Genomic DNA, 57671 nt, shown 5'->3' on the forward strand with positions numbered 1-57671 from the left:
CAATTTCGTTTTTTGGTCCTTTTACGAATTTTTTGCTTGCGTTTATTTATTTTTTTATCGATAATTCTCTTCACTCGAAATGTCCTTTTTTATGTTATATTTTTTTGTAGTGGATCAAATATACACTGTAATTAAAGGCATTTCGAGCTTTTTTTTGATGTTTTTTGTTTAAAACACGCTTATTTTAGGCCTAAACCGGCCACTCTGATTGTTCTTGATGAACCTGAAGTCGGTCTTCATCCGGCATGGATGAAAACCCTGGCCCAATGGATCATAAGCGCTTCACAAAAATCCCAGGTTATTGTCAGTACCCATAGCCCTGACCTGCTGGATCATTTTACCGATCAGTATCAGAATGTTATCTGCTTTAATACTGAAGGCAGGAATCATTTCAGCCCCAGAACATTACCGGAGCCCCTCCTGAAAGAAAAATTAAAAGAGGATTGGGAGTTGGGGGATTTATATAGGGTTGGTGATCCTGCCGTCGGGGGGTGGCCGTGGTAATATGGGTGTTTGCAGGAGGTGGACACACTGAATTAAAAGTGCTTAATATCTTTCTGGAACGAAATTTTCCTGAACACAGTTTCAGGCGCTGTACACCCATGAAACAAAAACCAGGTCCTAAACCGGGAAAAACACAAAAAGCAAAAGCGCTTGGCAAGACAGGCAAGGATCTGGCCAGCCAGATCAGCTATTTTTTGCCGGTGGCACTTCAAAATGACACCTGCGACCTCGTACTGGTGCTTGATGATTTGGACTGTCGTGATGAAATTAATTCCGCTGCTATTTTCAATGAGGCCATTGATGGCATCCACGGAACAGAGAATATTGATCGTTGTGTGGCCTTTGCCGCTCCGGAGATAGAGTCTTGGTTGATTGCGGATTGGCAAAATACCTTTGCCGTGGATTACAGATTTAGAGCTTTTCATGAAGGGCTGCGACATCGTCTCAGTAGTTTCTGCAAGATTTTATTTGATAATCCAGAGTCTTTTTCAGAATTTAACCCTGACACCGATGCATGCAGGGAAAAATTGTCTGATGTTCTAATTAAAGCGGTGCAGGCTGAATCGGAAGAGCGGAAACTAACATTGCCTCATTTTTCCAAAAGAGAGCATTCTCCTGAGTTGTTGATGATTGCCAAAGCCCAGATTATCCAGCAGAAATGTCCGATATTTGCAAAATTTTACCATTATCTGAAAGATCACATTGAGTAAATATGCACTTGTCAAACATTAACCATTCCCGGGAGGTAAGGTCCCCCCGGGTGTGGCCTGAAGCGTTTACATCAGAGCTTTGTTGAGCACAAGGTGACACAAAATGCTCATTCCGTAGCCCAGGGCGATAACAGGGGTCCATTTTAGGTGGGCCCCAAATGTGTAGGTTCCCCGGGCAGTTCCCATGAGAGCAACACCGGCGGCTGAGCCAATGGCCAGCATACTTCCGCCGGTACCTGCTGTGAGGGTTACAAGAAGCCACTGTCCATGGGACATTGTGGGGTCCATGGTTAAAACGGCAAACATCACCGGGATGTTATCCACGATGGCCGATAACACCCCCACAAGACTGTTTGCCCAGGTGGCTCCAAGATCGGTGTACATGAATTTGGAAACAAGTGACAGGTAACCGAACTGGGCAAGCCCGCCAACGCAGAGGATGACACCATAGAAAAATAGCAGGGTATCCCACTCGGCCCTTGAGATTTTTTTCATAATATCAAAGGGGGAGAACTCTCCCATACCATTGCAGTCACGGTCCCTGACCCCCAGTATGGTGTCGTATTTATGGCTGCGGTTTTCATGGCGCTTGATGTGATAGGCAAAGATACCAAGATAGCTTAAGCCAAACATCATGCCGGCTGCCGGAGGAAGATGAAGCAGGTTGTGAAAGCTCACCGCCGTTACAATGGTGGCAAGAAAAAGCCCCATGATACTCCATGCCCCGTATTTCATGGAAACCTCTTCATCCAATGCCTCGGGAACCTCTTTATCAACAAAAAAGCTCATGATCACTGCTGGAACCAGCCAGTTCACAACCGCCGGGATAAAGATGGCAAAGAATTCTAAAAAGGTCACTTTGCCCTTTTGCCAAACCATGAGGGTGGTGATGTCACCAAAGGGAGAGAAGGCACCTCCTGCATTGGCGGCAATTACAATGTTAATGCAGGCAAGGCTGATAAAAGCTTTATTTTTACCCCCCACTGCCATGGCCACGGCCCCCATGAGAAGGGCTGTGGTGAGATTGTCTGCCACAGGTGAGATGACAAAGGCAAGTACCCCCGTTATCCAGAAGATCATCCTGAGAGAAAAACCTCGGGAGACCAGAAAAGAGCGAAGACGCTGGAATACGTTTCTCTCCTCCATGGCATTGATATAGGTCATGGCCACCAACAGAAACAAAAATAGTTCAGCATACTCCAAAAGGCTTATTTTTATGGCGTCGTGGGCCGTGTGAAAATCTCCAACGGCTGAATAGGCAATGGAGAGCAAGAGCCATATGGCTCCTGCTGCAAACAAAACCGGCTTACTCTTTCTCAGGTGGATGGTGTTTTCCAGGGGAACCAGGGCATAGGCTCCTACAAATATAATAACCCCAAGATAACCGTAAAAAGTTGAAGTCAGGTTAATAACCGAGGATACTGCCGCTCCTGTTTCTGCGACAACCGTTGCCGGAAGAAGCAGAAACCCTATAGTCAATAAAGTTTTCATTGTATTCATGGTACTGTTAAAATCCTTTGTTTTTTTGTAAAAAAGTATGGGTCGATCATCTTGTTTCTCCTGTCAAAACAGCTTTATTGTTTTAAACAAACGCCATTCCCGTCAAAGCCATGGACCCTTTATCTGTTTTCATGGTAGAAGTTATCGGGAAAATTTAACTCAATAACTGTCACGGGCAGACCTTGTTTTGACCTCGGTATGCCCATAATAAAATTTGAAAAACCCAGTGGTTCAAACGAGTTTTTCATATAAACTGCCACGGGCAGACCGTATTCTGATTCGGTTCCGCCCACAACGAAGCTTGAAATACGCCTCTGATTGGCGGAGTATTTCATATAAAACGGGCATGGCTTGGCGGACAAAACGAATATTGAAAATGGTATTATGCCACCCACCCCCCTTAGGTAAACTTGGAGCTTACCTTTTCATCTAAAACGAACAGAAGAAAGCAGGACTATGAACATAAATAAGGGACACTTTTTTAATATGAGATTTTGGAAGGCATTATGAAATGGGCCTTGCAAATAAAATACTGATTGAAACTGTCCCAACTTATGGCCATAGCTGGAAGCAGATAGTAGTCTTATGGAATATTCCGGTCAAATAGATAATTCAACTGAAATCATTCGAAAAAAGCGAAGATATAATCATGGAATGGCTTAACTATCATCATCTCTTTTATTTTTGGACTGTGATGCAGGAGGGTAGTATTACTGCGGCATGTAACAAATTGAGCCTTGCTCAGTCAACAGTGAGTGCGCAATTAAGAAAGCTTGAAGGGTCTCTTGGAGGAAAATTATTCAATCGTCAGGGACGTTCCCTGGAAGCAACCGATCTGGGGCAGCTGGTATTTCAATATGCCGATAAAATATTTCCTTTGGGCCGGGAATTGATGGATCAGGTCCACAATCGTCCGGTGATCGGTCCCCTCTCCCTTAAGGTGGGTATAGTGGATGTGGTCCCTAAACTTATGGCCAGAAAACTCCTTGAGCCAGCCCTTTGTCTGGACAGAAAAGTGCGTCTTGTCTGTCATGAAGGCAAAGAACAGGATCTTTTAGCAGACCTTGCTTTGCATAATCTGGACCTGGTCATCGCCGAGGGTCCCATCAGGTCCGGCCTCAGTATAAAGGCTTATAACCATTTTCTGGGGGAATGTGGGATTACCTTTTTTGCCGAAAAAAATCTTGCAAAGCATTTGTCAGAAAATTTTCCTGCTTCGCTGGACAACACCCCCATGGTCATGCCCATGGCAATGACCATGCTCAGATGTGCCTTGGATCAGTGGTTTGAAAAGCTTGCTATCCAGCCGGTGGTGGTGGCTGAATTTGAGGATAATGCGCTTTTAACTGTTTTTGGACAGGCTGGAGACGGTGTGTTTGTGGCACCCACCGTAATCGAGTCAGAGGTTAAAAATCAATACCAGGTGGAGATCATAGGAAGATGCGATAGCATAAAGGAGAGTTTTTACGCCATTTCTGTGGAACGCATACTCAAACATCCTGCAGTGGTGGCCATAACAGATATAGCCCGTCATTCATTTTTTTCTTCTGATCAGAAATAACTGCCACAGGCAGACCTGTGTTGTAAATTTGACATTGCTTGGCCGGCGCTGATATAGAACTGAAAAAATAAATTGATCAGGAGCATGTCATGACGTCGGATATTCAGAAGCCCAGAACCCCCACTCAGAAAAGGGGAATCAAAACCAAGAAAAAAATTGTTGATGCTGCAATGCGCGTTTTTTCAGAAAAAGGATTTCATACTACCAATACAAAGGAGATTGCAAAGGAAGCCGGTATTTCCATTGGTAGTTTTTACGCCTATTTTAAGGATAAAAAAAGTGTTTTTCTGGAAATTTATAAAGGCTTTTCCCATAGCCCACTAAGCGATATAGGTAAGATTGCAGCCGATTCCGGCGGGGAGCAGACTGCTGCTGAAAAAGTGACAACCCTTCTTCGGGCACTTTTTGACGGGCATGGCCTTTCTCCTGATTTCCAGCGAGAGGTTTCTTACATGCGCTATAGTGATTCTGATGTCCAGGCCCTTCACAATACCATCCATAAAAATCTTCACAGGCAGGTTGTTGAAGCCCTTGAGGCCCAGAAGGAAAGCTTGCGGATTACAGATATTGAGGCTGCAGCTTTTGTGATTTTATGTGCTTGTGAAGAGGTGATTCATAACAGTAATATTACTGACCATGGGATGGATTCAGATCGGCTCCTGGCCGGTCTGGCCGATATGCTTGCAAGATTCCTCTACAAAAATTCCTGACATTTTCCTGCCTCAATTTCCTTTTTCGGAGGAAATCCGTGTTGGTGCACATACCAAAATAAAAGTAAAATAACGGCTTGACTTTTATTTTTCTAAAATATATGAACTATAGTTCATAATTTGTTCTGGTGCTTATGCATAACAGGGAATCCCGTGGAAATCGGGAGCGGACCCGCCGCTGTGACCGGGGACAAGACCGCTGAAAGCCACTGTCTGGAAAATTTTGGATGGGAAGGCGCGGTTTTTTTGGATGAACCGGGAGTCAGAAGACCTACCAGAAGAAAATGCCCTCTCCACGTGGATGGACGCGGCCATAATTTTATTGAGGATAAAAACGGATATCCCCAACCGAATATTAATCGGTTGGGTTTTTTTTTGCGCTGACATCCATAACAATAAACTGTGTAGATTTAGGATGAGAAAATGAGCCATAAAAAAAAGATGATGTTATCAATTGTTTTGTCGTTTATGTTGTTTGTTTCGTCGGGTTTTTTACAGGCAAAAGAGTATATTGCCTTGGATGAAATCAAGGTCACAGCTCAAAAAAATGAAGCAGACGGGCAGAAAGTGCCTATTTCCATGAGCGTTTTTAATGAGTATTCCATTGAGGATAATAGCATTAAATCAATTAAGGATATTGCCCCGTTTACACCTGGCCTGATGTTGTATGACAATGGTGGGAGAGAGTCTTTATCTCCTACCATGCGGGGATTACATACGGAAACCGGTTCTTTTTCCTCGGCATTGGGAATGTTTGTTGACGGCATTCCTGTTTTGGGTACGTCAGGGTTTGATGTCACTTTAATGGATATAGAAAGAATCGAAGTTTTAAAAGGCCCCCAGGGAACACTTTACGGAAAAGGTACGGAAGCCGGTGTTATTAACGTTATTACGAAAAAACCGGGTAATAAAGCGGAAGGAAAAGCCGTTGTCGAGTTTGGAAGCGATCATAAAAGAGAATATGGTGTGGATATACGCGGGCCTGTTATAAAAAATAAACTCTATGCAGGAATCTCCGGTAAACATTATGAAAAAGATGGTTTTCTTAAGAATTTTAATCTTGGTGGATTTTCAGATGACAGGGAACATAATTTTGGGAAAATATACCTCAGATATACCCCCACAGATGCATTTGATATTTCCCTGATCTCATCTGCGGTAAAACACGATGACGGCGGTCTGACCTGGGGATTTAAAGATGCCCCAAGAACAAATTGGAACAATGATGAATTCATTAAAACCGAAACATGGTTGAATGCATTAAAAATAGAATATAAAAAAGACAGTTATACCTTCCAATCCATAACCACCCAAAAGCGTGTTACAGATACCGCATACCTGGATTATGACTATACCTCGGATGTAAATCATCACCTTCAAATCGACAGCCGGTTCGAAAATATCTCCCAGGAAATGCGCCTCACCCGGAATAAAGACCGCTTTAACTGGCTTGTGGGTATTAATCTGGACAAGGATGATAATACCATTGATTACGATATGTACATGTACGGGAATAAATTCCCCACATATGCGCAGCTGGAAGGGGATTCCATTGGCACATTCATCCATGCGGAGTATGACATCACGGAAAATTTCTCTGTTGCAGGAGGGATCAGGTATGACACAAACGATATCTGCTATGAAGATGTTGATAAAAAGATAGATTTGGAGTCCAGCTATAGTGAAATATCTCCTAAACTGGCCTTTACATACAAATTCAATGACGATTCCATGATCTATACCACGTTTGCAAAAGGTTATCGTCCCGGAGGATTCTATTCGTATTCACCGGAGGGATATTCGAAAAAATATGACAAAGAAACATTGTGGTCCTATGAACTGGGCAGTAAAAATAGATTGTTGAGTAATCGTCTTATGCTCAATAGTGCCATGTATTATATGCGAATAAGTGATATGCAGGTCATGAATAACATTGTAAATAGTCCATATAGCTATAAATCCAATGCTGCCAAAGCCACTTCAAAGGGGCTCGAATGTGAATTAAATTATCTGTTTTGTCAAAATCTGGACCTATTTTTATCTTTGGGATACAACGATACTGTTTTTGATGAATATGCTGACGGTGGGGGGGATTACTCAGGTAATACAAATCCCTATGCCCCAAAGTACAATTTCAATATTGGTGGCCAGTACAGAAATAGGTCAGGATATTATGCACGGATAGACATGAACGGTTTTAGTAAAATTTATCTGGACAAGGAAAATACAAATAAAAGAGATGCCTATTACCTGGTAAATGCAAAAATAGGATATGAAGCAGAGCAATATGACCTATATTTATATGGCAACAATCTTTTTGATAAAGAGTACGATTCCATCGGATCATCCAACAAATATACGATTTACTCGCAACCAATGGAATTGGGTGTGCGATTCGTTTTTAGGTTTTAATCGTGGGGCCGGGAACTTATTTTTCTCTTTTTAAAACAAATATACGGTTTGGGATACTCTATTTATCCGTTGCCACACCGGTTGTCTTTTTCATGGGGGGGATTCCTGTTGTATTACAGCTTAAAGGGGTTGATCCCTCCTTTATCGGATTGTTTCAGCTTGTCGGGCTTCCGGCGGTTATAAAATTTTTATTGTCCCCTGTGGTTGACAGATTCTTTTTGGGGAGAAATCATTATAAAAAATGGATTGGTCTGGCAGGGCTTTTGTATGCAATAACCTTATATGGCATAGGTACGCTTTCCGTCTCAGATAATTTTTATATCCTTTTTTTCGTGATATTGTTTGCCACCCTTTTATCCACCTTTATCGATATCCCGCTAAATGCTTTATCCATAAAAGTGTTTTCAAAACATGACAGAATTGCTGCAAGCGGCTATAAAACAAGCGCTTATTTTTTGTCCGGAATATCAGGCAGCGGGATGTCCTTGCTATTGTACAATCATTTTGGGTGGAGCTGTACTTTCAGTGTTCTGTCGGCAGGGGTTCTTTTATCCTTGGCATCTTTGTTTTTTATTAAGGAAAATGATGAACCGTTACAAGTGCATAAGGTCTCTTTTAGTACGATATTATCATTTTTCACACAGCCCGGTATTGGAATTTGGCTTTTTATTCTGGCATTTTATTTTGCGTTTATTCTTTCGGTGTGGGTATTTATCAAACCATACCTGATAACCAAAGGTCTTAATGCTGACGATGTTGCGATTTATATTGGATTTTACGGCAGCAGTGTCGGGTTTGTCGGAGGAATGGTTGCAAGCCGAATTGGAAAATATTTGACAAAAAGGCGAATCCTTATTTATTTCGGTTATTTTAATATGTTCAGCATTTTGATTCTTATCTTTATGGAACAATATTATTTCAGCATTTTTTTTGTTATTGCAGTCATTACGTTTATATCAATCGCCATCGCCTTAACATCCACCATTGTGTTTTCCCTGATCATGGACTATTCCCGTGGAGATTCAAAGGGGATTGATTATGCAGTTCAGTCCAGCCTGAGTTCTATTGTCAGAATGATATTCACCGTTGCCGCAGGTTTTTTAATCTCAAGTTTTGGATATACCACCATGTTTTGTATAGGGATGATTGGCACTGCCTTGGTGGTGTATGTTGTATATCGTTTTTACAAGATTTAGCCAATAGTGTCGATGTCTTTAAAATTTTTAATGAAGTTTTATTTCCCGGATAACGGGCATGTCCTGTCGAACACAACAAGTATAGGGTCGTAGACGCGGAGCCAAATGGTATTATACCGCCGTCCCCCGACGGACAATGTGCCCGGACCGGAACTGTTGACAGCTCAATTGTCCGGTTCCTATTGCCCGTCGGGGGGCGGCTCTGCTGAGGTGGAGGCTGCCTTTTCATATAACTGCCACGGGCAGACCGTATTCCGGCCTCGGCCTGCCCACAACAAAGTTTGAAATACACCCCTGATTTGCGGAGTATTTCATATAAAAACTGCCACGGGCAGAACTTGTTTTGATGTGGTCTATTTTATAATTACCAACCCAAAAGGAGCTGATAATGGAATTGTTTCCTGTGAATAATGAGCAGATTTGGCGTGAATCATGGCTTTCGGCCATTGAAATGGCCCCCATGACAAGGCGCCTGATACGAACAGAAGAAGAGTTGATCAAAAGATGGGACAAGGTGGCCCAGCTGTTTGCAAACAACAAACGCCCTCCTGGTAATGGGAATGCAGAAAAAACTATTATCCGGAGACTCCGGGAACAAAATATTTTGAAACCCGGAGCCCGGGTTCTGGATATTGGTGCAGGATTTGGGGGGCTGACTTTCCGTCTGGCTGAAACAGCCGGTCATATTACCGCTGTGGAGCCATCAATCGCCATGGCTGCCATTCTTAAGGAGCGGGTCCATGGGAATGGGATAAAAAACGTTCATGTGGACCAGCGCCGGTGGCAGGATATAAATGTTGAGGCCGAAGGCCTGGTGTCACAGTTTGACCTTGTGGTGGCTTCCATGAATCCCGGTGTTCAGACCCCTGAAGACCTGGAAAAGATGAATCAGGTTTCCCGGGGCTTCTGCTATTTGAGCCGATTTTCGGGCATGAAGGGGTTCTGGGGATTTGATGGCATCTGGGAATTATTTTTTAACGAAGAGCCCGGAATGGATCCATGGGATATTATTTTTCCATTTAACTTTCTCTACGCCTTGGGATATCGTCCAGAGCTGGATTTCATCATTAAAGAAAATCTGGATAAAGTGCCTGTTGAAGATGCTGTAAAACGTATACTGGCATCTTTGTGGAATTACATGGATGAAACCCCGGCCGTTAAAAAAACGGTGGAGCAATTTGTAATGGATCGCTCGCATGCTGGATTTGTCAAATATCAAAAAGGGTTTTGCCAGGGGGTGATGATTTGGCAGGTTGCAGGCCCCATGGAGATTCTCCTGGAATGAAAAGCCGTTGTCATATCATGTACGGTGGATCTATGCCATTGTCCAAAGAAGTTTTGCACCAAGAAGAAGCAATACCACTCCCAGCATTTTTTTTACGGTGTGGGGACTCATTTTCTTTTGCATGACCTTTGTGCCCAGGTAGCCGCCGCCCCAAGCTGCCAGACCTGCAAAGAGCAGGATTCTCAGTGACACCGATCCCATGGCAGCATATGCCAGAAATGCAGAAAAAGAAGAAAAGGGAATGGCAAGGGCCGTGACTGTGGCCACTTTTTTGGGATTAAACCCCTGGAGAATCATCAAGGGGGATATGATACCACCGCCCCCAACACCCAAAAGACCGGAAATAAATCCTGCCAGAACTCCCACCATTAACGGTCCTGTAACGGGGCGATCTTCCCGGTATTGATCGGCGTATCTGGAGCCTTTAAAAAAAAGCATCATGGTTCCGGAAAAGAGAAGAAAACCGATAAAGACAAGCAGCAGAATCCGGGTGGGTAAGAGGTGTCCGGCCCATGCTCCCACAGGTGCCAGGATGATGGATGAAATAATAATGGGAAGCCCCAGGGCCACATCCAGGCGTTTTTCTTTGAAGTTGGACCAGGTGGCCCCGAGCATGCTCACGCAATTGACAAAAAGTCCTGTGGGCCGGGCCAGATTAAAAGGAACCCCCAGCCAGGTCAGGACCGGAATCAGAACCACAGCAGATCCTACGCCACCCAAGGCAAAGATGAAACTGAGAGTAAATGAGAGGATGGTGATAATAACTATATCCATTGTATCTGTCCTGTGTTTTTGTGAAAGTGTTCCGGGCCGTCTGGATTGTGTTTTTTCCTTCCGGCCCGTCATGGATCACATTTTGGCAAGCGGTCCCGGTTTAAATGCCTTGACCATTTCCTCCACGGTTGCGGTCAATCCTTTGACATTTTCAAATCCATTGGCCCTGAGAAAAGTGTAGGCCACGGCTCCCCTGAATATGGAGGAACAAAAGGTGATGATAATCTTCTCCTTTGACAGCTCCCCAAGCCGCTCCGGAAGTTTGTTTAACGGGATGTGAACTGCAAAGGGAAAAGAGAGATATTTAACTTCTTTGTCCGATCGTATATCCAGAAAAATAAAATTTTCGTTTCCAAGCACCTTGCGCATTCCCTCGATGCTCATGCCGTGCTCACCGGAAGAAAAAAACTCAAAATCCATTTCCGTTAGAACCTGATTCAGTTCATTCATGCCAGTCTCCTTGTTATGACTTCGGTGATTTGAAATTAAAATGGCAAAACTGTGTACACCTTCTTAGGCAGTTCTGTCTGTGGATGAAAAACCAGTTACCGGTATAACAGCCACTGTTTTTTCAGTATTCGTTGTGAAAGGCCCGGGTCCGAAATACGGTCTGCCCGGGGTGCTTAAAAAAAAGGGGTTGCTATGAAATAAATTCCCAGGGCAGCGATGGTCGAGCCTGCAACTTTTCTGAACCATGTGCCGGCCCCATTCCATGCGCTGTTTTCCAGTAATGTTTTGACCGCAGCGGTGGAGCTTCCTGCAATGACAATTGGAAGGCAGTGTCCCAAGGCAAAAAGAGTGATAAAAAGAATACCTGTGATCAGCTTCTCTTGGACTGTGATGATGGCCAGAATTGGCGCAATAAATCCAAAGGTGCATGAACCGGATAAAATCCCATAACCAAGACCCAGTATCAATGCACCGAATTTCCCTTTAAGATTTAACCTATACAAAAGAGCACCGGAAAAAGTGCACTTCTCAACACCCAGCATTCCCAGAGCCACCCAGATCAGGATAAACCCAATAAGAATCTGCCAGTAGTTTCCCACATCTCCGAGCATCCTTCCAAGCAGTGCACAGATTACACCAATAAGGGCAATGGTGATAAAAAGACCCAGGGTGAACAGGATGGAATATACACTTGCCTGTCGTGGATGGATCATTTTCTCCTGGCCGCCCACATAACCCACGATCAAAGGTATGGATGCAAGGTGACATGGGCTGAACAAAACACTGATAACACCCCAGAGAAAACATCCGGCAACGGCAAAGGCTGTACCGCCTGTCATCCATTGATTAATTGTCAAAAATAAAGAATCCAGCATGGAATTATCCTTTATTCCCAAATGTGGGTGCTTCAACCCCCATTTTTGTCATTTGCTCAACAATGGATTTTTCATCCAAAAAACCCACATGACGGTAAATTTCTTCACCTTTTTCATTAAAAAAGATCTGGGTGGGGATTGCCCTGATTTTAAATCTGGGACCCTGTTGGCGATTTTCCCAGACATCAATAAAGACAATGTCTGCCCTGCCTTTATATGCTTTTTCAAGCTTTGTCATGATCGGTGCCATCATTTTACAGGGAATACATTTTTTTGCTCCCAGATCTATCATTGTGACTTTGCCTTGTTCTGGAATTTTGGAAAAATCCTGTGCAAAAGCAACTGAAGAAAGGAGCAGCATTAAAGCAACACCAGGTAAAATTGATTTTTTAAAATTTTTGATTATGATCATAAATTGGTTTTTCCTGTGGTTGTTTTAGTAAATTATTATATATGGGCATTTGTCGATTTGTTAAAATCAAAAATAAGAAATTTAATTTTTTCCAACTATATCCTTGCGATCAATGTTCGGGAGAATTTTGTTCAAATGCTCAATTTCCAGGTCGTTGTCCAACCAGTGTCTGAGATTTCCTATCATACATGCAGAATATGGGGAGCCACTGCCATCGGAAAGTGAGTAGTTGACCCATAGCCCATCTTTAAAATTTTTTACGAGTTCAGCATCTTCAAGAATTTTTAGATGTTTGCTGGCTGTGGACTGGGCAATACCAAGCGTTTCTTTGATCTCACAGACACATAAAGGTCGAGATTGGAGTATTTTCATCATTTTAACCCTGTTGGGATCTGATAATGCTTTCATGACTTTAATAAATGTTTTCATGATTAGTACCCCCCTTGAATTTTTTTTGTCTGCCTATATTAAATCGTTAAAGTGGAATGTATTTGATGTGTGAATACATTGTCAAGATAAAAAAATAAAAAATGCGAAACTTTAGCGAGCAGTGTGGGGAGCACATTGCAGTTTCGATTTGAAGCAGTCTTTTTGCGGTATCTGTAATTTTAATAATGTGAATTGAGGGCTAAAATTTGGGTATGTTTGTCTTGACGCATGTTGCGAATAATTGCTACTTGGACAGTTTGAAAAAACTTGGTTGTCAAGTTTTCATCAAGCATACCACCTTTTTGTTGACATTAAATTCAGGTTCGCATAACACATCCATAAATTATTAATTCATGGAGGATTCAATGACAGCATTAAACAAATTGATTACCCTTACTCTGATTTCCATGGTGGCTCTTTTTGACATCGGCAGTGCGGATGCAGCAGATTTTTCCAATGCTTCCAGCGGTATTACAGCCGTCATAGAAACCAGCAAGGGTGAGATTCACTTGGAACTTTTTGATAACAAGGTTCCTTACACCGTGGCCAATTTTGTAAATCTGGCAAATCGTGGGTACTATGACGGTCTTAAATTTCATAGGGTTATCGATAATTTCATGATTCAGGGAGGGTGTCCATTTGGCACCGGACGGGGGGGGCCGGGCTATCAGTTTAAAGATGAAATCGTAAAGGGCCTTGTTCACAACCAACCCGGAATTCTCTCCATGGCAAATTCAGGCCGCAATACAAATGGAAGCCAATTTTTTATCACACACGTGAAGACTCCCTGGTTAAACGGAAAACACACCGTATTCGGAAAAGTCGTCTCCTCCAAAGAAATGGCGGTGATCAACCGGATTAGAAAAGGGGATAGCATTATTGCTGTAACCATTATGGGAAATACCGAACCTCTTTTGGAAAAATGCAGTAAAAAGCTTAAGAGATGGAACTATATCCTTGATAAAAAGTTTCCAAAATAAGCGTCGTAATTCGGCATGAAAACAAAGAAAATGTTGTTATCCGGCGTTATCCTTGTGATTATTACCATGCCAATTTTTTGAATAGCTTTTCAAGGTAACAGCCCCTGTAGATATGATTATTTTTTAATATGTTTTTTGTGTTGCTGAAGAATTTTATACATTTTCAGCTATTTTTTTGAACTCGTTTCGCTCCTCTTGATTTCCAACAACCGCCACCAGATCCCCTTCCTGGAAAGCGTAATCGGCTTTTGGGTTGGAGTGAAATGTTTTCCCTTGCTGGATAATCCCCACAACCGATGCCCCGGTTTTGGTGCGAACCGCAGCATCTTTAATGCTTTTTTTGATGAGGCTGCTTCCAGGCATGAGGGTAACCCACGATATTTCAAGAATGTTTTTTATATTATCCAGTTTTGTCAGAAGCTGACGATCAGCATTTGATTGATAAATCGGAGCATAGGTTTTTTGCCGGACGGCATCGGTATATTGTTGAATGACAGATACGGGGAATTCCAGATGGAGAAGCGACTGCCTTGCGATTTCCAGCCCAGCCTCCATCTCCGGCAGTACTGCCATATAAACCCCTTTTTCATATAATGCCCGGGCATGATCAGGCCCTGTGGCCCGTACAATGATATGCAGCCCTGCCCTGGCATGTAGGGTTTGTTCCACAATGGATTGGGAAATAACAACAGAAGCCGTAGTAATAAGCAAAAGTCTGGCAGCGTGCAATTGAGCCGCTTCAATCACCGTTGCCTGGGTCATGTCCCCATAAATAACCGGGTGGTTTGCCGCTTTGCATTCAAGCATGCGCTGGTGATTGAATTCAATGATAACAAAGGGCAGATGCAGTTGTGATAAAATCTGGGCAATGTGTTGGCCCACCCGTCCGCCACCGACAATGACAACATGATCTTTAAGGCCGGAATCAGGTATGTTTTCTGTCTGTAACGGTTCATATTGAAATAAGCGTTTTTTAAATTTATACAGAGGCGCTGCCATGGCCGATGCAAAGGGGGTGAGCATCATGCTTAACACCGATAGAGCAAGGACAAGAGAGTAAAGATCCTGGTCAATACCCTTTGTTTCAAGGCCCAGCCGGGCAAGAACAAAGGTAAATTCCCCCACCTGAAATAACCCCAGCCCCACGGCAATGGGAACAATATTGATATATCGAAACAACTTTGCAATGACGGAGAATAATGTTCCCTTGAAAATGCCAATGATAATGACCAGAGAAACAATTTGTACCCAATTTTCAAAAAGATAGGCAGGGTCAAGGAGCATCCCCACAGATGTAAAAAATAAAAGCCCAAATATATCCCGAAGAGGAACAATTTCACTTAATGCCTGGTGTCCGTAATCAGAGTCGCTTAAAACCATTCCGGCAACAAAGGCGCCAAAGGCAAAGGAAAGGCCAAAGAGATATGTGGCATATCCCACCCCAAGCCCTATGGCTGTGATGGACAAAATAAAGAGTTCCCTGGAGTTCCAGTTGGCAACGTGTACCAGCAGCCATGGAAGTATCTTTCTACCCAGATAAAACATCACCACCAGAAATACTATGGATTTGACAATGGCAACACCCAGAAGCGTTAAGCCCGATTCAGGGTTACTCAGTTGGGGAAGGATGATCATCATGGGAATAACGGCCAGATCCTGAACAATGAGCATGCCAATCATGACACGACTGGAAAGTGTTCCCACAAGTCCCCTGCTCATAAGGGTTTTTAGCGTTACCATGGTGCTGGAAAGGGATATTAAGGCGCCAAGCCATAATGCGTGGGGTGTGGATAAATCCAGATACCTGCCAATGCAAAATCCAAAAACCATGGTTAACACAATTTGCACAGGGGTTCCGAACAGGGCGATATTTCGCACCGGTTTTAACTCATTAAGGGAAAACTCCAGTCCCAGGGCAAAGAGAAGAAGGGCCACACCGATTTCTGCCAGAAGTTCAATTTCATGGATATCTCCAATAATCCCGGTGGTGTATGGTCCCACCACAATGCCGGCAAAGATATACCCTAAAATCAGCGGCTGCTTTATTTTTTGTGCAGCAAGTGCGCCAATTAAGGCAACAATGACAATAATAATAATGTCCGCAGCTACGCCCATCTGAAGAATCTCCTTATTAATGTGCTTAAAAGTTGGGCATCTTTCATATAACTTCAAAAGTAGTTTTCACTTTTGGGTCAAGTTTTCCCGGGAAATGGGTATCTCTGTCTGAAAAGTGTAAAGCAGGAATGAAGGATGCCAAAAGTTGCTGATCTTTTCATCTCATGAGTCCGAAATTCACATTTTTTATACCACATGGAATGTTTTCAATTTCAAAGATACAGATTATGTGGCGGCAAACTGGAGAACTTGTGACTGACGAGTTTTTATGATTTTGTCATACCATATTCTTTAAGCGCTGGCCATGGCGTATCTGAAAGCGCAGCCGGGAAGTGCTGAGGAGATCTTTGAAAGCTTGAGTTGTTTTTTTAGGGAGTCAGCCGTTTTCAATTTACCGTTTACCCGAAATTTCATCCATAAACATATCAATTTGGGTATGGTTAAATGGTAAATCAATAAGATCTGAGTCCCTTATCAGCCTGTTTGACGGCAAGGGACGTTGCAGATGAAAAATGCTTTTATGTGTTTAACACCTTTGCCAAATTATCACATGCTCTCCGGCCTAATGAAAACAATACCGTACATGGTACTTTAAAGCTATACCTCACACATCTGACAGTGTGTGGTTTAATCAAAAAAGAAATTGGCGAAGGTCTTGCTGTTATTCATTAACACACAATTTTGGGGCAATGGGTTGGGGGGGTAAAAGGGTTTCCAGATTTTCGGTGGGGTTTTTACTTTCCACAGTCTGCCCGGCTCTTAAAAGAATCACGCGGGAAGCCAGGGTAAGAATTTCATCCCGGGAGTGGCTGACATAAAGGATGGGCAGAGAAAACTCACGGCACATGCGTCGAATAAACGGCAGCACCTCCAGTTTGCGATCCTGGTCCAAGGATGCAAGGGGTTCATCCATGAGTAACATGGCAGGACTGCTTAACAGCCCTCTGCCGATGGCCACCCGTTGTTTTTCTCCCCCGGACAGTTTGGCAGGTCGTCTTTCCAGCAGATGCGCAATGCCAAGAAGCTCCACAACTGTATCAAACTCAATATATCTTTGGGATACCGGTACCTGTTTCATCCCATAGGTTAAATTACTCTTCACTGACAAATGGGGAAAGAGACGCCCATCCTGGAAAATGTATCCGATGCGGCGTTTTTCCGGTGCCAGGTTTATTTTTCTGCTGGAATCAAACAGTCGGCGTTCATTGATGACGATGTGACCTGCATCGGGGGGGGTGAGACCTGCCACCATATTGACAATGGAGGTTTTCCCGGCACCGGAGGGGCCAAATAGCGCAGTAACCCCGGAGTCGTTTCCTGTAAAACGGGCATTAACCTGAAAATCTCCCTGCTGTCGCTGGATGTCGATGTCAATCATGGATATTTTATCCTTTTATGTACCGGGCAAAACGTTTTGCCATGATCTCAGAAAAAACAAGCGCCACCATGGCAATGGCAATGGAAAGCACACAAAGCCGCATGGCCCCGTTCTCTCCTCCGGGCATCTGGGTTAAGGTGTAAAGTGCCAGGGGCAGGGTCTGTGTTTCGCCTGGAATATTTGAAACAAAGGTGATGGTGGCCCCGAATTCTCCCAGACTTCTGGCAAAGGCCAATATAAGACCCGTGATGATGCCCGGCACCATCAACGGCAGGGTGATGGTGAAGAAAACCTTTATTTGCCCTGCCCCCAGGGTTCTGGCGGCAAACTCCAGTCCCTGGTCCATTCCTTCAATGGAAAGGCGCACCGAACGTACCAGCAGGGGAAAGGCCATCACGGCTGCGGCAATGGCAGCTCCCTTCCAGTTAAAGGCAAAGGTCAATCCTGTGTATTTGTACAGGAATGCCCCCAGCACCCCCCTTCGTCCCAGCAGCACCAAGAGCAGATATCCCGTGACCACCGGAGGCAGTACCAGAGGCAAATGGAGCAACCCGTCCAGAACGCTTTTGCCGGGAAATTTCAATCGGGCCAGCACCCATGCCGCTGCAATGCCGGGGGGCAGGCTGCATAGCACAGCCCACCCGGATATACAAAGGCTCAGGCGCAGGGCTTCAAGCTCAATGTCCGTGAGGTGAAAAAAAGAGATCATTTTACACTGAAGCCATATTTTTTAAAAATATTCCCGGCTTCAGGAGAGCTTAAGAACAAAAGAAAGGCCCGGGCTTCCGGGGTCTTTTGTCCGGCAATGATGGCTGCGGGGTAGACAATGGCAGGATGAGAGTCTACCGGGAAGTCAGCAATGGTTTTCACCTTGGCAGAAATGGCTGCATCCGTGGCATATACCTGCCCCACCGGCACCTCCCCCCGGGCCACCAGGGCCAGGGCCGCCCTGACATCCTTGGAACGGACAATTTTGTTTTTGACGCTTTCCCACACCTTCAGGTTTTCCATGGCCTTTTTGCCGTAGATGCCCGACGGAACATGATCCGGATCTCCCATGGCCATGTGCCCGCTGCCGATGAGGGTGGCAAGGGGAAATCCTTTTTCAATGGTGACATCGGACAGGGTGCTGTCGTGGGGGGCGATGAGCACAAGGCGGTTGCTCAAAAGATTAAACCGGGTGCCGGGTTCTATTAACGCCTGTTTTTCCAGGTAATCCATCCATTTTTTGTTGGCAGAGATGTAAACCTGGGCCGGTGCGCCTTTATCGATCTGTCTTGCAAGGGTGGATGATGATGCAAAGGAGGTGACGGCTTTAATGCCCTTTGTCTGTGAAAACAGGGCGGCAATGTCTGTGACAGCATTGGTGGTTGAACCGGCACTGAAAACAATGACGGACTTATTTTGTGAAATGGCCGGTGAGGATGCCAGAAGTGTGATCAAAACTGAAAAAAGCCATGCCCGGCGTGGGAGTGCGTTTTTAAAGAAATTCATTTTTATTGCCTTGTTTTTTTGAGGAGGTATTTTATGGTTGTATTGTTTAAAGATATATTGACGTGTTTAAATTGCACGTTGTATGTAATTGGTCAAGCTTTTTTTCAGCCCGGGCAAAGCAGGATTTAAATATGGGTGATCTGTTTGCAAAAACAGCTCAGTTTCATTATCATGCTTTGTTGTGGGCAGAGCCGGATCAGAATATGGTCTGCTTTTAAACAGGCTTTGAAGGATTTGCCAAAACCACGAAACACACCATGGAGCGCTCAGAATATGTCCAGGACAAAAACCCAGATCACCTGCCATGTAAAGGCCCATCGCCAATCAAAAGGGTGGTCCCAGTCACAACTGGCAGACAGGATCGGTGTCAAAAGACAGGCCATTTATGATATAGAATCCGGGCGGTATCTACCCAACACAGCTGTTGCTCTTAAGCTTGCCAGGCATTTTGGCTGCCGTGTTGAAGATCTTTTTGTGGATGAGGCCCCCGGAGAAAAAGAAGCCGTGGTCATGGTGGGAACGCCCAATTCACAGCGAATTTCTGCAACCAGGGTCCGGGGACGGCTGGTGGGATTTCCCCTGAATGGACCCGGAACCATGGTGAATACCTTTACTTCTGCCGACGCCATTTTGTCCGACGACGGTTCCCTGGCAGAATTGTTGTGTCCCCCGGATTATCTGGAAAAGAGCATTCTTCTCATGGGATGTGATCCGGCCTTTGACATCCTAAGTTCCCATGTGGCACGCATTGCGCCGGATGCGCGGATCAATTGTCGTTTTGCCACCAGTCACCTGGCGCTGAAACGCCTGGGGCAGGGGTATACCCATATTGCCGGAACCCATCTGCACAATCGTGACCTCAAAGAATCCAATGTTTCCAAGGCTGTAGAGGCGCTTTCCGGTGACAGTGGTATTGTGGTGGGGTTTTCCATGATGGAAGAGGGCTTGATGGTGGCCCGGGGCAATCCCCTCAACATAAAAGGGTTGAAAGATCTTGTCCGGTCCGATGTTCGATTTATCAATCGGGATCACGGGGCCGCACTGCGGGTGCTTCTGGATGATCTTCTCCAGAGGGCCGGTATTCCGGAAACGGCTGTTAATGGGTATGAAAACCTGGCATACAGCCATACCCAGGGAGCCCGGGCTGTCAATTATAATCTGGCAGATGCGGCCCTGGGGCTGCGGGTGATTGCCCATGCCTTTGACATGGATTTTGTGACACTGGATGCCGTGCGCTGTGATCTTGTCATTCCGTCGGACATGATGGCGCTTGCCACAGTGAAGGTGATGCTTGATGTTTTACAGTCCAGAGCCTTTAGGCAGGAAATCGTGGCCATACCCGGTTATGAAACCGGAATGACAGGAAAAATCATCGCTAAAGTGTAATTCATTAAAAAAAGCTTGACTCTTTGGAAAAGGTTGCATAAGAATATGAGTAATATACATTTTTAAACAAGGATTTAGTGATGAACCGATATTTTTACTTTTTTATATTTACTTTTCTTAGTGGCTTTTATTTTACAAAGTCTGCTGATGGAAAGTATACGTAAAATATCGGAAAGATATAATGTGAATACAAACCATGGGCAGACTGAAGAACTCAGTGAACCCATGGTTTTTTGTTTTTAAGGGCTGTGGGTTTATACCTTCAGCCCTTTTTTTAGGCGGGTCCGGGATGGTTTTGACAGCCTGAATATTGATGGATATGGCTTGTCCGGTAATTTGATCCCTTAAAAAAATCTGGTAAAAGGTTCTGGTTTTAGTTGTCCCGGTTTTTGGGTTTTATTTCACATTTTAGTGTCCCTTGTAATCCTTCAATGCGCTTTGCACTTTGGAATGATGATGTCCTGAAAGTTGATGTTGTTAATTTCTATGGGTGTGAACGATTTCGGACATGTTTGAAAAATGGGTGATTGACGTGTAATTTCATGGGATTGCCGCCGATTCATCTTTTTTTACGCAGGTTCTTAGTGAAGGTGATCGTATTTTCAGTGAATACTTAAACGTAAGGAGATTATTCAAATGTTGTTACGAAAAACCACAATTGTTGTTCTGGCGATTTTACTTTGTCTCTCCCCGGCGGTGCTGCTTGCCAAGCCTGTGTATAAGATCGGGGGTATCTTTTCTTCCACCGGAAGGGCGTCTTTTCTGGGGGATCCGGAAAAGAAAACCATGGAGATGATGGTTGAGAAAATCAATGCCGCCGGCGGCATTGACGGGCACATGCTCCAAGCGGTGATCTATGATTCTGAAGGTGACCCTGCCAAGGCGGTGAGTGCCGTGAATAAGTTGATTCACAAGGATAAAGTCCTTGCCATTATTGGACCCTCCACAACTCCTACAACCCTTGCCATTGTAAATTTTGTGGAGCGTGCACAGCTGCCTTTGATCAGCTGTGCCGCCGGTGTGAAAATCACCTCTCCGGTGAAACCCTGGGTGTTTAAAACGGCCCAGAGCGACTTGCTGGCTGTGGCTGCTGTATATCAACACATTCAGGCCCGGGGTATAAAGAAAATAGGGATCATCACCGTGGCCAACTCCTTTGGAGAGAGCGGTAAAAACCAATTGCTGGCCCAGGCCCCGGATTTTGGCCTTGAAGTGGTGCAGGCGGAAAGTTTTGGTGCCAAGGACACTGATACAACGGCCCAGTTGACCAAAATCAAATCTGCAGCTCCGGAAGCCATTGTGTGCTGGGGGACAAACCCCGGTCCTGCAGTGGTGGCAAAGAATGTAAAGCAGCTTAAACTTGATATACCCCTGTACCAGAGCCATGGCGTGGCCTCTCCCAAGTTCATAGAGCTTGCCGGTGATGCTGCCGAAGGCATTATTCTTCCCACGGGAAAAATTCTTGTCACCGGGCTTTTGCCGGAAGATGATGTTCAAAAGAAAATTCTGGAAGACTACCAGGTTGACTACCAGGCGAAATACAAAGGCAATGTCTCTGGATTTGGAGGATATGCCTTTGATGCGGTGAATCTTCTTGCCAAGGCCTTAAAGGGCAGCAATGGGGATAAAAATAAAATTCGCCGGGCCCTGGAATCCATGGCACATCATGTGGGGGCAACGGGTGAATTTAATTTTTCTGCCCAGGACCACAATGGTCTTGCTCCCAGTGCTTTTGTGATGGTGGAAATCAAGGGCGGTACCTGGAAGCTTATTAAATAATTTTGCCCGGGGCAGATCCCCAATATGATCTGCCCGTGGCGGTTTATATGAAATACTGCGCAAAATCGGGGAGTATTTGAAGCTTCGTTGTGGGCAGAACCGCATCAGAATAAGGTCTGCCCGTGGCAGTTATATGAAACATATCAAGGATCAAAAACAGGAAAATCCATGCAGGAGATCATTCAATATCTTTTTTCCGGTATCACCACCGGAGCCATTTACGCCGTGATTGCCGTGGGGCTGTCCATGCTTTACAGCTCCACGGAGTTGATTAATTTTGCCCATGGTGAATTTGTAATGCTGGGCGCCATGGCCATTGTGACCCTGTGGGTTCACATGGCCCTGCCCCTGCCCCTTGCCTTTGCCGGGGCTGTGGCTCTGGGGTGCTGCATGGGGCTGTTGTTTGAGCGACTGGCCATTCGTACCGCCAGAACCCCCCAACCCATTGTGCTTGTGATCATCACTGTGGGGGCGTCTATTTTTTTGCGGGGGGTGGCCATGATCGTCTGGGGTAAAGATCCCTTTAGTGTTCCTGCTTTTTCCCGGCATGATTCCATTGAAATCGCAGGGGCGGCCCTGTTGCCCCAGAGCATCTGGATTGTGGGGGCTGCGGTGCTGCTGGCCGGTGGCATTCATTTTTTTCTTAAAAAAACCCTGACAGGCAAGGCCATGGTGGCCTGTGCCGTTAATAAAAAAGCGGCCTGGCTTACAGGCATTCCTTCGGAAAAAATGGGGATACTGGCCTTTGCCGTCAGTACGGGAAGTGGTGCCGTTGCCGGGATTTTCATTGCCCCCATCACCATGAGCAGCTATGACATGGGCACCATGCTGGGCCTTAAGGGGTTTTGTGCGGCCATGATCGGCGGGCTTGGCAGCTTGTGGGGGGCCTTTGCCGGTGGTATTTTACTTGGGGTTTTGGAGTCCCTGGGGGCAGGATTAATATCCTCCGGGCTAAAGGATGCCATTGCCTTTATCCTGCTCTTGTTAATTCTTTACATCTGTCCCGGAGGACTGTTTTCTGCAAAAGAGGCAAAGCGGTTTTAAATTATGGATGACAATAAAAAAAAACAATGGACTGAAAATACGATTTTTCTTGTGGTCATCCTGGGCTGCGGGCTGGGGGTGGACAACACCTATTATCTTCAGATCATGACCTTTATCGGCATTAATACATTGCTGGCACTGGGGCTTAACATGCTCATGGGATATGCAGGCCAGGTGTCTCTTGGGCACGCCGCCTTTTACGGCATTGGTGCCTACACCACGGCTATTCTTTCGGGAACATACGGAATTTCCCCCTGGGCGGCCCTGGTGTGTGCCGTTTCCTGTGCTGTATTCATCGCTTTTGTTGTGGGGCTTCCCACCCTGAAACTGTCAGGATACTATCTGGGCATGGGAACCCTGGGTTTTGGCATGATCGTTAATATTCTGTTCCGGGAGTGGAGCACCGTCACCGGCGGTTCTTCCGGCTTTGTGGGTATTCCCATGTTGGAGGCGGGTCCCGTCTCTTTTATGTCCGGCAGAAATTATTTTTTTCTGGTGTGGATGGTGGTTCTGGTGGCCGTTTTATTGTGTCGAAGGATTCTTTCCTCCCGCATGGGAAGGGCTTTAAGATCCATCCATGATGGAGAAAACGCCTCCCTTGCCGTGGGGGTGAATACCCATTTTTTAAAATTGCAGATTTTCATGTTCAGTGCGGCTCTGGGAGCTGTTGCAGGTTTTTTATATGCCCATTTTGTTATGTTCATCAGTCCTGAATCCTTTGGGTTCATGGTGTCTGTAAAGATGGTCACCATGGTGGTTATCGGTGGCATGGCAAGCGTATGGGGGGCTCTTCTGGGGGCTTCTCTTCTGACGCTTCTTCCCGAGGTCCTGCATGGATTTGCCGAGTATGAAATGATTATTTTCGGGTTAATTCTCATGGTGGTTATGATTTTTATGCCCCAGGGACTCACCCGGGGGCTTTTGGACATATATGAGCATTCAAGAAAAAGAGATAAGCGTCATGGTAACTGATAGTGTAAAAGCGTTTTCCAAACAAAGTCTCGGTTCATGTGATATTGAGTGCCCCAAAGATATCACCCGGTCCCATGATATTTTAAATGTGCGTAACTTGACCAAGATGTTTGGCGGGGTTACGGCCCAGGATGATATCTCCTTTTCCATTGAACCGGGCATTGTGTGTGGCCTCATCGGTCCCAACGGTGCCGGTAAAACCACCTTGTTCAACATGATCACCGGCATTTACAGGCCGGACAGCGGACAGGTGTTGTTCAATGGCAGACCCACCCGTAAAATGGCGGTGCATCAACTGGTAAGGGCGGGCATTGCCCGGACTTTTCAGCATGTGGAGCTGTTTGGTTCCATGACCTTGCTTGAAAATGTGTTGGTGGGCATGCATGTGAGAACAAAAAGTGGATTTTGGGGAGCCGTTACCCGCATGCCTTGGGTCATGAGAGAAGAGCGCCGGGCCCGGGAAAAGGCTATGGATCTGCTGGAATTCACAGGCTTGACCCAATATGCCCATCGACCGGCCGGAGACCTTCCTGTGGGCCGCCAGAAAATGGCTGAAATTGCCAGGGCCCTGGCATCGGAACCAAAGTTGCTACTTTTGGATGAACCGGCCGCCGGGTTAAACCCTGTGGAAACCGAAGCCCTGGGTAAACTTATCCAGCGGGTAAAAGAAAGGGCCGTTACCATGATGCTGGTGGAGCACGACATGAGCCTTGCCATGGGAATTTCCGATAAAGTGATTGTTCTTGACCGGGGAAAGAAACTGGCAGAAGGCTCCCCCCGGGAAGTGCAGAATAATCAGGCGGTGATGGAGGCCTATCTGGGCCGGGGATGACAAAACATCGAGAGCATTTTATGGGTAGACTATGTTGAGAATCAAAAATTTAAAGTGCAGCTACGGCAGTATCGTGGCCGTGCATGGGGTGAGCCTTTCGGTGAAAAAGGGGGAACTGATCTCCATCATTGGTGCCAACGGTGCCGGGAAAAGCACCTTGCTGCTGGCCATTTGCGGTCTTTTAAAAAACTGGGAAGGGGAAATTGTTTTTCAAGACAAAGACCTTAAGGGCATGTCCCCTCCGGCCATTGTTCGTTCCGGTATCAGCATGGTTCCGGAAGGGCGGCAGATTTTTTCCCCTTTAAGTGTCATGGATAATCTTAAAATGGGGGCATATACCATGTACCGCAAGGGGCTAAAATCCCAGGTGGAAGAAGATTTTGACATGGTCATGGAGATGTTTCCCATTCTCCGGGAGCGGGCCCATCAGCTGGCAGGGACCCTGTCCGGTGGAGAGCAGCAGATGCTGGCCATTGGCCGGGCCTTGATGGCACGGCCCCGTCTTCTGGTGCTGGATGAGCCATCCATGGGTTTGGCCCCCAAGATTGTGGAGATGATTTTCAATGTCATTACAACATTACAAAGCCAGGGGGTTACCATTCTTCTGGTGGAGCAGAATGCCCGGGCCGCCCTGAAAATTTCCCATCGCGGTTATGTGCTGGAAACCGGGAAAATGGTGCTCCAGGGAAGTGCGGATGAGCTGTTGGTGGATGATGATGTCAAACGGGCCTACCTTGGCCGGGATTATGGTGATTTTTATGACGGGAGGGATGCATAATGCTGGATATAAGTGTTGAAGAAAAAGAACAGCTCAAATTGGAACGACTACAGAGCACCTTGAACCGGGCCTGCAAGAATGTCCCCTTTCATCGCAAGCGGTTCCTGGAAAAAAATATTCTGCCCGAAGATATTGTCTCTTTAAAGGATCTTACAAAATTACCCTTCATGGATCGAACCCATCTGGGTACCCATTATCCCTATGGGTTATTTGCCGTGCCTTTAAGGGATATTGTACGTATTCACACGGCTCCGGGAACAGGTACAAACCCTTCCATCAGCGGGTACACCCGCACCGACCTTTTAATCTGGAAAAAACTGGTGGCCAGAAGTTTTGAAGCTGCCGGGGTGACCAGTCTGGATATTATTCAGATTCATTTGCCTCCGGGTCTTGCCAACTGGGGCAGGGATTATAAAGACGGAGGCGAGGCCATGGGTGCCGGAGTTATTCCAAATTCTCCCCTTTCCCTTAATAAAACCCTTATGGTGCTAAGGGATTACAAAACCACCACCCTTGTCACCACCCCGGCTTTTGCCCTGCAGCTCATGGATCACATGTTTGATCGGGAGCGCAATCCCAATGAACTGAATTTAAAACGGCTGATTCTGGTGGGGGAACCTGTGGAGGGAAAACTGGTGGCAGATCTGGAGGAAAGACTCCATGTGGATGTGTGGCTCAACTATGGTTTGAGCGAAATCCCGGGACCGGCCATTGCCCATGAGTGCCGCAGCCATTGTGACACCCACTGCTGCGGCAGCCATTGTGGGCTTCACATCAATGATGATCATATCCTGCCTGAGATCATTGACCCTGCCACAGGCACCCCTGTTCCCATGGGAGAAAAGGGAGAACTTATATTGACCACCCTGTCGGCCAGGGCCTTTCCTTTGATTCGATTTCGTACAGGGGATATGGCTCGGTTTGTGCCGGAACCCTGCGGGTGTTCGTCTCCTTTGATAAAACTTGAGTGGCTAAAGGAACGGGCCGATAATATGATCATTATCTCCGGTATAAAGGTATCCCTGGATCAGGTAAAGTCCACCCTTCAAAAGGCCCTGGCCGTGCCGTGCCCGGACTGCACTGTGGAGCGCATTCGCCGGGACGGCACAGAAACATTGGGGATTTCCCTGGTCATGGACGATGTTCTTTTTTCAGATGAAATCAAAGAATTGCAGCAGTTAATATCCCAAACGGAAAAACTCCTGGCCGAACAGGTGGGGGTACCCATTAAAATTTGTCTGGTTCAAAAACGGGTTTTATAATATAGCGATTAGTGGCTTTTAATGACATCCACGATAAAGGGGGTGCATCGGACCCCCACGCTTTGTTTCTTTACCCAGATGCGGGCCATGGACATGGATTCCCCTTCAAGGTTGGTAATGCTGGCAAGCTCTTCGGCAAAGGCAATATCTTGGATATTGAATTCATAATAAAAGGTATTGGGGGTAAAGGGGTCTGCAATGAGGATCACCTTTGACTTGTTGGTGGGATGTTTTTTGGGAGAGCCTGAAAAAGGGATGTGGTTGTGTTTATCAACATTCTGGGGTTTCTGGTAGGTCTGGATTTCAAACTTTTCTTTTAACTCAACAAGATTGGCAATGGCCATAATATTTCTCCTCAAATCAAATCTGAAAGGTCTTGTATTATTGTTTCTGTTGATGCAATGTCGTTTGGGGCGTAACTTTTTGCATCCAATGGGATGCAAGATTAATCTTCGAGAATATCAAAATCGGGCAATGCTCCTTGACGTATTCTGGACATAACACCATGTGTGAAATCCACAAAGGGATGCCTCCTAATGATATCTGTTCGTTTCATAGGAAGAGCCTGATCATCGAATGTTCACAATGAATATTTTGCCATATTCAAAGGCATCTGCCAAGGCCTTAAATTCCATGACAAGTTTTTTGTTTTTCCATCGCAAGACAGCTGCCATGGTGTGAGTTAGTTACCAAATATGTTGCTTTGAATTGTTATTGAACAGTGTCCCTTTGGGGATTGCTCTTTGAGAGTTATTGGCTCATAAACATAGGTATACGCCATTCTTTCATACACTGTCATCCATTTGCAATACTTTTATACATGGGATAAACTCTTTAAAATTAAGTTTGGTATGGGTATGAGGTGTTGTTGTTTTCCTCCATCGTGGAAGACTTGCAATAAAATTTTGGCACCATGATTTTGAGACACAGGTGAATCATTATGAATGGGAAGAGAGTAACACGTTCATCAACAAGAGTTGATATGAGATTTAATTGTTTAAATAATTCTCTTATTAATATTTTTAAAGTAAAATCCATTCGTATGATGATGTTTGTTGCCGTCATTGTTTTTGTCACCTTGATTGCCTTTGACCGTTTTTTTATTTATCCGTCCTTTATTAAACAACTGGGGCGGAATACTGAAAACCAGGCACTGCGCCTGGCCAAGCATTTGGCTCCGGATTTGCAGCACTGGTTCCTTGAACCGGAAAAATCTAAGGTTGACCAAGGTACCGTTGCAAAACTCAAACAGCTGCAAAGGGATTTTGACCTTTTTAAAATTGATTTTTTTGATAAAACCGGTCGCTGTTTTTATTCCACAACAAAAAAGGACATCGGCAGGTTTGTAAACGACGACTATTTTACCAATCTGGTGTCCCGGGGTAAAATTTTCACCCGCATGATTAAGAGAAAGGCCCTCTCCCTGGAGAAGATGTCTGTTGATACAAATGTGGTGGAAACTTATTATCCCATTATGGAAGGAGATCAATTCCTGGGGGCATTGGAGCTTTATTATGATGTCTCTGTTCAGATTAAGAATTTAAAAAAACAGGTCCTCACCTCCATGGCCCTGATGTCGGGTCTTGCCCTGGCCATGTCCATCATTATTTTACAGCTTCTTAAAAAAATGGCCGGTACCATGCTCAAAGAGCAGGAAACCCAGAAAGCCCTCATGGCAAGTGAAACCCACCATCGGGAGCTGGTGCAGGGGGTTAACGGCATTATTTTAAGATTTAACACAGATTGTCGCATTACTTTTTTAAATCGTCATGGTTTGAAATTTTTCGGATTCCGGGAAGAGCAGATTATAGGACGTCATGTTCTGAGTACCATTGCAAGGCATTCCGGTACCGATGCCGGTAATTTTGCCCAAATGTTTGAAACCCTTTGCAGGCATCCTGAATCACTTCCCCGGGATGAGAATTTATATATTGATAAAAAAGGCAATGAGACCTGGATTGCCTGGACCAACCAGCCCATCCGCAATGACCGGGAAGAGATTGAAGAAATTCTTTCCATCGGCATTGATATCACCCGGCAAAAAAAGACGGAACAGCATCTTCAGGAACTTCTGGAGAACACCATGCAGATGCTGGAGGCCATGCCCTTTGGGATTGTTATTGTGGGGAAAGATCGGATTATTCGCAGTGCCAACCGGGTGGCCCTGGATCTCATGGGCATTGAAGATGAGTCAGAGATTGTGGGAAAGGTGTGTCACAATCGCATTTGCCCGGCAGAGGATTGTAATTGTCCGGTACTGGATCTGGGCCAAATGGTGGACAGCTCCGAACGCATCCTTATTGGAAAAGACAATAAACGTATTCCCATCATTAAAACGGTGTTATCAACCACCCTGCAAGGCGAAAACGTTCTTTTGGAAGCTTTTGTGGATATTTCCGAATTAAACCAGGTAAGAGAAGAGGTTGGAAATGCCAATTTTAAACTGGAGATGGCCCTGGCAAAGGCCAATCGCATGGCAGAAAAAGCCGCCGTTGCCAATACTGCAAAAAGCGAATTTCTGGCCAATATGAGCCATGAAATCCGGACTCCCTTGAATGGCATCATTGGAATGACCCAGATTTTGATGGATACCGGCACCCTGGACAATGATCAGCGTCGCTATGCTAAAATCATCCAGAGCAGCGGAACCTCTCTTTTGAGTATCATTAATGACATTCTTGATTTTTCCAAGATTGAAGCCGGCAAGCTTGAAATGGAAATCATCCCCTTTGATTTGCGTCTGCTGTTAAGTGACTTTGCAGCCATGATGTCCCTTCGCATTGAAAAAAAAGGACTGGAATTCATCTGTGCTGCAAGTCCGGATGTACCGTCTTTGTTGCTTGGAGATCCCGGCCGTTTAAAACAGATACTGATTAATCTTGCGGGCAATGCTGTTAAATTTACCAAGTACGGAGAAATTTCTGTGCAGGTCACTTTGCACTCTGAAGATAAAACCCGGGTTATGCTTCATTTTGCGGTTAAGGATACCGGTATCGGTATTCCCCGGGATAAACAGGAACACCTGTTTGACAGTTTTACCCAGGCTGATACCTCAACCACCCGAAAATACGGGGGAACAGGGTTGGGGTTGACCATCTCCAAGACCCTTTGCCAATTGATGGGGGGGAACATCGGGCTTAACAGCAAAGAGGGTAGAGGCGCTGAGTTCTGGTTCACGGCGGAGTTTGAAAAACAAAAAAGCTGTCAACACCCTGTAAAGTCTGTACCAAAGGCAGATCTTAAGGGGGTGCGTGTCATGGTGGTGGATGATAACAAGACCAATCGTGAAATTTTATGTACCCAGCTCAATGCCTGGGAAATGGTTGCAACGGCTTATCCCGGCGGGGCAGAAGCCCTTGAAGCCTATGGGGCAGAGATCAAGGCCGGTCCTGCCTATGAACTGGCCATTCTGGATATGCAGATGCCGGACATGGATGGATTAACCCTTGGTAAGCTGATACAGGAAGAGACAAGCGTCCCCAACCCCCGTCTAATAATGATGACTTCGGTGGGCAGGGCCGGGGATGCCAAACGATTTAAAGATGCTGGTTTTTCTGCCTATCTTGTGAAGCCGGTGGGACAACTTGATCTCATGGATGCTTTATCCACGGTGATTTCAGGCCATCCCATTGAGAGGGAAGACCAGCCCATTGTCACCCGTCATACGGTGCGGGAAATGCGTCGTAAAAATATTCGAATTTTACTGGCCGAAGATAATATTGTGAATCAGCATGTGGCCTTGAAATTTTTGGAAAAAATAGGTCACACAGCGGTTGATACCGTGAAAAATGGCCAGGAGGCCGTCACAGCACTGGGCAAAATTGACTATGATTTGGTGCTGATGGATGTTCAAATGCCCAAAATGGATGGCATTGAAGCCACCCGGCGCATCCGGGATGTCCAGTCTGAATGTCTCAATCATGCAGTTCCCATCATTGCCATGACAGCCCATGCCATGCAAAGCGATCGAGATCGATGCCTTGAGGCTGGCATGAACGATCATGTCACCAAGCCGGTGAATCCCAAAATTTTGAGCGAAATTTTGGAAAAATGGTTGAGTTAGGCGTCGCCGGTGGACCCAAAGCCCCCCTCTCCCCGGGCTGTGTCTGACAGTGCATCTGATACCAGCACACGGGGACGCAGCACCGGCATAATAACCATTTGAGCAATTTTCATCCCAACGGTGATCTTAAATGTATTTTGGGAGTGGTTTATCAGGATCACACCGATTTCGCCTCTGTATCCCTGGTCAATGGTGCCGGGGGTGTTCAGGACGGTGATGCCGTTTTTATATGCCAGTCCGCTGCGGGGGCGCACCTGGGCCTCGGTGTTATCCGGAAGTTCAATTTTAATACCGGTTTTAATCAGTTTAAACTCCCCCGGTTCCAGGGTGAGCTCATCAACGGAAAAAAGGTCCAGCCCGGAATCATCTTCATGGGCGTACCGGGGAATGACGGCATGTTTTTGGGTTTTGGTAATTTTGAGTGTGGGTGGGGTCATAAATGCTCCGGGGATTTTTTTATAATCAAGTGTTAAGGACCGCAGATGAAATAACCTGGGCATAAATAGCGCAGCATTTTGTTTCATCTACAAGGCGTATTAAAGGTTTAATAGCTCCGCCCTATTGCCCTTTAATGCAACGCAGTCCATGGACCAAAAGGCAAGCTATTTCGCTCAAATTATAAAATCGACGGTCCTGAGGAATGGGTCACCGAATAAAGTTGGTCATGACTTTGGCAGGTGGCGCCGGTGCCGGAATTTCTTTTTTCCCCACTTCCATTACTTTCATCAACCAGGCCATGTTTTGCCCCAGTACCTCCATGATCTGTTTTCCTTCCCCATCCTGTTCCATTTCACCGGGGTTCATCCCATGGGCCACATTCCAATAGTTGGAATTGGGCATGACCATTTCTGAATAAATTATATAGTGATTGAGTTCGTCCATGGTGGGAACGCCTCCGGATCTTCGTACAGCAGCCACAGATGCCCCTACCTTGTGTCGATACAGGCTGTTATTGGTGGTGGCCACAAAAAAAGCTCGGTCCAGAAAAGATTTCATGGTACCTGCCACACCTGAAAAATATACAGGGGAACCTAAAAGAATACCATCTGCCTCTACCATTTTTTGTATCCAATCATTAACAGGATCATCCTTAATGACACATTGTTGGTTCTGTTTTTTGGCACAGGAAAAACAGGCTTTGCATCCCCGGATTTTTTCCTTTCCCACATGGATGAGCTCTGTTTCGATACCCTGTTTTTCGATTTCTGCCAATACGGTGTTAAGACTTCCTGCTGTATTACCCTTTTTTCGTGGGCTGCCGTTAAAAGCAACGACTTTCATGTTAATCTCCTTGAATTTATTGTTTAGGCCATTTGGGGACAATAATCATGCACGGCTGTTTGGTCAACCTGCTCAGAGGCATGTACACGATTTACTGGAGACGGAATTCTTTAATATGGGCAATGAGATGTTGAAATTTTGCCAGGGCCAGGTTGCGGCGTTTAAGGTAAATATTAATGTGATCATTTAAAATGTCCAGTTCCGGAAAAAGCTCCACAAGGCTACCTTCTTCCAGTTCCCTCAACACCGTATACCGGGGAACAAAGCCCACTCCCATGTTGCTCAGGGCTGCGTTGATCATGCCCCGGACATGGTTGATCCGGGTAACCCTGTCAAAAATTACCTGTTTTTCCAGGGGAAGGGCATGGATAAAATTACGCCACCATGCAAGTTCATGGTCCTGGGAAAAGATGTTGCAACGGGTAAGATCTTCCACTTTGGTAATTTTATTTTTTTTAACATACCGGGGAGAGGCAATCACTGCATATTCTTCCCGGAACAAAACAATGGTTTCAAGATCCGGTCGTACATGGGGTTTGCAATCAATGATCACATCCAGTTCATCGTCCAGAAGCGGTTGAATCAGGGAATGGCTTAAAGTGAAATCCACGTGGATATCAGGATGGTTTTCAAAAAAAAATTCCATACCCTTTAGCAGTACACTCACCCCGAACTCCACAGTGGAACCCATGCGAATCAGTTCTGGATATTTTTTTGTTTTCATTAACAGATCCTGGGTCTTTTCCACCTCATAAAAAATTTTTTGACAACTTTTAAATAAAATTTTTCCTTCACTTGTCAGGGCAAAGGTTTTTCGGTTTTTCTCCACCAGGGTAAGATTAAGGCTTTCCTCCAGGGTTTTGATGGCGTGGCTCACGGCGGACTGGGTCACAAAGCGTTTTTTGGCACATTTGGAATAACTTTTCATCTGGGCCAGCACATAAAATGTGTTCAATTTATTTAAATCCACTTTTTTGCTCCAAAAATCTAAGGCATGGGGTATTTCAGCGATGTCCACATTTTGTGAATTTATGCTTTTTGAATATTAATAATATTCATATTAAATATGAATATTATGAATTTTACTTATATAAATTTTATGGGTATAAGTAAACCATTAAAAAGAATATTTCCATAAATCGCACGTCCTGACGGACACAACAAATTTTGAAAATATTAAGGGAGGCTGCCATGTCCAACGCCATTTATAACATCGCACAACCGGAAACCGCAAAACTTCTTTCCTATCTGCCGGGAAGCGACGAAAAAAAGCAACTTAAAGAACGCATTGCGCAGATGAAATCGGCTCCCATTGAGATTCCGCTGATCATTAACGGCAAAGAGGTCAGAACAGGCCGCACCGGAACATGTATTATTCCCCATAACCACTCCCATGTGCTTGCCACCTATCACATGGCAGGGCCCAAAGAGATGGAAATGGCCATTGACGCGGCCCTTGAAGCCAAGAAAACATGGGAGGGCACCCCCTGGGATCATCGTCTGGCGGTTTTTCTTAAAGCTGCAGAGCTCATTGACGGTCCCTGGCGATCCACCCTGAATGCCGCCACCATGCTGGGCCAGGGTAAAAGCGTTTATGAATCAGAGGCAGAAGCCGCATGTGAACTCATGGACTTTTTCCGATTTGGCAGCTATTTTGTAAAGCAGATCATAGAAGAACAGCCCAAAGCTGTGCAAGGCATTTTTAATCGCATGGAATATCGTCCCCTGGAGGGATTTGTCCTTGCTGTCACCCCTTTTAATTTCACGGCCATTGGCGGAAACCTCCCGTCGGCCCCGGCCATGTCCGGCAACACCGCCATCTGGAAACCGGCATCCACTGCCATTTTCTCCAATTATTATGTGATGAAGTTGTTGATGGAAGCAGGGCTTCCCGACGGGGTTATTAATTTTCTTCCCGGACCCGGCAGTGTGATTGGCCCCATTGCCATGGATCACCCCATGCTTGGCGGTATTCATTTCACAGGTTCCACAGCCACTTTTAATAACATGTGGCGCACAGTGGCCGGAAATTTGGAAAATTATCGCAGCTATCCCAGAATTGTGGGAGAAACCGGGGGAAAAGATTTTCTCTTTGCCCATGCATCGGCAGATGTTGGTGCCGTGGTCCATGCCGTCATTGCCGGCGCTTTCTCCTACCAGGGACAGAAATGTTCCGCCACTTCCAGGGTCTACCTGCCCCAAAGCATCTGGGAAGATGTACAAAAGGGCTTGATTAAAGAAACAAAGGATCTTAAACCCGGCAATGTGGAGGATTTTACCAATTACATGGGGGCGGTTATTGATAAAGCATCCTTTGATAACATCAAATCTTACATTGATGTGGCTGAAAAATCGCCGGAAGCTCAGATTATCATTGGGGGAGGCTGTAATGATGACGTGGGATATTTTGTGGACCCCACGGTGATCGTCACCACAAATCCCCATTTTAAAACCATGGAAGAGGAAATTTTCGGTCCGGTGGTGACCATATATGTATATGCTGATGACGATTTTGAAGAGGCTCTGGATCTATGTGAATCCACCTCTCCCTATGCCCTCACCGGTGCTGTTTTTGCCCGGGATCGTCTGGTCATTGCTGATCTTGAAAAACGATTGACCTATGCAGCCGGTAACTTTTATATCAATGACAAAACCACAGGGGCCTATGTGGGGCTCCAGCCCTTTGGCGGTTCCCGGGCCTCGGGCACCAATGAAAAAGTGGGAAGCAAGCACAATACATCCCGCTGGATGATTCCCCGAAGCATAAAAGAAAATTTCAATCCTCCCAAGGATTACAGACTTCCCTTGATGCAGGAATCTTGAATATCGGGATAAGCATCGTTGGCCCGTAACCTTTTTTAGGCCAGGCATTATTCGGCACAGGGGAGAATTTAAAGATTTTTTCCTGTGCCGGAATCATGCCGGAATGGTGAGGGTAAAGGCTGTGCCCCGGCCTTTTTCACTGGTAACGCTCACATTCCCATGGTGATACTGAACAATGTGTTTAACAATGGCAAGGCCCAGGCCTGTACCGCCTTCATTGCGGGTTCTTGCCTTGTCCACCCGGTAAAAACGATTGAAGATTTTGGAAAGATGCTCTTTTGCAATGCCATTGCCGTTATCTTTGATGATAATTTGGATCTGCTGCTCCTTGGGGGTTACCTTCACGTTTACCCGGCTTTCATGGGGGCTGTATTTCACGGCATTGTCCAGAAGATTTAAAATGGCCTGTTCCATGAGAAGGGGATCCACCGGAGCAGAAGCATTGTCCGGGCACTCCACGGTGATGTTGATTTTTTTTTCTTTCATCTGGGAGTCGCAGGCATGTACAGCCCCCTGTATAAGTGTTGCAAGGTCCTGATGTTCAAATTCAACCCCAGTACCCTGGAGCCTTTCAAGCCGGGACAATGCCAAAAGATCATTGATCAGTGCCACCATGCGGTTAACATTTTTTTCAATGATGTGTAAAAAATGCTCATATGATCCGGGAGCATTGGAGGGCATCATCCCTTGCAGGGTTTCAATAAATCCTTTGACAGTTGTGAGGGGGGTCTGGAGTTCATGGGAGACATTGGCGGCAAAATCCTTGTGCATGGTTTCAAGACGTCGCAGGCGGGTAATGTCATGAAAAATGATCAAGGTTCCCATGCGGCTGTTTTCGGCATCGTAAAGGGCTGTGGAATGGATGTTTATAATGATCTGATCATTGCCTGAAAGTTTAATATCCTCTTCCACAGGTTCATGGGTGGCCAATGCCTGCTGTATGAATTTTTCAAGGGCCATGTTTCTAACAATTTCCAATATATACCGGGTCTTGAGGTTTGAAACGGAAAATCCAAAAAGCTTTGCAGCTGCGGCATTTATGGTGATAATTCGTTCTTCATTGTCAATGGCAATCACCCCTTCCTGCATGCTGGTATGCACTGCCTCAAGCTCCATGGTGCGACTTTTAAGGCTTGTGATTTTTTCATCAAGATTTTCTGCCATGCGATTCATGGTCATGGCAAGTTCAGACAGCTCTTCGGATTGAGGGACGGCCAGCCGTGCTCCAAGATTCCCCCGGGCAAACTCCAGCGCACCATTTTTCATCTGTTCAACCGGGCGGGTGATTCTCTGGGACACAAACAAGCTGGCAACGGCCGCCGCCAGAATGGTCAATACCAGAGCCAGAAATACATTGTTTTGAATGGCTTTGAGCTGGCCGTCAATGCTGGAGATGGAAACCGATGTTCGAACAACGGCACTTATCCGTTGATCTATCATAACAGGCAGAGCGATGTACATCATGGATTGATTAAGTGTGGCACTGTATCGGATGGAAATGCCCTTTTGCCGTTTTAATGCCATCATGATTTCAGGGCGTTTCATATGATTTTCCATTGTCCCGGTGTCACCAAAGGAATCTCCAATGACCACCCCGGAAGGGAGCATCACCGTCACCCGGGTACCGGTGGATGCACCGATTTTTTTGCATTGTGTATCAATATAACCAATACGGTCTTCTTTTTCACTCAATACATCTGCAAATTGGTGTTGCAGCAGTTTTGCCCGTATGGTGAGCTCTTGTTCTGCATTTTCCAGGAAAATCGTTTTAAAATAACGGGTGGACCAGGAGGTTACGGCCAGAAGCGACAACACGGTGATCACCAGGAATGCCGGAAAAATTTGCCGGATAAGTTTTTTTTTCTTGGTCATGATTTTGTTTTGTACTTCCGTTGAGGGTGTGAAATATAAGTACTGGGTACTGGGTACTGGGTCGCAGTAAATATTCGGTTTGCTTGTGTAAATTTAAGGAAAATTGTAAACATTTGATTTGGTAATGTAAATGTTTGGCCAGTGCCCCATATTCGCTTATTTGGGGCTGCGTAGCATACTAATGCTATGTGAGCAGACCAAAATGAGTGAAGATGGGGTGCTGGCCGAATATTTACGGACGATTACACAGCTATTCCCTGAATCTATACCCCACGCCCCGGACGGTTTCAATGAGAGACGCGTGGGTTTTTAATTTTTTCCTAAGGCCCACAATGATTACGTCCACACTTCTTTCCGTCACCGCGTAATTGTCCCCATGAATGGCATCCACGATTTGATTCCGGGTGAACACCCATCCTTTTTTATTTGCCAGAAAAGAGAGCAGTTCAAATTCTGATACTGTCAGGTCCATGGCCTCTCCCATGAGGGTGACGGTATGGCGCTTTCTGTCAATGATCAGATCCCCCTCCTGTCTGATTTCTGCGGCATCCACGGCATCTTTTTTTCGGCGACGCAGTATGGCCCGGATTCTTGCGATGAGCACTTTGGGGCTGAAGGGTTTGGAAATGTAATCATTGGCCCCCAGTTCCAGGCCGGTGACAATATCGCTCTCTTCCCCTTTGGCTGTGAGCATGACAATGGGCATATCGTGGGTGCCGGGCTGGCCCCTCAGGTATCGGGTCACTTCAAGACCGTCAATTCCCGGGAGCATCAGATCCAGTACAATGAGATCCGGTTGGGATTGGGTGGCAATTTTAATGGCATCTTCACCACTCATTGCCGTTAATATGGTATACCCTTCATGGGCTAAATTATATTTGATCAGTTCCAGGATATCTTCTTCATCATCCACAATCAAAATCATTTCTTTTGTCATTGTTCATTTTTCCGGTTTGATTGATCCAATAGCCTGTGTTTAAAGATAACTTTTAACAAAAGCGGTAAATATTCGGTCTGCACCCCATTTTTACCTGTTTTGGCCTGCTCATCCTTAGAATAATATGCTACGCAGTCCCAGACAGGCAAATATGGGGCATTGCCCAAACACTTACATTACCAAGCCAAATATGTACCAAAATCGTCAATAACGCAGGGCTGATCCCACGTTGCATTTTACGTATGCCGGATGATTTCTCCTTCAATGAGATAGATCACCTCTTCGGCAATATTGGTGCTGTGATCACCGATACGTTCCAGATGCCTTGAAATCAAGTACATGTTAATTATTTCACTTACCATCTTAGGATGTTTCTGGATATCCTTTTTCATGGAATCATAGGCGTCATTTCTCATGGCATTGACCTCTTTATCCATATTTCGTACATCATAGGCCATGTCCACATTCCAGTGTACCAGGGCATCCAGGCTTAATTTCAGCATTTTTCCTGCTTGATCGGCCATGGCAGTGTAGTCATATCTGAATTTATCCGGGGCCTGGGCTGAGGTTTCAAAACGTCGGGCAATGTTGGCGGCATAATCTGCGATGCGCTCCAGATCATTGTTAATTTTAATCACTGCCACCAAAAAGCGTAAGTCCGTGGCAACGGGCTGGTACAATGCCAGGATTTTGAGACACTCTTCCTCCACTTCAATTTCCCGCTGATCAATCTCAACGTCTGTCTCAATGATCTGCCGGGCAAGTGTGGTGTCAGCTGTTTTAATGGAGTGCATGGCCTGTTGGAGGCGATGTTCCACCATGGCCCCAAGGGAGAGGAGTTCTTTTTTTATCTTTTCTATTTCGCTGTGCAGGTGCCCTGCCATATAATTTTCTCCTTAACTGCATTTTAATCGAATATCTTTGGCTGCCTTTATTCTTAATTTAACCGAATCGTCCGGTGATGTAATCTTCTGTCTGTTTTAATTTCGGTTTTGTGAACAGGGTATCTGTGTCATTGACTTCGATTAATTTACCCATGTAAAAAAAGGCCGTACGGTGGGAGACCCTGGCTGCCTGCTGCATATTATGGGTGACAATGATAATGGTCAGTTTTGAAGAAAGTTCGGTGACCAGGGCCTCGATTTTCTGGGTGGCAATGGGATCAAGGGCCGAGGCCGGTTCGTCCATCAAAAGTACCTCCGGGTCCACAGCCAGGGCCCGGGCAATGCACAATCTTTGCTGTTGTCCTCCGGAAAGCCCAAGGGCAGATTCGTTGAGACGATCCTTTACTTCATTCCAGATGGCGGCCTGTTTCAGGCTTTTTTCCACAATTCGGGTTATTTGTCCCTTGTCCTTGATACCGTTCACCCTGGGGCCATAGGCAATGTTTTCAAAAATTGATTTTGGGAAGGGATTGGGTTTTTGAAATACCATGCCCACCCGTTTCCTCAGATTTACCACGTCAACGGCCGGATCATGGATATCCATCCCGTCCAGCAGGGCCTTTCCCTGTACACGGGTGCCGGGGATAAGATCATTCATGCGGTTGAGACATCGAAGATAGGTGCTTTTTCCACATCCTGACGGTCCAATAAGAGCTGTCACCCGGTTTTTATAAAAATCCATGGAAATATGGTGAAGGGCCTGGAACTTACCGTAGTAAAAGTTCAGATCCCCGGTGTGCATCTTAGTATTGTTTTCCATGGTACTATATCCTTAATTTTTTTCTCATTTTTGATCTCATGATAATGGCCGTCAGATTCATTCCAAAAACCAGCAAAATCAGCACCAGAGCTGTTCCATACTGGAGGGATCGGGTGGCTTCAATGTGGGTACCTGCGGTGGCCAGCACGTAAATGTGATAGGGCAGTGCCATCACTTCATCCAGAATGGAGCCGGGAAGATCCGGGGTGAAAAAAACAGCGCCGGTGTACATGATGGGGGCGGTTTCTCCGGCAGCCCGGCTAAGTCCCAGTATGGAACCTGTGATGATACCGGGAAAAGCCATGGGAAGTACAATTTTTCGAATGGTTTGCCATTTTGTGGCCCCCATGGCAAGGGAGGCTTCCCGATGGGTGTGTGGCACTGCTTTCAAGGCTTCTTCCGATGCACCGATGATCACCGGCAGGGTCATGATGCCCAGGGTTACCCCCCCGGCGGCCAAGGATACCCCCATTTTGAGTACAATGCAGAAAAAAGCCAGTCCAAATAAGCCAAAGACAATGGACGGAACTCCTGCCAGATTATTGATGCCCAGGCGAATAAGGCGAACCATTTTGCCCTGGGTGGCATATTCGTTAAGATACACCGCCGATGCCACCCCAATGGGCAATGCCACAAGAATGGTGATAAAACAAAGGCTCACCGTGCCCACAATGCAGGGAAGAATGCCCCCCCGGGTCATGGATTCCCTGGGGACCTGGGAGATAAATTCCCAGGACATGGCCCGCCATCCCCGGGATATAATAAAATAAACCATCACTGCCAAAGCCGCTCCATTGATCAAAACGGCCATTCTGATGAAGAAAAACCACAATTTTTGTAGAAATATTCGTTTTTTCATTATAAGGACGCTTCCCCCACCTGGCGAAATCTGTGGGAAATAAAATCAGCCATGAGATTAAACAGAAAAGTAAAGATAAACAATACAATGCCTATGGCAAAGAGCGCGTGATAATGCTCCCCCCCAAAGGGGGCTTCGGCCATTTCTGCAGCAATACTGGCCGGTAAGGGACGCACCGGATCAAAAATGGAGCCCGGTATCATGGCGGCCCCGCCGGCGGCCATGAGCACCACCATGGTTTCTCCCACAGCCCGGGACAAGCCAAGGATAACAGCTGTGCAGATTCCCGACAGGGAGGCCGGTATAATCACCTTGAAAATGGTTTCAAAATGGGTGGCGCCCAGGGCAAAAGAGGCTTCTTTCAACGCCCCGGGCACGGAAAATATTGCATCTTCGGAAATGGTGCAAATGGTGGGAACTGCCATGAAAGCCAGCATAAGCGCCGCATTAAATAGATTTAATCCCACCGGGATATTAAATGTTTTCTGGATAAAGGGAGCCACCACCACCATGCCGAAAAAACCGATGACCACCGAGGGCATGGAGGCCATCAACTCCACAATGGGTTTTATACACTCTGTCACCCGGTTCGGGGCAATTTCTGCAAGATAAATGGCTGTCATAACCCCTAAGGGGATGGCCATTACCCCCGATAAAAGGGTGACAGCCAAAGAGCCCAGAATCAAGGGAAGTATGCCAAAATCTGCCGGGTCGTCCGTGGGGTACCAGTATTTGCCCAGGATAAATTCTTTAATGGAAATCTGTTCAAATATGGGAAGACCCTCTTTGAAGAGAAATACCATTATCAGTGACAATGCCGTGATGGAAAACAGTGCAATAACTGAAAAACTGAACTTTACACCGGTGTCGATGTGTTGACGTTTCAACGGGGGCTCCTTATGAGGTCTGGGATAAGAATTTAGAACAGAGGGATGGATCCTGCCTCTTTAACCAGTTTTTGACCTTTTCGGGACAGGATAAAAGAGATAAAACCCATGGTTTCTCCTTTGGGCCATCCCTTTGTGAACATGAAAAGTCCCCGGGATATGGGAAAAGAACCGTTCAAGGTGTTTTCTTCGGAGCCGACAACGCCGTCCACATCCACGGCTTTGATCTTTTTTGTGATATATCCCAGTCCAATGTATCCAATGGCACCGGGTGTGTTGGCCACGGCCTGGACCACGCCTCCGTTGGAGGGAACGGTCAGCGCATTGGGGATCACCCGCTTTTTTTTCATTACCAGATCCTTCCACACCCCAAAAGTGCCGGAAGAACTGTCCCGGGAAATCACCACAATGGTGCCGGGGGTGCCGCCCACCTCTTTCCAGTCTTTAATATTACCCAGATAGATATCTTTTAATTGGGCCATGGTGAGATTTTTTACGCTGTTTTCAGCGTTCACCACCGGAACAATGGCATCCAGGGCCACCCTGAAAGGAACGGGATATACGCCCCTGGTGCCCGCCAGTGTTACTTCTTTTTGTTTGATGAACCGGGAGGCATTGCCAATGTCTGCGGTGCCGTCAATGATGGCTTTAATACCGTTGCCGGACCCCCCGCCTGAAAGGGAAATTTTCACATCGGTATGTTCTGCCATATAGGCTTCAGCTGCTTTTTGTGCAATGGGAAGCACCGTGGTGGAACCTTTGATCACCAGTTCACCTGCAAAGAGCTGTGATGATGCCACTATCAGTGAAATTGAAAACATCAATAATACGTGAAACCTTTTTTCCATTTTTCCCTCCATAATTCATAAATAAGTCAAGTTTCGGACCTGGTGGGGACCATTGATATGGGTAAATATTTCCCGTCAGTCCCCCCCCTGTATGTCAATGAAATTCTGGACCAATATGTCATGGCTCGTGTTTTAAATACGAATGCATGAAAAATTGTCATTATTCATTTTTATTGAGAATATACCGATCTTATATTAGGATTGTATTAACGTTGTGTTAAGAGTGAATTAAAAGTGTTGCCCCTGGGATTAAATCAAGCATTGATTGACTCATCCAAAAATGAATAAGTTTAAAATAGATGAAAATTAACTTCACAAAATTACTGAATTCTATTGTTTGTATTGTTATTCTTTTTAGCCTGCCCGGCATTTCCTGTTCTGCTCCCTCTTCTTCCCATGTGAATATAGACACAAGGTTTGAAAAAATTAACCTGGGGCAATATATGGATGTGCTGGTGGACCCCAACGGTCATTTTTCCATTTTTGATATTACCCGTGGTGAGGCCCGGGAGATGTTTGTTCCCCATGGGGGGGATGGTCTTTTTATGATGCCTCCGACCCGGAAAATCGTTTGGGTGCGTTTTACCCTGGATATGAATTCCACATCTCGGATTTTGCCATATCTGAACTTGGAACTGGGGCGTCCCCGATACCGAGTGGATTTTTTCCAGTCTTCCCCGGAACCGTCTGCTCCTTTTTTACATAAGCGTCTTTCCCATGAACAACCTTCGGCCCGGGGGGACTTTAATTTCAGGCATCTCATGTTCAAGGTGGATCTCCGTGGGCAAAAACAGATAACCTGTTACCTGCGATTCCAGGTTTACGGTACTGAGGTCATTCCCATGGTTTTACGCACTCCGGAAGCGTTTCGGATATACACGGCCCATGACCACCTGCTCTTTGGCATGGCCTATGGCATCATGTTGAGCATGATTTTTTATAACCTGTTTCTTTTTCTGGCACTGGGACGTCGGGAATATCTGCAATATGTTCTCTATATATGCGCCTTTTTGTCCTATCTTTTTATATTTATGGGACACTTTTCCAATTTTTTCTCCCTTGATATTCAAACTGCTCTGACCCTTGAGTACACCTGCCTGGGCAGCTGCATTATTTTAGGTTTTTTGTTTTGCAGAAATTTTTTTAACATGTCCCTCATGGCACCGGTGTGGGAAATGTTGTTGGCTTTAATTGCTGTGCTCGGGGGAGGAATTTTTGTGACCGGTATTACCGGGTTATTTGTCTGGGCAGATATTTTGTGCAATATTGCCGGACTTTTTTCTTCAACCATTTTAATAAGCATTGGATTCATTCAATGGCGCAAGGGGTTTAAACCTGCCAGAATCTATATCTGTGCCAATGTGGTGTTTACCATTGGTACTGGTATTTTTATTTTATGGGTCATTGGTGTACTTCCCACCACCGTACCCGGAGAGCAAATATTGGTTCTGGGACCTGTATTTGAATCTATTTTACTCTCCTTTTCCCTGGCCTATAAAATTCGGCTGATGGAACGTGACCGGCTGCGCCTGAGCAAAAGCCGGGATAAGTTTCGTATGGCAAGCCGCATGGACGGCATGACAGGACTTTACAATAAAAAGTTTTTTTTGGATCAATTGCGTAAAGAGGTGGAGAGTGCCTTTGAAAGAGAGCGCTCCCTGTGTCTTTTGATAATGGATGTGGATAATTTTAAACTTTATAATGATACCTACGGCCATCCCGAAGGAGATGTGGTATTAAAGACCCTTGCCCGGGTTATCAGTGATGGGATCAGACAATTTGATTATGCCTGTCGCTACGGAGGAGAAGAGTTTTGCGTCATATTTCCCGACACCCAGCCAAGGGATGCTTTTTATGTTGCCGAGCGTATTCGAAAGAAATTTTCCGCAGTGGCTTTTCATCCCCGGCAGGATGAAATTGTGGGGGTGACCATCAGCATGGGGGTGGGCGTGGGGGATGAAAACGATACAGAGGAAACATTGCTTAAAAAAGCAGATATTGCCCTTTACAGGGCAAAGCAACTGGGTAAAAATAAGACCTGTACCATGCCACAACTGTCTTTTTTATCAGAATCAATGGAAACGATTTCAGATGAAAAAGGATCTGGCGTTGTTTGCAAGGAAATTAAAAAAGCGTCAATTTCTCAAATTTAATCTTGTTGCGGCGTGATCGGTGGTGTGAACCTTGCACGCTTTTGTTTGCTGGCATTTTGCTGGAAAAACACGATTAATCTTTGACTTTAGTGACTTTGCAGCATCCCGGACCGGAAATGGTGCTTCTTCCACCGGATTCCGGGGTGATGTTGATCTGGGTGCTTATTCTTTCTTTCAGTGCGGACACGTGGGAGATGATGCCTATCAACTTAGCATCCTGCTGAAGGCCGGATAATGTCTCAAGGGCCGTTTCCAGAGCATCGTCATCCAGGGTTCCAAACCCTTCATCCAGAAATAATGAATCCACACGAACCCTGCGGCTGGCCATGCGGGAAAGCCCCAAGGCCAAGGTAAGACTGACGATAAAGCTTTCGCCACCGGAAAGATTTCGGGTGGATCGGATTTCACCTGCCTGGTAATTATCCACCACATTGAGCTCCAGGGGCTGGCTTTTATCCCGGATGAGCAGATACCGGTCTGTCATTTTTTCAAGTTGAGCATTGGCATGGGAAACCATCAGTTCAAAGGTTAATCCCTGGGCAAAATTGCGGTATTTTTTACCATCGGCAGAACCGATGAGTTCGTGCAATTTTTCCCAGCGACGGCACTCTTTTTTTTGAACATCAATGGCGGTTTGCTCTTTTTTTATACGTGCCCCGGCGGATTTGTTTTTTGTGAGTTGATGTTTAAATCCGGCAATGGTCTCCCTTAGCCGGTTCAATGTCTCTTTAAGTTCCTTGAGTTCCGGTTCAAGTATTTCCATGGAGTTTGCTGTTAATTTTCTGGCGGTTTCCGTGGCCAGGCGGGTTTCTCGATCTTTTTGTCTGGCCGTAAGATCTGTGTGTGCATCATCCAGCGATTTGGCCTTTGCCCCGATGATCTCTCTTTGTTCTGGTGTGAGCCTGGCCTTAAGAAATTGTTTTTCATCTGAAAAATCAGCTGACAGAAGGGTTGTTATAAATTGTGATTCCAGGCGTTTCAGTTCTGTTTTTCTTTGGGTGATCTGTTTTTCCAGGGTTTCAAGCGTGGTGTTTGAGGATGTCCACTTCTGTTGTAATTTATCATAAAGGCTTTTGGCCTGTTTTTCGGTCTGTTCAGCCCGGGCAATGGCATTGTGAAGGCGTTGCTCTTCCCGGTCAGGTTTTTTATCCTTGTATAACTCCCGGCGTTGGGCAATGGTGACGCTGTTTTCCTTTTTAAGTGTCTCCAGATTGTATTGTTTTTCAGCCAATGTGTTCAGCTGGTTTTCAATGACCCCGTCCAGGCGGTTCAATTCACTGTCAAATTGCGTCATCTGCTTGTCCAGGTCCGTCTTTTTTTCCATCTGGGCCTGCCATGTGTGCAGGCGTTTTTTTAATGTATCAAGCAAAGAAGAAAGATCATCATCCGGGATGATGTCAATGCCCAGGGGGATGAGTTTTTCTGATACAATCTGTTTTAACGCATTGAATCTGTTGCTGCTGTTTTCCAGCAGAGCCCTTAAATCCGACAGGTTCTTTTCAGCGGCTTTTTTTTCTGCGTCAGCTTTAGCTTCGTTTTTTTCGTCCCGGGAGAGGCTGTTCCGGAGGGTGTTTTCGGTTTTCTCAAGGTTTTGAATGATATCTTTTTGATTTTCTGCGTTTTCTATCAAGTCTGTGAGCACCTTGATTTTTTTTTCCGTTTCATCGGGAATGGGCACATTGCCCCGGGCAAAGGGATGCTCCTTTGCCCCGCACAGGGGGCATGGAGCCCCGTCTTCCAGTTTCATGCGATGCTCTTCAAGCTGTGCAATTTTTTTAAGAAAGGACATTTCCCTCAGCAGGGTTTCCTTTTCCCTTCGATATTCACGTAAAAGCCGATCCCCCAATAGTTTTTCCAGGGCCTCCTTTGCCTGTGTGCGTTTCGCTGTTGTTTCTTTTAATTTTTCTGTTTGCCCGGCGCATCTTTTTGTGCAGCGGGTCAGTTTTTGTTTTGCCTGTTTCAGCGTTGAGTCTGCTTCTTTTTTTTCAGCTTTTTTTGGGGAGATCTCTTTTTGCATTAATAGCAATCTTGCCAGCTGCTCTTCAACCCCGGCAAGACCGCTTACCAGCCATTCATCCCGGGAATGATCTTTGAGGTAAGCGGTGATCGTTTCTAACTTTTTTTGTGTTTGTGTGCGTTTTTTTTGCTCCTTGGTGCGGTTTTTTTTCCGGGACTCAATGGCTGCAATTTCTTTGTTACAGCTTTCTTTAATTTCTGAAATCGTTTTTTTCTGTGATTCCAGTGTCTGATCCAGGGCACGAATTTTTTGAAGAAGGGGGGTTGCTTTTTTAAGTTCTTCCTTAACGGAAATCGTTTGTTGTTCCGTTGTTTTTAAATTATCGCGTTGATTTTTTAAAGATATTTCAAGGGCTGGGAGTTTTTTTCCCTCTGTGTTCAGGGTTGATTGATCCCTTAGTTGCTGTTTGCGTACCTCTGAAAGTGTGGCATAATCACCGTCCAGGCGGGCCGCATTGCGTGCCAGGGCAAGTTTTTTGCGTTCCGCATGGAATGCTTCCATGGCCGTGTGAAGGTGTGTGGATTCTTCAGCCAGGGTGTTGATCTCTTTTTTCAGCCCATGGATGCTGTTTAACCATGCAATGGCTTTTTCTGTTTGGATTGCCTTTGTTGCAATATCTGCTTCCTGTTGCCGGGCAGTCTCAAAGTTTTGCCGAATTTCCTTTTCCTGATCCGGTTCAAGAATGTGAATTCCTGCAATTGCGGCCTGTAAAGTATCCAGCTTTTCCCGTTCATCCCGTCGTCGTTCATGGACCCTTTTGGAGATTTCCGTGTAAATACCGGTGCCGGTTATCTGTTCAAGAATTTTGGATTTTTGTTCCACATCGGCCTTGAGAAAGGTGTCAAAGCCCCCCTGGGCCAGGAGAATGGATCGGGTAAATCGCTCAAAATCCATGCCGGTTTTCTCTTCCACCACCTGCTGCACCCGCCGCAGTTGATGCTCAATTACCTTCCCCTTGCCATTCCCCCGGGCGATCTCATGTTGGGGGGGCTGCAGGTTGGCACCCGGTTTTTTCCGGGCCCGGCGTTGCTCCCAATGGCAGCGGAATTGACCGGTCTGGGATTCAAACAGCACTTCAGCATAGCACTCCCCGGCCTGGCGGGACATGATTTCATTGCCGGCTTTGGTTATTTTACCAAGACGGGGGGTTGCACCGTACAGTGCAAGACAGATGGCATCAAGGATGGTGGACTTGCCTGCGCCTGTGGGGCCTGTTAATGCAAAAATACCGTTGGAAACATATTCCGGGTCTGTGAAGTCAATAAACCATTCGTCATGGAGGGAGTTGAGATTTTTAAATCTCAATTCAAGTATCTTCATTGGCCGTCCCTTACTCTGCGTTTACATCCTCTTCCCGGATGGATTGAATTATTTCGTCATGGGATGCTGTGAGGGCCTCCCGCTCCTGCTCAGGAACATCAAAGGCGTTAAGACAACGGATAAAGACATCTTTGGGGTCCAGATCATCAAGGGTTTCATTTTTATGGATGGTGCTGATTATCCGTTCAAGAACCTTTTTGTTTTTAATGCGGCAGATTTTAATTTCAGAATCTGCCAAGGCTTCGTCAAGGGTCTCTCGCAGGTTGGTGATGATATCCCGGCCGATGTATTCAATTTCCAGCCATGCCCGGCTGTGATTTTTTTTAAGATCTGCCACCTTTTCATGGATATCATCCAGAGTGCCCGCAATGCGCACCAGCTCCTGGAAGCAGGGCACCTCAATTTCTTTAACATGGGGTAGGGTGTCTTCAAATTCAACAAGGATGATTTTTTTTTGTTGTTTTGCCTCTCCATAGCCCATGGGAATGGGGGAGCCGCTGTAACGCATATGTTCCATAGCGCCGACGCGTTGGCAAACATGCAAATGGCCCAGGGCAAGATAATCAATGGAGGAGGGGAAAACATCGGCGTCCACATGGGCAAGGGACCCCACATAAAGCTCCCGAACCCCGTCTCCATCAACGGTTTTGCCCCCGGCGGTGAAAAGATGCCCCATGGCAATGATGGGAATGGTGCCCTGGCCTGCGCATTTAAATTTAGTTTGTTTTTGTCGGGCCATGGCGCAGACATCGGCATAATGGTTTTTAATCCCTTTAATGAGCTTGGCGTTTTTATCATCCATGGTTTCCCCGGGTGCCACCGTGCGGATATCCCTGTCCCTGAGGTACGGTATTCCACAAACAATGGCCTGGGGCTGCTTATTGTTTTCAAGAACAATCACTTCGTCTTCCATGGATTCCGTTATAGCACCCACCACATGGACATTCAGTGCCCGCAGCACCTCTTTGGGGGCATTGAGAAATGAGGGAGAATCATGGTTTCCGGCAATGATAACCACATGGTGGCAGCAGGAGGCCGCAACCCGGCAGAGAAAATCATAATAAAGGGCCTGGGCCCGGTTGCTTGGTGTATTGGTGTCAAACAGATCTCCTGCGATGAGCAGCGCATCAATGCCTTGATCTTCTATGGTTTTACCCAGCCAGTCCAGAAATTTTGAAAACTCGTTGTAACGCTTTTGCCCATACAGGGATCGCCCCAGGTGCCAGTCTGATGTGTGCAGAATTTTCATAGAATTTGTTGGCAGAAACCCTTGGATTCATAGGTCCGTGGGAATTGTCACCTCCATTTTTAGGGAGTCAGCCGTTTTCAATTTACCGTTTACCCGAAATTTCATCCATAAACATATCAATTTTGGTATGGTTAAATGGTAAATCAATAAGATCTGAGTCCCTTAGATTAACGCCTTTATCCTTTTTGATTCTATGGGATTTATGTGACGGGTGTCAATATCTGTCTGGGAAAGCCAAACATTCTAAATTTGCTTTTTCTGTTGATGCCTCGCCGGTCATATGTTTTTATTGTATTTTGTTTTTAAAAGGCCAACCCTATGAAATCATAGATTTTTTGAATTTAAATTGCCTCTTGTCTGGTTTGATACATGCAAATGTCTGGCCGCTGCCCATATTCAAATGTTTTGACCTTGTGTCCTTTGGGTAGTAAAAGAGATCGTTTATGATTACATTTAATTTCCCAAGGTAAAATGGAGGATGCTTGAAAAACTGGAAACCCTGCCTTGCCGGGTCATTGGTGGTGCTTATCTGGTCCGGCTGGATAACGATTTCCCGATATGGGGTACACACCCTGCTTACCCCGGCGGATATAACCCTGCTTCGATACGCCACGGCTCTTTTGGTGGTTTCACCCTTTGCGTTAAAATATCCCTGGAAAAAATTTTATTTGTATCAATATCTGGTGGTGGGCCTGGGCGTGGGGTTTCCATATACCATGGTATCCTTTTACGGGCTCATGGAGATCAAGGCTGCCCATGCCGGAATTCTGGTCAATGGCATGCTGCCTGTGTTTGCTACCCTGGCGGCCTGGTTTTATTTTAAGCAGCGCATTTCTCCTGTGCGATATTTTGCCATTTTTCTTATTTTTGGGGCCAACCTTATCATGACCGGCAAGGGGTTTTTCACTCCAGGGCATTTGTTTGGTATTTTCCTGTTGTTAAGTGCCGCTGTTATCTATACTTTCCATATGCTGGGGGTTCGCCTGTGGCAATTTTCATGGAAAGATGTGCTGGTGGTGGTCCCCACTGTAAATTGCCTGTTTTTTTTACCGCTGTGGTTTTTTTTCCCATCAACGGGGTTTAAGGTTCCGTTGGATGACATCCTTTTGCAGGCGATATATCAAGGGGTTGTGGTCAATGTTTTGGCCCTTTCCTGTGTTGCCTATGCCATACGCCATCTGGGAACCATTACAGTGTCCCTGTTCATGTCTTTTGTGCCGGTTATCACGGCATTGTTTGCCTGGCTGCTGCTTGGAGAAACCCTTAATACCCGGGAAATCACCGGTATTCTTGGTTGCACAGCCGGATTGATTATCTACAATAAGGGGTAGGGGTTATGTTTTCTTGGAGCAGTTTATATGACATACTTCGCAAACTTGTGGGGTGCTTCTACCTTTGTTGTGGGCAGAACCGGATCAAAATAAGGTCTTCCCATGGCAGTTATATTTTTTTTGTTTTTGTGTTTCAATTTTTCCCCTTTATCTGCCAGGGGGCAGCTGTGCCCAATCCATTGCATTTTACCCGGGAAGAGCTGGACTGGATGAACCGCACGCCTGTGGTCACCGTGGGTATTGATCACGATTTTGCCCCCATGGAGTACCTGGATGAAAAGGGAAAGTACATTGGCGTAACTGCGGATTTTTTGAAATTAATCGAAACTGAAACAGGACTGAAATTTAAAATAGAAGTGGCCCATACCTGGGAAGAGAATATCCGCCGCGTCAAGGAGGGTACACTTCATATGCTCGGGGCTGCGGTTTCTTCTCCCCGGCGAAAGCAGTTTATGGATTTTACCCATCCCTATGCCCGGTTATCCGGTGGCATCATTGTGAGAAAAAATATCATGGAACCCATGTCACTGGAAAAACTCCAGGGGATGAAGGTGGCTGTGGTTCACAATTATATCTGGAAAGATATCATTGAGGCAGATTATCCTGACATTACCCTGGATGCGGTGCCAAATATTGAAGCCGGTCTTAAAAAGGTCTCCTTTGGCATGGTGGACGCCATGGTGGGATACATGGCCACGGCGGCCCATCACAGTGAAAGGCTGGGGATTTCCAATCTGCGGGCCTCGGGGGAGACCCTTGCGCTTTTGCCCATCTCCTTTGCTGTGAACAAACAAAATGCCCCCCTCACCGCCATCATCAATAAGGCCCTTTCTGCCACCCCGGAAGTAGAAAAAGAGGCCATCTTAAGGCAGTGGATTCGTTTGGAATTTTCTCCTCCCAAAACTTATCAGGCCTTTAAATGGGCATTGATACTGGTGATTATTGCCGGTGTTGTTATTTTGGTAATCATGCGGATTAATGCACAAAATGCTTTGAAAAAAGCGTATCATGAGCTTGAAAAAAGGGTGGCGGAACGCACCGTTGAATTGAGTGATGCCAATGAAGCATTAAAGCTTGCCAAAGAGGCTGCCGATGCAGCCACCCGGGCCAAAAGTGATTTCCTGGCCAACATGAGCCATGAAATCCGCACCCCCATGAACGGTGTCATCACTGCATCTGAACTGGTGATGAATGAAATCCTTCCCCCAAAAATCGCCAGGTACATGGAGATTATCCATAACTCCGGCCATACCCTTTTGGGGGTGATTGACGATATCCTGGATTTTTCTAAAATTGAGGCAGGAAAGCTGGTGCTGGAAAAGAAACCCTTTCATCTGGGGAAACTCATGGAGCTGGTGGAGGCACTTTTTTCCCATAAAATTGCAGAAAAGCACATTGATTTTGTGTTGACCATGGACCCGGATATTCCCATGGCGCTTTTGGGTGATGCTTTTCGGTTACAGCAGATTTTAATGAATTTGATCAGCAACGCCGTTAAATTCACCGACAAAAACGGGACCATTGCCGTTACCGTTCAAAAACAGCCGTTGCCCGGAAAGCCGGAGCAGGCCCGGCAGGAAAATAAGGGTTCCGGGAAGATTACCCTGGTTTTTTCTGTTAAAGATACGGGCATCGGCATTGCCACCAGACACCAGGATTTACTTTTTACCCCATTTTCACAGATTGATGCATCCACCACCCGAAAATATGGCGGCAGTGGCCTGGGTCTTTGCATCTGCGGGCAATTGGTGGAGATGATGGAAGGAACCATCCAGGTCCAGAGTGCACCGGGAAAGGGAAGCTGTTTTGTCTTCACCGTTACCATGGAACCGTCAGGTACCCGGGCCGTGGAACCCTCTTGCGCCTCTCCGGCTTCCCCTGATATTCTTTCCGGGTACAGATCTTTGTTGCAGGGATGCCGGGTGCTGGTTGCCGAGGATAATCCCACCAACCAGGAGATTACCCTTGCCGTGCTGGATCTTGCCGGCATCCATGCGCGACTGGTGGAAAATGGCGTGGCAGCCCTGGCTGCGGTGCAGGAGGAACCCTTTGATGCGGTGCTCATGGATATCCAGATGCCGGAAATGGATGGATTTGAAGCCACCCGGGCCATACGTCGATTGCCCGGTTATCAGGAGATTCCCATTATTGCCATGACAGCCCACACCCTTAAGGAAGACCGTAAAAAATGCATTGATGCCGGTATGAACGACTATATTTCCAAACCTGTGAGCCAGAAAAAATTGTTCAAGGTGTTGACCCATGCCATGGGTAAGACCTTGCCTTCCCATGAACCGGGGGCCGCGCTTTCCACAAAAAAAATGTCCTCCTCCGGTAAATTGCGGTTGCCCCGCAAGATGCCGGGCATCAACATTCAAGAAGCCATGACCCGACTCCATGCAAGCCATCACACCTTTATAAAAATACTAAAAACCTTTTACCGGGATCATCAAACCACCCGGGAAAGACTGACAACGGCCTGGGAAAAAAAAGACATGGATGGGCTGATCCGACAACTTCACAGTTTAAAGGGGGCCGCCGCCGGTATCGGGGCCGAAAAACTACAGCATCTGGCAAATACCCATGAACAGCGTTGCAAAGAGAATCAATCCCGGTCTCCCTTATCAGAAAAGGATCTCCATGACCTTGGACAGGCGTTGTCCCAGGTCCTTGGCACCATTGATGAAATGTGTCATTGCCGGGGGGATGTGGAAAATATCGCACCTGGACAGGGTTTTCCCCCGGAGGATAAGGCCCAGCTTACCCTGGTGCTGCAAAATCTTAAACACGCCCTGGAACACTATGAACTCAAAGCCGTGGAAGAACAATTTTGTTTATTGACCCAGAATATGAATCATCCCATACTCAAGGAAATCAAACAACAGATCGACTCCTTTGATTATGATCCTGCTGTTGAGCAGGTCGAGCATCTGATAACCACCATGGAGAAAAGGCAACCATGAACAGTGCAGATCCCCTTGTCATGATTGTGGACGACAATGTAACCAACATTGAAATGCTGGCAGCCACCCTGCGCTCCCATTTTCGTCTGGCCATTGTCAAAAGCGGTGAAAAAGCCCTGGAACTCACACAGAAACGGTTACCGGATTTGATTCTTCTGGATATAATGATGCCGGTAATGAGCGGATTTGAGGTGTGTGAAGCCCTGAAACAGGACAGGCGCACCCGGGATATCCCCATTATCTTTATCACAGCCGTCACTGCCACAGATGAAAAAACCAAAGGGTTTGGGTTGGGGGCCGTGGATTACATCACCAAACCTTTTCACGCATCAGAGGTGCTTGCCCGGGTACGGACCCATCTTGCTTTGAGACAGATGCAAGAAGCCCTGGAAGAAAAAAATCGCATCATTGCCGGTACATTAAAGGAGAAACGCCGCCAGCTGGATACCCTTGTGGATAATCTTCCGGGCATGGTTTACCGGGCCCGCTTTGACGGAGCCTGGCGCACCTGTTTTGTCAGTGACGGGTGTCGGGAGCTCACCGGATATAATCCCCGTGATTTTACCACACACAAAGGCCTTCACCATGGGCTGTTTGCCCGGGGCGATTCCCAGGGTAAAAAAAAGAGGCGTGCAAGAGCAGATGACAATCTAAATAAAGAAATAAAAGCCCTTTCTTTGTATCCCTCCCTGGACGATGCCCATGACAATATCCATAAAGCCCTTAAAAAAAATATTCCTTTTAAGGAAACCTATCCCATCACAACCGCCTCCGGGGAGGACAAATGGGTGTGGGAACAAGGCATCGGCATATATGATGAACAGGGAAACTTGACCGGCATGGAAGGGTTTATTTCTGATATTACAGAAAAACAAAAGGAAGCTGTGGCCCTTTGTCTGGAAAATCGCCGGTTAAAATCAAAGTGTATCCATCCCCATAGGTTTGATGATATCATCGGGGCTTCTCCGGCCATGCAAAAGGTATATAAGCTGATTTTAAAAGCCGCCTGTCAGGAGGATAATGTTATTATTTATGGGGCTTCCGGCACGGGCAAGGAGCTGGTGGCGCGATCCATCCACACCAACAGCAACAGAAGTCGGGGCCATTTTGTGCCGGTCAATTGCGGGGCCATCCATGAATCCCTTTTTGAAAGTGAGTTTTTTGGCCATAAAAAAGGTGCTTTCAGTGGGGCCACCACAGATAAAATCGGCTTGTTGGACCGGGCCGACGGCGGTACCTTGTTTCTGGATGAGCTGGGTGAAATTTCCCTTGGCATGCAGGTGAAACTTTTGCGGGTCATGGACGGCAATGGATATATTCCCGTGGGAGGGACCCGGGTTAAAAAACCGGATATCCGGTTTGTGGCGGCCACCAACCGTGATTTGAAAAAGATGGTGCGGCAAAAGAAAATCCGGGAAGATTTTTTTTTCCGCATCCATATTATCCCCATCACCTTACCCCCACTGAAGCAGCGGCGGGAGGATATTCCCCTTTTGATTCAACATTTTCTGGATGCCTATCCCCAGGATGAGACCCTGCCCCGGATGACAGATTCTGTGGTGTCTGCCATGGTGGATTACCATTGGCCGGGCAATATCAGGCAGCTTCAGAATGTGCTTTATCAATATTTGACCCTGGGGCAACTGGAGTTCCTGGACCCCATAGGGGGGAAGGGGGGAAAAACAATTGAGGATGCAGGGCATGACAAAGGGGAGGCCCAGACATTAAAATCGGCCATGGAAGAGTATGAAAGAAAATTCATAGAAAAAATGCTGGCCCTTCACGGCAATCGGAAAATCAAGGTGGCTGAGGCCCTGGGGATTGATAGGAAAACCCTGTTCCGTAAAATGAAACACCATAATATCAATATATAACCGCCACGGCGGATCGTATTCTGATCCGGCTCTGCCCACAACGAAGCTTGAAATACGCTCATGATTTGCGGAGTATTTCATATAAAAATTGCCATGTTCAGCGCTTATCCTGATCTTACTTTAATGTGAATCTGGGGCAGGTATGCCCCGTTGTTCAGTTTGGTTTTTTACAACAGGCATCTCCTGTGGGACACAACGAATATTGAAAATGGTGTCATGTCGCCCCCACGAGGGGTAATGTTCCCGGCCCGGAACTGTAGACAGCTCAACTGTCCGGTTCCTATTGCCCCCCCGGGGGGGCTCTGCGGAGATTGTCTGGAAGTTTTATTTTCTAATAACAGCCATGGGCAGATCATATTGGGATTTGACCTGCCCACAACGAAACATGAAATACGACCCTGTTTGGAAGGAAATTGCCGGTGGGGCAATTTTGCCCCGGAATGTGGGGAAAATTACTATTTCTTGTGCTTTCAACAGTTTGTAATTGTTTGTTTCTAATTTAAGGGGCAACTTTGCCCCGCATAATTGCCGGTATTTTTTTCTTGTTGAGAAATAATGCTTTTAATTCAATCATTTATATCTTTTGGCACGGGCATTGCTATCTGATTATGCTTATAAGAATTTTTATTATAACTTTTCAGAGAGGTCGTGAAAAAGCATGAAATTTAAAAAGCATTATTTATCCCTGTGTACCATACTACTTACCCTTATAACGCTTCATTCCCCAGCCATGGCAGGGGGGATTGATGAAGCCATTAATAACGCCCTTACCCCCATTTCCAATGCATTGGTGGCCTTTGTTTTCTTTAAAGTCAAAGTGGCCGGTGTGGGAATTCCCCTGGTGGTGGCGTGGCTGGTGGCGGGTTCTCTTTTTTGTACTGTATATCTTCAGTACATCAATGTGCGGGGATTCAAACATGCTTTACGGCTCATCCGGGGAGATTACAGTGACGGCCACGGCCAGGGAGAGATCAGCCATTTCAGCGCATTGTGCACCGCCGTATCAGGCACCGTGGGCATTGGCAACATCGCAGGTATTCCCATAGCCATTGCCATGGGAGGACCCGGGGCCATTTTCTGGATGCTGGTGGCGGGTTTTCTGGGTATGTCCACCAAGTTCACCGAATGCACCCTGGCGGTGATGTTCCGCAAGGAAAATTCTGACGGCTCTGTGGCCGGCGGTCCCATGTATTATCTGACAAAGGGATTTGCTAAAATAGGTAAACCTGCCATGGGTAAAGCCCTTGGCGGTTTTTATGCTTTTGGTATCCTTTTTGGATGCCTTGGCATCGGTAATATGTTTCAGTCCAATCAGGCTTACAGTCAGTTTCTGGTGGTCACCGGCGGTGATGCTTCTTTCTTTGCCGACAAAGGCTGGTTATTTGGACTTCTTTTTTCACTGGTGGTGTTTGGTGTAATTGTGGGGGGCATTAAAAGCATTTCCAATGTGGCCTCCCGTCTGGTGCCTTTCATGGCCGGTCTCTATATTGTAACGGCTGTTGTGGTCATTTGCATTAACTTTAAATTTATCCCCGCAGCCATTGCCATGATTATTGATAATGCGTTCAACGGACAGGCCATTGGCGGCGGTATGCTGGGGGCCATTGTCATTGGATTTCAACGGGCTGTCTTTTCCAATGAGGCCGGTCTTGGATCTGCTGCCATTGCCCACTCTGCTGTACAGACCAAAGAGCCTGTCACCGAAGGTTTTGTGGCCATTCTGGAACCCACCCTGGATACCCTTATTGTACTTGCCATCACTTCCCTTGTTATCACCACCACCATGGTGGCCGACCCTCTGTTTGCATCCAATCTGCTGGGTAACAATCTTACAGGTATGGCCGCGTCTTCAGCTGCTTTTACCGCTCATTTTGCCTTTGCCAAATACCTGCTGGCAGCCGCCGGTATGCTCTTTGCCCTTTCCACGGCCCTGGCATGGTCCTATTATGGCTTGAACGGCTGGAGCTATCTGTTTGGTGATCACAAAACAGGAAAATTTATTTATAATATCCTTTTTTGTGTTTGCTTTGCCCTTGGTTCTTCCATCCAGCTGGGCAGCCTCATGGATATTTCCGACGCCCTGGTTTTTCTTATCTGTGTGCCCAATGTTTTTGGTCTGTTTCTGCTGGCTCCCCTGGTTAAGGCAGAGCTCAATATCTACTGGGAAAAAATTAAAACCGGCGAAATCAGCCCGACTGCTGATGGTGAACCGGTTTTTATAAAATCCACGTGCTCTCCTGCCGAATCCTGATTTTGTCATTACGGTGCCGTCATTATAATGGCGGCACTTTTTTCCAGAGGAATGGATGTTTTTTTCATATAAAAACGTTGCAACGGCATGGGATTTTATCTTTGGCTGCCCGTTTTTAACGGTATAATCTTTCTCCCTCTCTAAAAATAAGATATCTTTATCTCATCTTTATCTCATCTTTATCTCATCTTTATCTCATCTTTATCTCATCTTTATCTCATCTTTATCTCATCTTTTCCATCAAATATTCATAAGCTTCATTAAGGGCAATAAATTGTTTTTTTTCTCCCCCTTTATCTGGATGGTGTTTCCGGGCAAGGGTACGGTAATGGCGGGTGAGTTGCTTTGATGTCATGGCCTGGAAGATGCTGTGGTCAAGTTCCATATTTGCCAGGGCCTGT

46 protein-coding genes, 1 pseudogene and 1 riboswitch (1 of these 48 running past the window's edge) are annotated in these 57671 nt (G+C 46.1%); of the genes and pseudogenes, 22 read left to right on the forward strand and 25 right to left on the reverse strand.

Going from position 1 to position 57671, the window contains the following annotated elements; genetic code table 11:
• Window positions 1–174: 174 nt before the first annotated feature.
• A pseudogene (locus tag B9A32_RS22560) lies at window positions 175–504 on the forward strand (AAA family ATPase); the annotation flags it as partial.
• Between the two features lie 98 nt (window positions 505–602).
• The gene (locus B9A32_RS15145) at window positions 603–1214 is read left to right on the forward strand and encodes a hypothetical protein (RefSeq protein WP_212637960.1); all 612 of its coding nucleotides are present in this window, start codon (window positions 603–605) and stop codon (window positions 1212–1214) included.
• Between the two features lie 66 nt (window positions 1215–1280).
• Here the strand turns inward: B9A32_RS15145 and nhaD are convergent, their stop codons facing one another.
• Entirely contained in the window at window positions 1281–2693 is a 1413-nt protein-coding gene (gene nhaD, locus B9A32_RS15150; protein ID WP_332308523.1) for a sodium:proton antiporter NhaD, read from the reverse strand.
• A gap of 140 nt (window positions 2694–2833) precedes the next feature.
• Complete coding sequence (locus B9A32_RS21850) at window positions 2834–3049, reverse strand: hypothetical protein (RefSeq protein ID WP_212637961.1); 216 nt, start codon at window positions 3047–3049, stop codon at window positions 2834–2836.
• A gap of 314 nt (window positions 3050–3363) precedes the next feature.
• Here B9A32_RS21850 and nhaR point away from each other — a divergent pair, with 314 nt between their 5' ends.
• The 5 genes from nhaR to B9A32_RS15175 all read left to right on the forward strand — a co-directional run bounded on the left by nhaR (window position 3364) and on the right by B9A32_RS15175 (window position 9878).
• Window positions 3364–4275 (forward strand): transcriptional activator NhaR, encoded by a 912-nt coding sequence (gene nhaR, locus B9A32_RS15155; RefSeq protein ID WP_084070397.1) that lies wholly within the window; start codon window positions 3364–3366, stop codon window positions 4273–4275.
• An 89-nt stretch (window positions 4276–4364) separates the two neighbouring features.
• Window positions 4365–4985, forward strand: coding sequence for a TetR/AcrR family transcriptional regulator (locus tag B9A32_RS15160; RefSeq protein ID WP_084070400.1), 621 nt, complete (start codon window positions 4365–4367; stop codon window positions 4983–4985).
• Between the two features lie 109 nt (window positions 4986–5094).
• Window positions 5095–5278: riboswitch (cobalamin riboswitch) on the forward strand.
• 130 nt (window positions 5279–5408) lie between these two features.
• Window positions 5409–7397 carry a TonB-dependent receptor gene (locus B9A32_RS15165; RefSeq protein WP_084070402.1) on the forward strand — a complete coding sequence of 663 codons (1989 nt, stop codon included), beginning with the start codon at window positions 5409–5411 and terminating at the stop codon, window positions 7395–7397.
• 2 nt (window positions 7398–7399) lie between these two features.
• Window positions 7400–8593 carry an MFS transporter gene (locus B9A32_RS15170; protein ID WP_084070405.1) on the forward strand — a complete coding sequence of 398 codons (1194 nt, stop codon included), beginning with the start codon at window positions 7400–7402 and terminating at the stop codon, window positions 8591–8593.
• A gap of 388 nt (window positions 8594–8981) precedes the next feature.
• Window positions 8982–9878 carry a class I SAM-dependent methyltransferase gene (locus B9A32_RS15175; protein ID WP_084070408.1) on the forward strand — a complete coding sequence of 299 codons (897 nt, stop codon included), beginning with the start codon at window positions 8982–8984 and terminating at the stop codon, window positions 9876–9878.
• Window positions 9879–9908: 30 nt separating this feature from the next.
• On the opposite strand, the gene B9A32_RS15180 is transcribed toward B9A32_RS15175, so the two are convergent.
• The 5 genes from B9A32_RS15180 to B9A32_RS15200 all read right to left on the reverse strand — a co-directional run bounded on the left by B9A32_RS15180 (window position 9909) and on the right by B9A32_RS15200 (window position 12818).
• The gene (locus B9A32_RS15180) at window positions 9909–10652 is read right to left on the reverse strand and encodes a sulfite exporter TauE/SafE family protein (RefSeq protein WP_084070598.1); all 744 of its coding nucleotides are present in this window, start codon (window positions 10650–10652) and stop codon (window positions 9909–9911) included.
• A gap of 75 nt (window positions 10653–10727) precedes the next feature.
• Window positions 10728–11102 (reverse strand): rhodanese-like domain-containing protein, encoded by a 375-nt coding sequence (locus B9A32_RS15185; RefSeq protein ID WP_084070411.1) that lies wholly within the window; start codon window positions 11100–11102, stop codon window positions 10728–10730.
• Window positions 11103–11275: 173 nt separating this feature from the next.
• Entirely contained in the window at window positions 11276–11977 is a 702-nt protein-coding gene (locus B9A32_RS15190; protein ID WP_084070414.1) for a cytochrome c biogenesis CcdA family protein, read from the reverse strand.
• 4 nt (window positions 11978–11981) lie between these two features.
• The gene (locus B9A32_RS15195; RefSeq protein ID WP_084070421.1) at window positions 11982–12389 is read right to left on the reverse strand and encodes a thioredoxin family protein; all 408 of its coding nucleotides are present in this window, start codon (window positions 12387–12389) and stop codon (window positions 11982–11984) included.
• An 81-nt stretch (window positions 12390–12470) separates the two neighbouring features.
• Window positions 12471–12818 (reverse strand): ArsR/SmtB family transcription factor, encoded by a 348-nt coding sequence (locus B9A32_RS15200; RefSeq protein ID WP_084070424.1) that lies wholly within the window; start codon window positions 12816–12818, stop codon window positions 12471–12473.
• 365 nt (window positions 12819–13183) lie between these two features.
• On the opposite strand from B9A32_RS15200, the gene B9A32_RS15205 reads away from it, so the two are divergent.
• Complete coding sequence (locus B9A32_RS15205) at window positions 13184–13798, forward strand: peptidylprolyl isomerase (protein ID WP_084070426.1); 615 nt, start codon at window positions 13184–13186, stop codon at window positions 13796–13798.
• Between the two features lie 153 nt (window positions 13799–13951).
• On the opposite strand, the gene B9A32_RS15210 is transcribed toward B9A32_RS15205, so the two are convergent.
• The 4 genes from B9A32_RS15210 to modA form a co-directional block, all read right to left on the reverse strand.
• Window positions 13952–15913, reverse strand: a complete 1962-nt coding sequence (locus B9A32_RS15210; RefSeq protein ID WP_084070428.1) for a monovalent cation:proton antiporter family protein — start codon at window positions 15911–15913, stop codon at window positions 13952–13954.
• Between the two features lie 661 nt (window positions 15914–16574).
• A complete protein-coding gene (modC, locus tag B9A32_RS15215; protein ID WP_084070431.1) occupies window positions 16575–17291 on the reverse strand; it encodes a molybdenum ABC transporter ATP-binding protein in 717 nt (238 codons plus the stop codon).
• Window positions 17292–17298: 7 nt separating this feature from the next.
• Window positions 17299–18000 (reverse strand): molybdate ABC transporter permease subunit, encoded by a 702-nt coding sequence (gene modB / locus B9A32_RS15220; RefSeq protein WP_084070433.1) that lies wholly within the window; start codon window positions 17998–18000, stop codon window positions 17299–17301.
• Window positions 17997–18785, reverse strand: a complete 789-nt coding sequence (gene modA, locus B9A32_RS15225; RefSeq protein ID WP_084070436.1) for a molybdate ABC transporter substrate-binding protein — start codon at window positions 18783–18785, stop codon at window positions 17997–17999. Before modA ends, modB begins: the two co-directional genes overlap by 4 nt.
• 273 nt (window positions 18786–19058) lie before the next feature.
• Between modA and B9A32_RS15230 the strand changes: the two genes are divergently transcribed.
• The 7 genes from B9A32_RS15230 (at window position 19059) to B9A32_RS15260 (ending at window position 26838) form a co-directional block, all read left to right on the forward strand.
• Window positions 19059–20171 (forward strand): substrate-binding domain-containing protein, encoded by a 1113-nt coding sequence (locus B9A32_RS15230; protein WP_084070438.1) that lies wholly within the window; start codon window positions 19059–19061, stop codon window positions 20169–20171.
• 636 nt (window positions 20172–20807) lie between these two features.
• Window positions 20808–21950: an ABC transporter substrate-binding protein gene (locus B9A32_RS15235; protein WP_084070441.1), complete on the forward strand. Its 1143-nt coding sequence runs from the start codon at window positions 20808–20810 to the stop codon at window positions 21948–21950.
• Between the two features lie 168 nt (window positions 21951–22118).
• Entirely contained in the window at window positions 22119–22994 is an 876-nt protein-coding gene (locus B9A32_RS15240) for a branched-chain amino acid ABC transporter permease (RefSeq protein WP_084070443.1), read from the forward strand.
• Window positions 22995–22997: 3 nt separating this feature from the next.
• Window positions 22998–23966: a branched-chain amino acid ABC transporter permease gene (locus tag B9A32_RS15245; protein WP_084070445.1), complete on the forward strand. Its 969-nt coding sequence runs from the start codon at window positions 22998–23000 to the stop codon at window positions 23964–23966.
• Window positions 23926–24798 carry an ABC transporter ATP-binding protein gene (locus B9A32_RS15250; RefSeq protein WP_332308524.1) on the forward strand — a complete coding sequence of 291 codons (873 nt, stop codon included), beginning with the start codon at window positions 23926–23928 and terminating at the stop codon, window positions 24796–24798. The genes B9A32_RS15245 and B9A32_RS15250 overlap by 41 nt, the downstream gene beginning before the upstream one ends.
• Before the next feature lie 31 nt (window positions 24799–24829).
• Window positions 24830–25576 (forward strand): ABC transporter ATP-binding protein, encoded by a 747-nt coding sequence (locus B9A32_RS15255; RefSeq protein WP_084070448.1) that lies wholly within the window; start codon window positions 24830–24832, stop codon window positions 25574–25576.
• Window positions 25576–26838, forward strand: coding sequence for a phenylacetate--CoA ligase family protein (locus tag B9A32_RS15260; RefSeq protein WP_084070450.1), 1263 nt, complete (start codon window positions 25576–25578; stop codon window positions 26836–26838). The genes B9A32_RS15255 and B9A32_RS15260 overlap by 1 nt, the downstream gene beginning before the upstream one ends.
• A gap of 8 nt (window positions 26839–26846) precedes the next feature.
• Here B9A32_RS15260 and B9A32_RS15265 read toward each other — a convergent pair whose 3' ends face one another.
• Window positions 26847–27182 (reverse strand): inorganic pyrophosphatase Ppa, encoded by a 336-nt coding sequence (locus B9A32_RS15265; RefSeq protein WP_084070453.1) that lies wholly within the window; start codon window positions 27180–27182, stop codon window positions 26847–26849.
• A 638-nt stretch (window positions 27183–27820) separates the two neighbouring features.
• Between B9A32_RS15265 and B9A32_RS15270 the strand changes: the two genes are divergently transcribed.
• Window positions 27821–30901, forward strand: coding sequence for a PAS domain-containing hybrid sensor histidine kinase/response regulator (locus B9A32_RS15270; RefSeq protein WP_170923857.1), 3081 nt, complete (start codon window positions 27821–27823; stop codon window positions 30899–30901).
• Here the strand turns inward: B9A32_RS15270 and dut are convergent.
• The 3 genes from dut to B9A32_RS15285 form a co-directional block, all read right to left on the reverse strand.
• Complete coding sequence (dut, locus tag B9A32_RS15275) at window positions 30898–31338, reverse strand: dUTP diphosphatase (RefSeq protein WP_084070605.1); 441 nt, start codon at window positions 31336–31338, stop codon at window positions 30898–30900. The two genes, B9A32_RS15270 and dut, sit on opposite strands and share 4 nt — an antisense overlap.
• A 208-nt stretch (window positions 31339–31546) precedes the next feature.
• Window positions 31547–32182, reverse strand: a complete 636-nt coding sequence (locus B9A32_RS15280; protein WP_084070458.1) for a flavodoxin family protein — start codon at window positions 32180–32182, stop codon at window positions 31547–31549.
• 91 nt (window positions 32183–32273) lie between these two features.
• On the reverse strand, window positions 32274–33152 hold the full coding sequence (locus tag B9A32_RS15285; protein WP_084070459.1) for a LysR family transcriptional regulator: 879 nt from the start codon (window positions 33150–33152) through the stop codon (window positions 32274–32276).
• Between the two features lie 221 nt (window positions 33153–33373).
• Between B9A32_RS15285 and pruA the strand changes: the two genes are divergently transcribed.
• On the forward strand, window positions 33374–35005 hold the full coding sequence (gene pruA, locus B9A32_RS15290) for an L-glutamate gamma-semialdehyde dehydrogenase (RefSeq protein WP_084070460.1): 1632 nt from the start codon (window positions 33374–33376) through the stop codon (window positions 35003–35005).
• A 93-nt stretch (window positions 35006–35098) separates the two neighbouring features.
• Here the strand turns inward: pruA and B9A32_RS15295 are convergent, their stop codons facing one another.
• The 7 genes from B9A32_RS15295 to B9A32_RS15325 all read right to left on the reverse strand — a co-directional run bounded on the left by B9A32_RS15295 (window position 35099) and on the right by B9A32_RS15325 (window position 42112).
• Window positions 35099–36877, reverse strand: coding sequence for a sensor histidine kinase (locus B9A32_RS15295; protein WP_084070461.1), 1779 nt, complete (start codon window positions 36875–36877; stop codon window positions 35099–35101).
• Between the two features lie 250 nt (window positions 36878–37127).
• Window positions 37128–37814, reverse strand: a complete 687-nt coding sequence (locus B9A32_RS15300) for a response regulator (RefSeq protein ID WP_084070462.1) — start codon at window positions 37812–37814, stop codon at window positions 37128–37130.
• A 236-nt stretch (window positions 37815–38050) separates the two neighbouring features.
• Complete coding sequence (gene phoU, locus B9A32_RS15305) at window positions 38051–38698, reverse strand: phosphate signaling complex protein PhoU (RefSeq protein ID WP_084070463.1); 648 nt, start codon at window positions 38696–38698, stop codon at window positions 38051–38053.
• 58 nt (window positions 38699–38756) lie between these two features.
• Window positions 38757–39518 (reverse strand): phosphate ABC transporter ATP-binding protein PstB, encoded by a 762-nt coding sequence (gene pstB, locus B9A32_RS15310; protein ID WP_084070464.1) that lies wholly within the window; start codon window positions 39516–39518, stop codon window positions 38757–38759.
• A 4-nt stretch (window positions 39519–39522) separates the two neighbouring features.
• Complete coding sequence (pstA, locus tag B9A32_RS15315) at window positions 39523–40377, reverse strand: phosphate ABC transporter permease PstA (protein WP_084070466.1); 855 nt, start codon at window positions 40375–40377, stop codon at window positions 39523–39525.
• Window positions 40377–41264, reverse strand: a complete 888-nt coding sequence (gene pstC / locus B9A32_RS15320) for a phosphate ABC transporter permease subunit PstC (RefSeq protein ID WP_084070468.1) — start codon at window positions 41262–41264, stop codon at window positions 40377–40379. The genes pstA and pstC overlap by 1 nt, the downstream gene beginning before the upstream one ends.
• A 32-nt stretch (window positions 41265–41296) precedes the next feature.
• The gene (locus B9A32_RS15325; RefSeq protein WP_084070471.1) at window positions 41297–42112 is read right to left on the reverse strand and encodes a phosphate ABC transporter substrate-binding protein; all 816 of its coding nucleotides are present in this window, start codon (window positions 42110–42112) and stop codon (window positions 41297–41299) included.
• A 299-nt stretch (window positions 42113–42411) separates the two neighbouring features.
• On the opposite strand from B9A32_RS15325, the gene B9A32_RS15330 reads away from it, so the two are divergent.
• Entirely contained in the window at window positions 42412–44265 is a 1854-nt protein-coding gene (locus B9A32_RS15330) for a sensor domain-containing diguanylate cyclase (RefSeq protein WP_084070473.1), read from the forward strand.
• A gap of 73 nt (window positions 44266–44338) precedes the next feature.
• On the opposite strand, the gene B9A32_RS15335 is transcribed toward B9A32_RS15330, so the two are convergent.
• The gene (locus tag B9A32_RS15335; protein WP_084070475.1) at window positions 44339–47602 is read right to left on the reverse strand and encodes an AAA family ATPase; all 3264 of its coding nucleotides are present in this window, start codon (window positions 47600–47602) and stop codon (window positions 44339–44341) included.
• A gap of 10 nt (window positions 47603–47612) precedes the next feature.
• A complete protein-coding gene (locus B9A32_RS15340; protein WP_084070477.1) occupies window positions 47613–48851 on the reverse strand; it encodes an exonuclease SbcCD subunit D C-terminal domain-containing protein in 1239 nt (412 codons plus the stop codon).
• A gap of 482 nt (window positions 48852–49333) precedes the next feature.
• On the opposite strand from B9A32_RS15340, the gene B9A32_RS15345 reads away from it, so the two are divergent.
• The 4 genes from B9A32_RS15345 to B9A32_RS15365 all read left to right on the forward strand — a co-directional run bounded on the left by B9A32_RS15345 (window position 49334) and on the right by B9A32_RS15365 (window position 57270).
• The gene (locus B9A32_RS15345) at window positions 49334–50182 is read left to right on the forward strand and encodes a DMT family transporter (RefSeq protein WP_084070478.1); all 849 of its coding nucleotides are present in this window, start codon (window positions 49334–49336) and stop codon (window positions 50180–50182) included.
• 128 nt (window positions 50183–50310) lie between these two features.
• On the forward strand, window positions 50311–53145 hold the full coding sequence (locus B9A32_RS15350) for a response regulator (protein WP_212637962.1): 2835 nt from the start codon (window positions 50311–50313) through the stop codon (window positions 53143–53145).
• A complete protein-coding gene (locus B9A32_RS15355) occupies window positions 53142–55019 on the forward strand; it encodes a sigma 54-interacting transcriptional regulator (RefSeq protein ID WP_084070480.1) in 1878 nt (625 codons plus the stop codon). The genes B9A32_RS15350 and B9A32_RS15355 overlap by 4 nt, the downstream gene beginning before the upstream one ends.
• 658 nt (window positions 55020–55677) lie before the next feature.
• On the forward strand, window positions 55678–57270 hold the full coding sequence (locus tag B9A32_RS15365) for an alanine/glycine:cation symporter family protein (protein WP_212637963.1): 1593 nt from the start codon (window positions 55678–55680) through the stop codon (window positions 57268–57270).
• 223 nt (window positions 57271–57493) lie between these two features.
• Here B9A32_RS15365 and B9A32_RS15370 read toward each other — a convergent pair whose 3' ends face one another.
• Window positions 57494–57671, reverse strand: the final stretch of a protein-coding gene (locus tag B9A32_RS15370) for a J domain-containing protein (protein ID WP_084070482.1). It continues 830 nt past the right edge of the window; 178 of the gene's 1008 nt are visible here — the last part of the coding sequence; the start codon falls outside the window, past its right edge — the gene reads right to left on this strand; the stop codon is at window positions 57494–57496.

Origin of the sequence: Desulfocicer vacuolatum DSM 3385 (genome assembly GCF_900176365.1) — a bacterium.
Taxonomy (GTDB): domain Bacteria; phylum Desulfobacterota; class Desulfobacteria; order Desulfobacterales; family Desulfobacteraceae; genus Desulfocicer; species Desulfocicer vacuolatum.

Excerpts from the sequence above, each read along its gene's own strand:
- dut (WP_084070605.1), bottom strand. The coding sequence starts at position 31,338 with ATGACCCCACCCACACTCAAAATTACCAAAACCCAAAAACATGCCGTC.
- B9A32_RS15175 (WP_084070408.1), top strand. The coding sequence starts at position 8,982 with ATGGAATTGTTTCCTGTGAATAATGAGCAGATTTGGCGTGAATCATGG.
- B9A32_RS15235 (WP_084070441.1), top strand. The coding sequence starts at position 20,808 with ATGTTGTTACGAAAAACCACAATTGTTGTTCTGGCGATTTTACTTTGT.
- B9A32_RS15240 (WP_084070443.1), top strand. The coding sequence starts at position 22,119 with ATGCAGGAGATCATTCAATATCTTTTTTCCGGTATCACCACCGGAGCC.
- modA (WP_084070436.1), bottom strand. The coding sequence starts at position 18,785 with ATGAATTTCTTTAAAAACGCACTCCCACGCCGGGCATGGCTTTTTTCA.
- B9A32_RS15300 (WP_084070462.1), bottom strand. The coding sequence starts at position 37,814 with ATGACAAAAGAAATGATTTTGATTGTGGATGATGAAGAAGATATCCTG.
- B9A32_RS15365 (WP_212637963.1), top strand. The coding sequence starts at position 55,678 with ATGAAATTTAAAAAGCATTATTTATCCCTGTGTACCATACTACTTACC.
- B9A32_RS15330 (WP_084070473.1), top strand. The coding sequence starts at position 42,412 with ATGAAAATTAACTTCACAAAATTACTGAATTCTATTGTTTGTATTGTT.
- modB (WP_084070433.1), bottom strand. The coding sequence starts at position 18,000 with ATGATCTCTTTTTTTCACCTCACGGACATTGAGCTTGAAGCCCTGCGC.
- B9A32_RS15210 (WP_084070428.1), bottom strand. The coding sequence starts at position 15,913 with ATGGGCGTAGCTGCGGACATTATTATTATTGTCATTGTTGCCTTAATT.
- modC (WP_084070431.1), bottom strand. The coding sequence starts at position 17,291 with ATGATTGACATCGACATCCAGCGACAGCAGGGAGATTTTCAGGTTAAT.
- B9A32_RS15145 (WP_212637960.1), top strand. The coding sequence starts at position 603 with ATGAAACAAAAACCAGGTCCTAAACCGGGAAAAACACAAAAAGCAAAA.
- nhaR (WP_084070397.1), top strand. The coding sequence starts at position 3,364 with ATGGAATGGCTTAACTATCATCATCTCTTTTATTTTTGGACTGTGATG.
- B9A32_RS15255 (WP_084070448.1), top strand. The coding sequence starts at position 24,830 with ATGTTGAGAATCAAAAATTTAAAGTGCAGCTACGGCAGTATCGTGGCC.
- B9A32_RS15165 (WP_084070402.1), top strand. The coding sequence starts at position 5,409 with ATGAGCCATAAAAAAAAGATGATGTTATCAATTGTTTTGTCGTTTATG.
- phoU (WP_084070463.1), bottom strand. The coding sequence starts at position 38,698 with ATGGCAGGGCACCTGCACAGCGAAATAGAAAAGATAAAAAAAGAACTC.
- B9A32_RS15185 (WP_084070411.1), bottom strand. The coding sequence starts at position 11,102 with ATGAATGAACTGAATCAGGTTCTAACGGAAATGGATTTTGAGTTTTTT.
- B9A32_RS15355 (WP_084070480.1), top strand. The coding sequence starts at position 53,142 with ATGAACAGTGCAGATCCCCTTGTCATGATTGTGGACGACAATGTAACC.
- B9A32_RS15260 (WP_084070450.1), top strand. The coding sequence starts at position 25,576 with ATGCTGGATATAAGTGTTGAAGAAAAAGAACAGCTCAAATTGGAACGA.
- B9A32_RS15250 (WP_332308524.1), top strand. The coding sequence starts at position 23,926 with ATGAGCATTCAAGAAAAAGAGATAAGCGTCATGGTAACTGATAGTGTA.
- B9A32_RS15335 (WP_084070475.1), bottom strand. The coding sequence starts at position 47,602 with ATGAAGATACTTGAATTGAGATTTAAAAATCTCAACTCCCTCCATGAC.
- B9A32_RS15245 (WP_084070445.1), top strand. The coding sequence starts at position 22,998 with ATGGATGACAATAAAAAAAAACAATGGACTGAAAATACGATTTTTCTT.
- B9A32_RS15270 (WP_170923857.1), top strand. The coding sequence starts at position 27,821 with ATGAGATTTAATTGTTTAAATAATTCTCTTATTAATATTTTTAAAGTA.
- B9A32_RS15200 (WP_084070424.1), bottom strand. The coding sequence starts at position 12,818 with ATGAAAACATTTATTAAAGTCATGAAAGCATTATCAGATCCCAACAGG.
- pruA (WP_084070460.1), top strand. The coding sequence starts at position 33,374 with ATGTCCAACGCCATTTATAACATCGCACAACCGGAAACCGCAAAACTT.
- B9A32_RS15340 (WP_084070477.1), bottom strand. The coding sequence starts at position 48,851 with ATGAAAATTCTGCACACATCAGACTGGCACCTGGGGCGATCCCTGTAT.
- B9A32_RS15160 (WP_084070400.1), top strand. The coding sequence starts at position 4,365 with ATGACGTCGGATATTCAGAAGCCCAGAACCCCCACTCAGAAAAGGGGA.
- B9A32_RS15190 (WP_084070414.1), bottom strand. The coding sequence starts at position 11,977 with ATGCTGGATTCTTTATTTTTGACAATTAATCAATGGATGACAGGCGGT.
- B9A32_RS15325 (WP_084070471.1), bottom strand. The coding sequence starts at position 42,112 with ATGGAAAAAAGGTTTCACGTATTATTGATGTTTTCAATTTCACTGATA.
- B9A32_RS15295 (WP_084070461.1), bottom strand. The coding sequence starts at position 36,877 with ATGACCAAGAAAAAAAAACTTATCCGGCAAATTTTTCCGGCATTCCTG.
- B9A32_RS15205 (WP_084070426.1), top strand. The coding sequence starts at position 13,184 with ATGACAGCATTAAACAAATTGATTACCCTTACTCTGATTTCCATGGTG.
- B9A32_RS15195 (WP_084070421.1), bottom strand. The coding sequence starts at position 12,389 with ATGATCATAATCAAAAATTTTAAAAAATCAATTTTACCTGGTGTTGCT.
- B9A32_RS15230 (WP_084070438.1), top strand. The coding sequence starts at position 19,059 with ATGTCCAGGACAAAAACCCAGATCACCTGCCATGTAAAGGCCCATCGC.
- pstB (WP_084070464.1), bottom strand. The coding sequence starts at position 39,518 with ATGGAAAACAATACTAAGATGCACACCGGGGATCTGAACTTTTACTAC.
- B9A32_RS21850 (WP_212637961.1), bottom strand. The coding sequence starts at position 3,049 with ATGAAATACTCCGCCAATCAGAGGCGTATTTCAAGCTTCGTTGTGGGC.
- B9A32_RS15180 (WP_084070598.1), bottom strand. The coding sequence starts at position 10,652 with ATGGATATAGTTATTATCACCATCCTCTCATTTACTCTCAGTTTCATC.
- B9A32_RS15280 (WP_084070458.1), bottom strand. The coding sequence starts at position 32,182 with ATGAAAGTCGTTGCTTTTAACGGCAGCCCACGAAAAAAGGGTAATACA.
- B9A32_RS15265 (WP_084070453.1), bottom strand. The coding sequence starts at position 27,182 with ATGGCCATTGCCAATCTTGTTGAGTTAAAAGAAAAGTTTGAAATCCAG.
- pstA (WP_084070466.1), bottom strand. The coding sequence starts at position 40,377 with ATGAAAAAACGAATATTTCTACAAAAATTGTGGTTTTTCTTCATCAGA.